The organism is Fibrobacter sp. (genome assembly GCA_017503015.1).
Lineage (GTDB): Bacteria > Fibrobacterota > Fibrobacteria > Fibrobacterales > Fibrobacteraceae > Fibrobacter.
On record JAFVTX010000004.1, the window covers coordinates 1 to 49,502 of the forward strand.

Genomic DNA, 49,502 nt, shown 5'->3' on the forward strand with positions numbered 1-49,502 from the left:
CACCATCCAGCTCCCTGAAGGTGTCGAGATGGTTACCCCGGGTGACACCGTTACCATCCACGTGAACCTGATCGCCCCCATCGCCATGGAAAAGCAGCTCCGCTTCGCTATCCGTGAAGGTGGCCGTACCGTTGGTGCTGGTTCCGTAACCGAAATCATCAAGTAATCAGGATTAAAAATGCCTAGAGAACTCATCGTGCTCGAATGCACAGAATGCAATCAGCGCAACTATGATTGCGACAAGAACAAGCGTCTTCACCCCTCCCGCGTGGAGTACAAGAAGTACTGCCGGTTCTGCCGCAAGCATACCGTTCACAAGGAATCCAAGTAAGGAATTCGGAATAGGTCGGTAGCTCAATTGGTAGAGTCACGGTCTCCAAAACCGTTGGTTGGGGGTTCGAGTCCCTCCCGACCTGCTCGCTTCCTCAGGAGTCATTATGCGTAAGATCCAGCAATATGTGAAAGAGTCTATCCAGGAATTGAAGAAGGTCACCTGGCCTACTTGGGAAGAACTTAAAGGATCAACTCTCGTGGTGATGCTCTTCAGCGTCATTATGGGTTGCTATATTGCCGGTCTCGATGTTGGTCTCTCTTGGGTTATCGACAAGATTATGGGGAGGGGCTAGCATGAAACGCTGGTACGCCATCCATACCTTCTCGGGTCAAGAAAACAACATTAAAAAGCACATCGAGCAGATGATTGAGCGCGAAGGCGTTCAAGAAAAGTTCGGCCAGATTATCGTACCGACGCGTGAAGTGGTCAGCAATGTCCGCGGCAAGCGTCGTACTTCTGTTCAGAACCTGTTCCCTGCTTACATCATCATTGAAATGGAGCTGGACGAGCTCACCCAGCACCTGGTGTCGACCATCAATGGCGTCACCCATTTCGCCGGAATGACCCGCACAAGCCGGGTTCCCATTCCGCTTCAACAGAGCGAGGTCGATCGCCTTCTGGGAGTCAATCCTGAAGACACCATCGAAGGCGAGATCCAAATCCCGTACACTATTGGCGATAATGTCTGCATCAAGGAAGGTCCTTTCAAGGGCTTTGTGGGCGTCGTAGATGAGATTATGGAAGACAAGACCAAGATCAAGGTCATGGTTTCCGTTTTCGGTCGTTCTACGCCTGTGGAACTCGGCTTCAACCAAGTCGAATCCACTGACGCTTAATGGTACGGTTTTTGCAACGGAGATAACACAGTGGCAAAGAAAATCACAGGTTATATTAAGCTCCAGATTCCCGCCGGCGCCGCTAACCCGGCTCCCCCGGTAGGTCCCGCCCTTGGTCAGAAGGGTGTGAACATCATGGAGTTCTGCAAGCAGTTTAACGCTAAGACCCAGAACGACAAGGGAATGATTATCCCGGTCGTCATTACGGTCTATGCGGACAAGAGCTTTACCTTCATCACGAAGGTATCGCCGGTCCCGGCCCTCATCAAGAAGGCTGCCGGAATCGAGAGCGGCTCTGGTGAACCCAACCGTAAAAAGGTTGCAAAGATCACCAAGGCCCAGGTCCAGGATATCGCCCAAAAGAAGATGCCGGATCTAAACACAATCGACCTCGAAGCCGCTATGCGCATGGTTGCGGGCACTGCTCGTTCCATGGGCGTCGAAGTGGTTGACTGAGGCAGGTAATTCACCGTTACGTATCTGACAGGAAAATTTCATGTTCAGAGGAAAAAAATACAAGAAGGTTGCAGAAGCTTTCGACCGTAACAAGGCTTATGGTCTGAGCGAAGCAATCGAAATCCTAAAAAAGTCCGAGGTGAAGTTCGACCAGACGGTCGAAGTGCACTTTAACCTCGGTGTGGACCCAAAACATTCCGACCAAGTGGTTCGTGGCACGGTTGTGCTGCCGCATGGTACCGGTCGTCAGGTCCGCGTTCTCGTGTTCTGCAAGGACAACAACATTGAAGTTGCAAAGAACGCAGGCGCTGACTATGCTGGCGGTGCTGACTTGGTTCAGAAGATACAGGAAGGATGGCTGGAATTCGATTCCGTCGTTGCTACTCCCGACATGATGCCGGTGATTAGTAAGGTGGCTCGTGTTCTTGGTCCTCGTGGTATGATGCCTTCTCCCAAGGCCGGTACGGTGACCGTTAACGTCGCCCAGACCGTCAAGGAACTGAAGGCCGGTAAAATCCAGTACCGCGTTGACAAGGGCGCCAACGTCCACGCTCCTGTAGGCAAGCTCTCCTTCAGCGTCGAACAGCTGGCCGAAAACGCCAAGACCGTTATCGACTCTGTGGTGAAGAACAAGCCCCAGTCTTCTAAGGGCACATACATCAAGAGCCTCACTCTGACGGCTACGATGGCCCCGGGCATCAAACTTGATATGGCACTGACGCGCTAGGAGGAACCATGAAAGCTGTAGTTAAAAAACAACAGACCGTGGACGCTCTCGTCGAGTCGTTCAAGGACGCCACCGCCGTCTATCTGCTCAATTTCCAGGGCATCACTGTCGAAAAGGACAATGCCCTGCGTAAGGCTCTCGCTGCAAAGGGCGTTAAGTACCACGCTGTGAAGAACACTCTTCTGAAGCGCGTGCTCGCTGCCCTCAAGGTTGAAGGTCTCGACGACCAGCTGACCGGAGCTACTTCCGTGATGGTTGGCTTCGAAGATGATCCTCTTCTGCCTGCCCGCGAAATTGAAGCATTCCACAAAGCAAATCCTGATTTCTTGGTCGCCAAGAGCATTTACCTCGACGGTAAGCCCATGCCTGGCTCCGAAGTCGTGAACCTCGCTAAGATTCCTGACCGTAAGGGCATGATCGCTATGATCGTCTCTATGGCTCTTGGTCCTGGCTCCACGATTGCCGGTCAAATCAAGACCCTCCAGGAAAAGCTGGAAAAAGAATCGGGTTCCGAAGCCGCAGCTCCTGAAGCTGCCGCAGCACCGGAAGCTTAACAACAAACCACAAACCAAAACTTTTAAACGGAATAATCGGAGAAACACATCATGGCAACTGATATCAAGGCACTGGGCGATCAAATTGTTGGTCTTACCCTTCTCGAAGCCAAGGCTTTGGCTGACTACCTCAAGGAAACTCACGGCATCGAAGCTGCTGCCGGTGGCGCCGTCGTAATGGCCGCCGCTGCTGCTGCCCCCGCCGAAGAGAAGACCGAATTCGACGTAATCCTCGTCGAATGCGGCGCTCAGAAGATGAACGTCCTTAAGGAAGTTCGCGCTATCACCGGTCTCGGCCTCGCCGAAGCCAAGAAGGTCGTCGAGACTGCTAACAGCGTCATCAAGGAAGCCGCTCCCAAGGCCGACGCCGAAGCTCTCAAGAAGAAACTCGAAGAACTCGGAGCAAAGGTTACCCTTAAGTAATGCTCTCAGTTCTTTGAACTGCTCTTGCCAATCGCCTGCACGTAAGTGCGGGCTTTTGGTGTTTTTATCTAATCAGGCCCTTCACCGGATGAGGTATTTCTAATGACAACGGAGCGAAAGAGTTATTCCTCCAACAGATTCCAGCTGGAACTTCCGTACTTGATTGAAGTCCAGAAGGCATCGTACGAGCAATTCCTTCAGGCCAACATTCCCCAAGAAAAGAGGATGAAAGTCGGTCTGGAGCGGGTCTTCCAGGACATCTTCCCGATTACGGACCAGAACGGTCTCTATTCCCTGGAATACGAAAAATACTATTTCGGCATCCCGAAATACAGCATCCCTGAATGTCGCGAGCGCGGGCTCACCTACAGCATGGAGCTCTACGCTACGCTGGCCCTCCGCATTTTCGAAAAAGATGGCGAAGACCGCAAGCTGAAGGAAGAAGTCAAGAACGACGTCTTGATTTGCGAACTCCCCATCATGACCGAAAACGGCACCTTTATTGTGAACGGCGCCGAACGCGTGGTCGTGTCCCAGCTGCACCGCTCTCCCGGTGTGAGCTTCGACGAAGAAATGCAACCCAACGGTCGTTCCGATTACAAGAGCCGTATTATTCCGCACCGCGGCGCTTGGGTGGAATTCAACACCGAAGGTGACATCCTTTACCTGATTATCGACCGCAAGAAAAAGCTTGCGGCTACCGCCATGCTCAGAAGCATCGGTTTCGAGACCACTCAGGATATCTTGAACCTGTTCTACAAGAAGACCGAAGAAGTCTCCGTGCAGGACCTGGCCAACGAACTTGACGAAAACGGCAAGTCTGTGCTTATCGACCGTATCATCTTCAACGACGTGGTGGATTCTTCTACCGGTGAAGTGATTGTCGAGGCCAACACCGTTATCGACGACAAGAAGCTGGAATGCTTGCTCGAAAACAAGGTGGACAAGGTCGTTCTCCTCTCCAAGGAAGAAGAAAACCTGCTTATCCACTACACCCTGGCTGCCGACAAGACCAAGTCCAAGGGTGAAGCACTCCGCGCTATCTACTCGGTAACCCACCAGCAGCAGGACGAAGCTCCTAACGACGAAGCTGCACGCCTTTATTTTGAAGGCCTGTTCCTGAACGACCCCCGCAAGTACGACTTGGGCGAAGTGGGCCGTTACCGCTTGAACAACAAGGTTTATACCTCCGAAATCCAGGGCATCCTCAAGAACGTCTCTGAACAGTTCAACATTCAGGACCTGAAGATCCCGAGCCTCTCTACCATGACCATGAGCAAGGCCGACTTCCTTGCCATTATCGAATACATGGTGGGCCTCTATGACGGAGCCTCCGGATACGCCCTGGACGATATCGACCACTTGGGCAACCGCCGCACCCGTTCCGTGGGTGAACTTTTGGCGGGCCAGATTTCCGTGGGTCTTTCCCGTATGTCTCGCGTCATCCGCGAGAACCTTTCTCTCCATTCCGACGAAGAACAGACCACTCCTCGTGACTTGGTGAACACCCGCATGGTGTCCTCCGTGGTTCAGTCCTTCTTCGGTTCTTCTCAGCTTTCCCAGTTCATGGACCAGATGAACCCGCTTTCTGAGCTCACTCACAAGCGTCGTCTCTCTGCTCTTGGTCCCGGTGGTCTTTCTCGTGAGCGCGCCGGCTTCGAAGTTCGTGACGTTCACTACACCCACTATGGCCGTCTGTGCCCCATCGAGACTCCTGAAGGACCGAACATCGGTCTTATCAACTCCCTGGCTTCTTTCGCCGTGGTGAACCACTTCGGCTTTATCGAGACCCCGTACCGTATCGTGGGCCTTGTGGAATTTGCCGATGCCAATGGCAACAAGTGCATGTTCCCCGAAGAAAAGTGGCACTTTGGCATTTTCAAGGGCTTTGTCCATGACCCCCACCTGTTCGTGCAGCTGGAACTCTCCAAGAAGGAGATGGACGATGTCCGCATGAACCTGGACAACCGCCAGCGCGACCTGTTCGACAGCTTTGTGAACAAGGTGTTCCAGATCAAGGACGCCGAAGGCAATGTCTCTTACTGCAAGAACGGCTTTGTGCTGGACAGCTTTGACGGCAAGCCCGACTATGTGCAGAAGGGCTCTGCGGTTGAACAGATTGTTTCTGACTTTATCACTTACTTGACCGCCGACGAAGAAGATTCCTTCAAGGTGGCTCCGGCTTCTACCGAGCTCACCGACGACAACCGTTTCAAGGAAGAATACGTTATCGTCCGCGACAAGAGCGAATACCCCCACCTGCTCCGCCAGGATAGCATCGAAATCGGCGATACCGAAACGGACCACATCGACCTTATGGACGTGGCCCCGATGCAGATCGTGTCCGTGGCCGCAGGCCTTATCCCGTTCCTGGAACACGACGACGCCAACCGCGCCTTGATGGGTTCCAACATGCAGCGCCAGGCCGTGCCTCTGCTCCGTGCCGAAGCTCCTGTGGTGGGAACCGGCCTCGAACGCCGTGCCGCCCTTGACTCGGGTACCGTGGTTCGCGCCAAGCACGACGGCAAGGTGACCTTCGTGGATGCCCGCACCGTGACCGTGCAGCGTGGCAACATGGTGAACGGCAACTTTGAGCCTCTCACCGGCCTCGGCGAAAACTTTGAATTCCTCGGCAAGGATCCTATCGACAATTACGTGCTCCGCAAGTTCGAGCGCTCTAACCAGGATTCCTGCATCAACCAGAAGCCTATCGTGAACGTGGGTGATTTCGTCAAGGCGGGCGACGTGCTGGCCGACGGCGTTTCTACCGACCACGGCGAACTGGCTCTGGGTAAGAACATCTTGATTGGCTTCCTCCCCTGGAACGGTTACAACTACGAAGACGCCGTTATCATTTCCGAAGAGCTCGCCATCAAGGATACCTTTACATCCATCCATATCGAAGAATACGAGCTGGAAGTTCGCGACACCAAGCGCGGCCCCGAAGAGCTCACCCGTGAAATCCCCAACGTGGGCGAAGATGCGCTCCGTAATCTGGACGAGAACGGCGTGATTCGCGTAGGTGCCGAAGTCAATGCCGACGATATTCTGGTGGGTAAGGTGACGCCCAAGGGCGAAACGGAACTCACTCCGGAAGAACGCCTGCTCCGCGCCATCTTCGGCGAAAAGGCCGGCGATGTCCGCGATTCTTCTCTCAAGGCTCCTCCGGGAATGAAGGGCGTGGTGCTTGAAACCCGCGTCTTCAGCAAGAAGGACAAGTCCGACAAGAAGAGCAAGGAAAAGGATGCGGAAATGATCGAAGAAATCCGCTCCAATTTCCAGACCCAGATCGACAAGATCAAGGCCTCTTGCCGCGAACACCTGTTCGAACTCCTGGCTGGCAAGGCAGCTGGTAAGGTGATGGACAACGAAACTCACGAACTCCTGATTCGTGAAGGCCAGATTTACAACGAACAGAACCTCGCCATGCTGGACGTGACCAAGGTTTCTCCGGCTTCCACCTTCGTGACCGGCGACGATGAGCTCCAGGAAATGGTGCTCTCCCTGGTGCTGGTGGCCCGCGACAACCTCGATACCCTGACCCGCACCATGGAAAAGGAAATCGACAAGGTCACCAAGGGCGACGAACTCAAGCCCGGCGTTCTCAAGAGCGTCAAGGTCTATATCGCCAAGAAGCGCTGCCTCTCCATCGGTGACAAGATGGCCGGTCGTCATGGTAACAAGGGCGTGGTCTCCAAGATCGTGCCTGTCGAAGACATGCCGTTCACCGAAGACGGTCGCCCCCTCCAGATTCTTCTGAACCCCCTGGGCGTGCCTTCTCGTATGAACATCGGTCAGGTGCTCGAAGTCCACTTGGGCTGGGCTGCAAAGACCCTCGGCTTCAAGGTTTCGACCCCCGTGTTCGACGGTGCCAAGTTCGAAGACATCTGCAAGGAACTGGAAAAGGCTTACCAGAAGAACCCCATTGTCAACTACGAAATGGATCCGGACAACAACAAGATTATCGGTAAGGCCAAGCTCTATGACGGCCGCACCGGTGAAGCCTTCTTGAACCCGGTCACCATCGGTTACATGTACTACCTGAAACTCGGTCACTTGGTGGACGACAAGATCCACGCCCGTTCTATCGGTAGCTACGCCCTCGTGACGCAGCAGCCTCTGGGCGGTAAGAGCCAGTTCGGTGGCCAGCGCTTCGGTGAAATGGAAGTGTGGGCTATGGAAGCTTACGGTGCCGCTTACACCCTGCAGGAACTGTTGACGGTCAAGTCCGACGACGTGACGGGACGTTCCATGGTGTACGACGCCATCGTCCACGGCAAGAACACTCCGAAGCCGGGTATCCCCGAATCCTTCAACGTGATGATTCGCGAAGTTCATTCTTTGGGTCTTGACATCGAGACCACTGGAGATAGGTAATATGTCTGAAGAAATGATTGAACAGACTGAAAATACTGGCGATATTTCCATACATCTCGCCGCTCCGGACCTGATCCGTTATTGGTCGTATGGTGAAGTGACCAAGCCGGAAACCATCAACTACCGCTCCTTCAAGCCCGAACGCGACGGTCTTTTCTGCGAAAAGATTTTCGGACCTGTCAAGAACTGGGAATGTAACTGCGGCAAGTTCAAGCGCGTGCGCTACAAGGGCGTTATCTGCGACCGTTGCGGCGTGGAAGTGACCCACTCCAAGGTGCGTCGCGAACGCATGGGTCATATCGAGCTCTCCATTCCTCTGGCCCACACCTGGTTCGTGAAAAACCAGCCCTGTGTCATCGGTGCTCTTTTGAACCTGAACACCAAGGACCTGGAACACGTCATTTACTACGAAAAGTACGTGGTGATCGACCCGGGTGACACCGACCTGGAAGAACGTTCCCTCATCGACGAAACCCAGTATCAGGACCTGGTTGCCGAAGGCCGTAAGTTTGACGCCAAGATGGGCGCTTCTGCCATCAAGCAGTTGCTGGACCGCCTTGACCTGACCAAGCTTTCCGAAGAACTCCGCCTGCAGGCCACCTCCAAGTCCAAGACCAAGCGCGACGAATCCGTAAAGCGCTTAAAGATTGTGGAAGCTTTCAAGAAATCCCAGATGGAAAGCTTCCGTAGCTACTACAACAACCCCGATGGCTCCAGGGATTCTGGCAAGGCTTGGCTCAAGGGCCTCGCCGAGGCCGTGGCCGAATTCAAGGCCGACTACGAATCCAAGCACGACAATTTTGTGCTGGCCGACGCCTACGAGGAATTCCGCAGCAAGTACAAGAACGAAGCCAAGTTGCTGGCCAACCAGCCTTCTTGGATGATTCTCGACGTGCTTCCGGTGATTCCGCCTGATCTGCGTCCCCTGGTTCCGCTGGAAGGCGGCCGTTTTGCCACCTCCGACCTGAACGAGCTTTACCGCCGTGTCATCAACCGTAACAACCGCTTGAAAAAGTTGATCGACATCCGTGCTCCTAACGTGATTTTGTGCAACGAAAAGCGCATGCTGCAAGAGGCCGTGGACCAGCTGTTCGACAGCGGTCGCCGCAGTGCCCGTGCAGGTGGCGCCCGTCCGCTGAAGAGCCTCGCCGAACTGTTGAAGGGTAAGCAGGGCCGCTTCCGTATGAACCTTCTCGGTAAGCGTGTGGACTACTCCGGCCGTTCCGTCATTGTGGTGGGCCCGGAACTGAAGATGCACCAGTGCGGTCTTCCGAAGCGCATGGCTTTGGAACTGTACAAGCCCTTTATTATCCAGCGCCTTGAAGAAGACGGTATCGTCTATACCCTCAAGTCCGCCAAGAAGTACGTGGACGCCGAACGCCCCGAAGTGTGGGATATTCTCGAAGAAATCATCGAGGACCACCCGGTGATGCTGAACCGCGCCCCGACGCTGCACCGCTTGGGTATCCAGGCCTTCTATCCGAAACTGATCGAAGGTAATGCCATCCGCCTGCACCCCCTCGTCTGTACCGCTTTCAACGCGGACTTCGATGGTGACCAGATGGCCGTGCACCTCCCGCTGTCTTTCGAGACCCAGCTGGAATGCCGCGTGCTCATGCTTTCTTCCAACAACATCCTGCACCCCGCTTCCGGTCAGCCTATCGCTGTGCCGGGCCAGGACATCGTGCTCGGTCTGTACTATCTGACCAAGCCCCGTCCGGGTCGCAAGGGCGAAGGCATGCACTTCTACGACCCCGCCGAAGCTGTTCGTGCTTACGAAAACGGTGTCGTCGATCTGAACGCCATCGTTTACCTGCGTCTCCCCGCCGGTCGCAAGATTTACATGGGCGCCCTGGAAAAGGATGCCGTGTGCCTGCGTGAAAGCGCCGACGACAATGGCAATATCGAAGTCTCCGTCAAGGCCGGTGAAAAGATTAAGTTCCTCACCCTGACAGACGTGAACGTGATCAAGACCACTGTCGGCCGTATCATCTTTAACGAATTTGTTCCCAAGGAGCTGGGCTACGCCAACGAAACCTTCGGCAAGAAGGTGATTGCGAAGTCCATCGACGATCTGTACCGCCGTACCGGTAACCGCGTGACCGTAGATTACCTGGACGACCTGAAGGCCAACGGTTACCAGTGGGCAACCCGCGCCGGTTCCTCTGTGGCTATCGCCGAAATGGTGATTCCTGAAGAGAAGCAGGCCATGCTGGATGCCGCCACCGAAAAGGTGAACCAGATCCGTGGCCTCTACGAAGACGGTGTGATTACCGACGGCGAACGCTATAACCAGATTATTGACGTGTGGTCCCGCACCACGACGGATGTGGCCAACAAGCAGTGGGATTTGCTTTCCCGCGACCGTGACGGTTTCAACCCCGTCTACATGATGGCCGACTCCGGTGCTCGTGGTAGCCGTGAACAGATTAAGCAGCTGTCCGGTATGCGCGGCCTGATGCAGAAGCCTATCAAGCAGCTGGGCGGTCAGGAAGTTATCGAGAACCCGATTAAGTCCTGCTTCCGCGAAGGCCTGAACGTGATGGAATACTTCATTTCGTCTCACGGTGCCCGTAAGGGTCTGGCCGATACCGCTCTGAAGACTGCTGACGCCGGTTACCTTACCCGCCGTCTCGTGGACGTGGGTCAGGACCTGGTGGTTACTGAAGCTGATTGCGGCACTACCCAGGGTATCGAAGTCTCCGCCTTCAAGGACGGTGACGATACCGTGATTCCTCTGGAAGAACGTCTGCTGGGTCGTGCTCCGATTGAAGATATCAAGCACCCCGTGACCGGCGAAGTGATTGTGAAAGCCGGTGAACTGGTGACCGAACGCGACCTGCCGAAGATCAGCGCTTCCGGTCTGGAACACATCACCATGCGCTCCGTGCTTACTTGCGAATCTCGCACCGGTGTCTGCGCCAAGTGCTATGGCCGTATGCTTGCCTCTGGTCGTCCTGTTGACCTGGGCGAGGCCGTGGGTGTGCTTGCCGCTCAGTCTATCGGTGAACCGGGTACTCAGCTTACGTTGCGTACCTTCCACATCGGTGGTGCATCTTCCCGTCTGACTGTTGAAAACAACAAGAAGGCGACTGTGGATGGCCGAGTGGAACTGGAACAGGTGGAAACCGTTGATCACGAAGGCCAGAAGGTGGTGGTAAGCCGCATGGGCGAACTGGTGATCTTCGATACCACAGGTATTAACAAGGGTCGTTACCAGATTCCTTATGGCGCCATCTTGAAGGTCGCCAACAACGATTCTGTCCAGAAGGGACAGGAAATGTTCGAATGGGATCCGTATAACAGCCCCATTATCAGTAACGTGGCCGGTACCATCAAGTTCATGGACCTGGTGGAAAACGCTACGTTCCGCGTCGAAAAGGACGAAGTGACCGAAGTCGAAACCTGGATTGTCATTAGCGACAAGCGCGGCAAGCGCCGCCCCGCTATCAGCATCGTGGATGCGGGCAACAACAAGGTCGGTCACTTTATGCTTCCCGACGGAGCTATCTTGACTGTCAAGGACGGGGATTCCGTGACCATCGGTCAGACCGTGGCCAAGCTCCCCCGTGCCGCAGGTAAGACCCGCGATATTACCGGTGGTCTTCCCCGCGTGGCCGAACTCTTCGAAGCTCGCTGCCCGAAGAACAAGGCCTTTATCGCTCCTATGGACGGTCTCGTTTCTTACGGCGACGATGTCCGTGGAAACCAGAAGGTTATTATTCAGATGGACGACAAGAAGGAGGAAGTGCTGGTTCCCCATGGCGTGCATCTGGCGGTCAATGAAGGTGACCGTGTCCGTGCTGGTCAGAAGATTAGCGAAGGTAGCGTGGACCCCCACGATATCCTCGACGTTCTTGGACCCGAAGATGTCCAGCGCCATTTGGTGAACGAAATCCAGGCCGTTTATCGCCTGCAAGGTGTGGCTATCGCAGATAAGCACATCGAATGTATCGTGCGCCAGATGATGCGTAAGGTTCGCATCGAGGATTCCGGGGACTCTGAACTGCTTCCGGGCGAAGAAATCTCCAAGGCACGTCTTCGCGCCATCAACGACCAGTTGATTGCGGCTGGCAAGACGCCGGCGACCTTTACGCCGATGCTCCTTGGTATCACGAAGGCTTCCCTCGCGACAGACAGCTTCATCTCTGCCTGCTCGTTCCAGGAAACCACCAAGATCCTTACCCGCGCCTCCATCGAAGGAAGCGTGGACCCGCTCATGGGCCTTAAGGAAAACGTGATTATGGGTCGTCTGATTCCGTGCGGAACCGGTGCCCGCCACCTGAGGAACGTCCAGGTGGTCGATGCCGATGCCGAAATGGAAGAAAGGAAACGCTTGCAAGCGGTACAGGCCGAACACTACAGCACCGATAGCGCCATCCAGATGCTGGATAACGAAATCGGCATTTCCGACGAGGAAGAAGGCGAGTAATTCGGTCCAGTACTTGAAAACTTTGGAAAAAAAACTATATTTGCACTCCAAAATCTAGGAGATTAATAGTGCCTACTATTCAACAGCTCGTCCGTAACGGACGCGAACAAATCAGCAACAAGACCGCTTCCGTGGCCTTGAAGTCCTGCCCGCAAAAGCGTGGCGTCTGCACCCGTGTGTACACCAGCACCCCGAAGAAGCCGAACTCCGCTCTTCGTAAGATTGCCCGTGTGCGCTTGTCCAACAAGATGGAAGTGACCGCCTACATCCCTGGCGAAGGTCACAACCTTCAGGAACACTCCATCGTGCTCATCCGCGGTGGTCGTGTGAAGGACGTTCCCGGTGTCCGTTACCACATCATCCGTGGCGCCCTGGATACCCAGGCCGTCAATGGCCGTCAGAACGGCCGTTCCAAGTATGGTGTCAAGAAAAAAGGTGCCGCTCCGGCCAAGAAGTAAGGAAGTAGAATATGTCTAGAAGAAGAAAGGCTCTCCATCGCTCTATCCTCCCGGATCCGCGTTACAAGTCCACTCTCGTTACCGAACTGGTGGGCGTGGTGCTCAAGCAGGGCAAGAAGACCATCGCTGAACAGATTGTCTATACCGCTCTTGAAAAGCTCGGCCAGAAACTCGAAGGTCCCGAGACTCCTCTCGAGAAGTTCGAAATCTGCCTCGACAACATCAAGCCCAAGGTGGAAGTGAAGTCCCGCCGCGTGGGTGGTGCCAACTACCAGGTTCCTATGGAAGTTGCTCCGGACCGCGCCAAGGCTCTCGCTCTCCGCTGGCTCCTCGACGCTGCCCGTAGCCGCAACGAAGCCAACATGGCTGACCGCCTTGCTGCCGAACTCGTTGCTGCCAAGAACGGTGAAGGCAACGCTGTCCGCAAGAAGAACGACACGCACAAGATGGCCGAAGCCAACAAGGCATTCGCCCACTTCCGTTTCTAATTCTTGTTTAGCACAGAATTATCCTAGAGAAGGGCTCGCTGTAAACAGCGAGCCTTTTCTGTTGTTTTTAAATTTGAAAAAAACGCAGCTTATTATGAACTTCAAGAAACTTGTCATTGCGCGCACCCTCGGGTGCGTTGTAATCTCTTTCCTGCTGACCCTCGACGCCTGTGGCGACGATTCCAGCAGCAGTATCGGTGATGCTAAAGAGCTTGATGGAGCTTCGCAAGAGAATTTGGTCTGTCGGGCGGAATGTGAAAAAGGCAAGATAAGGGATAATCGTGATGGACATATTTATGGGACGGTTCGTATAGGGGAACAGGTTTGGCTTTCAGAAAATCTTGTCTTTAAGGCTCATAACAGTGGTTGCTTTGATAATGATGAAAAAAATTGTAGCCAATATGGACGGCTATATACTTGGGCGTCGGCTATGGGACGGACCGAAGATGAATGTGGTGTTGAAAAGCTTTGTAATCAAGTAGAAGAACCATATAGAGGTATTTGCCCTGAGGGTTTCCACATTCCGAGCGTTGCTGAGTTCGAACAATTGTCTAAATATGTACGCGATTGTGGTAAGTCGGGTAACCTCTTTTTGAGTTTAGCTCACAAATTAAACGCATCGTTGCAATATAATTCGAATGAGTATATAGATGAATTTTCATTCGGGGCTTTTTTAGGGGGATATGGATATCGTACTATGGACGATACGGCATCAACATTGTGGCCGTCCTATTTGAAATTTATGGACCAGACGATTTTTTGGACAATAGACCAACTAGGGACGCCCAAACCTAATGTATATGCGTGGATGTGGTACATGTTCGTCGATTCAATGGAATCTAAGTCGTCCTATGATCGCAAGGATGAAGGTTTTTCCATTAGGTGCTTGAAGGACTGAAGACGAAATTCCTATATTTACAGCACAAAAATTTTCACACTAAACCAAAAGGCTAAAAAATGGCTTCTAAAATTAAATCCGTTGTTGCCCGCCAGATTCTTGACTCTCGCGGCAATCCCTCTCTCGAAGTTGATGTTACCCTCGAAAACGGCGTGAAGGGTCACGCTGCTGTCCCGAGCGGTGCTTCTACCGGCGAACGCGAAGCTTGCGAACTCCGCGACGGCGACAAGAAGACCTACTGCGGCAAGGGCACGCTCACTGCTGTGAAGAACGTGAACACCAAGATCGCCAAGAAGATCATCGGCATGGACCCGGCCAAGCAGACCGAAGTCGACGACGCCATGATCGCTCTCGACGGCAACCGCATGCTCAAGAACACCCTCGGTGCAAACGCTATCCTCGGCGTTTCCATGGCAGTCTGCTGCGCCGCTGCTAACGACGCCAAGATGCCTCTCTACCAGTACATCGCCAAGCTCCATGGCACCAAGAAGCTCACGCTCCCCTGCCCGATGTGCAACGTGATTAACGGCGGTGCCCACTCTAGCGCTCCGATTGACTTCCAGGAATTCATGATCGCTCCGGTTGGCGCCAAGACGTTCTCCAAGGGCCTCCAGATGGTCACCGAAATCTTCCACGCCCTCAAGGCCGTGCTGAAGAAGGCCGGCTTCGACACCACCGTCGGTGACGAAGGTGGCTTTGCTCCTGGCGTCTCCATCAAGCCCGCCAAGAACAAGTTCGGTTACGAAATCACTGGCGTGATGACCCTCGAAAAGGCTCTCGACGCTCTCAAGGCTGCAACCACCAATGCCGGTTACAAGTTCGGTACCGACATCAAGATCGCTCTTGACGTTGCTTCTTCTGAATTCTGCGACAAGAACACCAAGAAGGGCAAGCCGGAAACCTACACCTTCAAGAAGAGCACCAAGAAGACTGTCAAGTCTGCCGATATGGTGAAGCTCTACGAAAAGCTCATCGACAAGTACTCCATCTTCTCCATTGAAGACGGTCTCGACGAAGCTGACTGGGCTGGCTGGAAGGTCATGACCGACAAGCTCGGTGGTAAGATCAACCTCGTGGGTGACGACCTGTTCGTTACCAACCCGACCATCTTCGACGAAGGCATCAAGGCCGGTATCGCTAACGCCATCCTCATCAAGGTGAACCAGGTGGGTTCCGTGTCCGAAACTCTCGCTGCCATCAAGCGCGCTCAGAACGAAGGCTATGCTCCCATCGTTTCTCACCGCTCTGGCGAAACCGAAGACACCTTCATTGCTGACCTCGCCGTCGGTACCGCCGCTGGCCAGATCAAGACTGGTTCTCTCTCCCGTACGGACCGCGTTTGCAAGTACAACCGTCTCCTCCGCATCGAAGAAGAACTCGGCAAGGCTGCCGTGTACGCCGGTGACCCGCGCAAGGCTTGCAAGGCCCCTGCTAAGAAGGCCGCTTGCAAGAAGTGTAAGTAAGGCGAGTGTCGCAGAAACAAGTTTACTTGTTTCTATGACCGAGCCGCACGAACTGCGCTACGAAGTGGCGCCAGTGCTGCAAGAAGTAATTTCTTAAACCAATAGAACTTACTGAAAGAGGCGTCCCTATCAGGGGACGCTTCTTTTTTTATCTTGGTGGCGGAAGGTTTCGTTTATGAAAAAAGTGGACATGTGGTACAAGGCTGAAGGTTACTGCGCCGTAGAAGATTTTGAACTGGCAAGCTACCTGCTGTTTGAAGCCGGAGTGGCGACCCTCGAGGAACTGGACCCGAAGGCCGATGGCCGTACGGACTTTTGTTTTTATACCGACGACAAGGCCGAGCGGGACCGCATTGTAGGGGAGTTCCCGCAGTACAACTGGACGCTCAGCGAGGAACCTGCCAAGGATTGGGACAAGTGGTGGCGGGACCGTGCGCAGCCTGTGTCCGTTTCTCCCCATCTGTGGGTGCGCCCGCCTTGGGTGGAATTTACGCCCGAAGACCCTGAGGCCGTTGTGCTGGAGCTGGAAGCGAAGACGGCCTTCGGTACAGGGGAACACGATACCACCAGCAGCTGCGCTGCCCTCATGGAATCGGTGAATTTCAAGGGAAAGACGGTTTTGGACATCGGTACGGGTACAGGGATTTTGGCCATGTTTGCCCGGCGTCTGGGGGCAAAACTTGCGGTGGGTACCGAAATCGATCCGCTGACCATTCCCTGCATTGCCGAAAACTTTGAGCGGAACGGCTTTGGCACGAGCGATTGCGTGCTCGGCTTTTTGGATGCCTTCAAGGATGGAACAAAGTTCGATGTCATCCTCTGCAACATGATCCGCAGTGAACTCTGGCCGCTCCGTGACGACATTGAAGACTTGCTTGCCCCCGGCGGTGAACTGATTATCAGCGGCCAGCTTCTGACAGAAAAGGATTATATCCTCAAGTGGTTCGAAGAGGCCGGTTTCAAGGTAAAGCAGGAACGAATCAGTACAGAGTGGTGGAGCGTGCTTGCCCACTCTTAATGGTGGTGCGGCCTCTTTTTATTCCCGAACTGTGCGGCGCGACGCTCCTTGCGGGCGGAATTTTCCCAGCGGCCCTTTTCGCCGACCTTCTTTGGAACGATGGTGCCGGAGCGCTGCTCCCGCTTTTGCTGTTCCCGCTTGCGGTATTCAGCGTTGATTTCCCGTTCCTTGCTGGGGAAAAATTCCTTGCCTTCAGCCTTTGCGCTACGGCTTAAAAGCAGGCGCCCGATCTTGCCCAGCTTGAGGCGCTCCAGGGTGGCGCGGATTTGCGGGCGGTTCTCCGGAATGTACCAGAAGAAGAATTGCCTTTGGCTTTTCTTTTGCTCCGGAGTTTTCGCCACGTAAAGGGGCTTTCCATCGGGAGTCATTTCGGAGTAGAACATCTCCGTCGCGATGGTCATGGGCGTAGGCGTAAAGTCCTGAACCTGTTCCAGCTGGAACCCCAACTGCTTTGTCTCCAGGGCAAGTTCCGCCATGTCGGCTTCGGTACAGCCCGGATGGCTACTGATAAAGTAGGGGATAATCTGCTGTTTTTTGCCGATGCGCTTGCATTCGTCGTCGAAGAATTCCTTGAACTTGTGGAACAGCGTAAAGCTGGGCTTGCGCATGAGTTTCAGGACTTCGTCGCTGGTGTGTTCCGGTGCCACCTTCAGGCGTCCGCTCACATGGTAGTCGATGAGCTCCCGGGCGTATTCCTCGTGGTCCTTGCGCAGTTCAGCGTCATTGGTTTCTTGCAGCAGCATGTCGTAACGGACGCCGCTCCCGATAAACAGGTGCTTTACCTTCGGGTGGTTGCGCACTTCACGGTAGAGCTCCAGAATTTCCTTGTGGCGGGTGTCCATGTTGTCGCAAATCCTGGGCGTGAGGCAACTGGGTCGTGCGCACTTTTGGCAACGGCTCTGGTCGCGTCCCCGCATATTGTACATGTTGGCGCTTGGGCCGCCCAAGTCGGTGATGGTGCCGGCGAATCCGTCCATCTTCGTTATCAAATCCACTTCCCGCAAAATGCTTTCACGGCTACGGCTGGCAATGAACTTCCCTTGGTGGGCGTTGATGGCGCAAAAACTGCAACCGCCGAAACAGCCACGGTGGGTGTTGATGCTGAACTTGATCATGTCGAAGGCGGGTATGTTTCCGCGCTTCTTGTAGCGGGGGTGGGGCTCGCGGGCATAGGGATATTCGAAACTTTCGTCCAGTTCGCCGTATTCCATGGGCGGGTAGGCGGGATTAATCACCACGGTCTGTTCCGCCACATCTTGCAATATGCGGCGCTGGAACCATTTGTTGCATTCGATATCCACCTTGCGGCAGTTTTCTATCTGTGTGCGCTTACTGGCGAGGCATTCCTCGTAACTGGCGAGGCGTAGGTCTTCCCAGTTCTTGTTCTTGGGAACATTCCCCTTGGGCGCGAGGTATGCCGTCTGCGGAATGGAAGTCAGGCTGGAGAAGGGTACGCCTTTTTTTAGGAGTCGCACCATTTCTTTTAGGGGCTTTTCGCCCATGCCGTAAACCAGAAGGTCCGCTTGGGTGTCGAACAGAATGCTAGGCTTGAGCTTGTCGCTCCAGTAGTCGTAATGGGTCACGCGGCGCAGGCTCGATTCCAGTCCGCCAATCATCAGGGGCACATCGGGATAGAGTTTTTTCAGAATCTTCGCATAGGTGTAGGTCGCGTAATCGGGGCGGAAACCCGCCTTGTTGCCGGGAGTGAAGGCGTCGTCGCTGCGCAGGCGTTTTGCGGCGGTGTAGTGGTTCACCATGCTGTCCATGCCGCTACTAATGGCAAAGAACATTCGCGGGCGCCCCAGTTTCTTGAAATCCCGCAGGTCGTCGCGCCAGTTGGGTTGCGGGAGAATTGCCACACGCAGGCCCTCATGTTCAAAAAGTCTTGCTACTACGGCGTGGCCAAAGCAGGGGTGATCCACGTAGGCGTCTGCGCTGATGATAATTACGTCCACGTAATCCCAACCCAGTTCGTCTAGGTCTTCTTTGCAGATGGGTAAAAATCGTGGATCGTAATGGGGCATAGGGGTAAATCTAGAAAAGATGGTAGGGAGTGGCGAGTTGTGAATTATGAGTTGTGAGTAGAACTGACAACTGCTTGCTCTCAAGTTTCTAAGTACTTCGCCACCTGCTCCCGGACCTTGTTCCCCCGCACCTTGCCCAGTAAGATCTCGATATCTTCTAGAGGTGCCTCCATAAAGGCTTCGGCGCTCTTGTACTTGGAGAGAATTTTTACCCGGGTCTCATGCCCTACGCCTGGCATCTTGAGCCATTCCACTTCCAGGTCTTTCTTGCGCTTGCTCCGCTGGTAGGTAATGGCAAAACGGTGGGCCTCGTCGCGGGCGTTCTGCAATAGCTTTAGCGCTGGGCTGGTACGGTGCAGCACGATGCTCTTGCGGTCGTCGGGGAACACGATTTCTTCTAGCCGTTTGGCAAGTCCAATAAGCGGTAAATCCTGGTCGTGGCCCAGTTCTTTTAGAATCTGCATGGTGGCGTCCACCTGGCCCTTGCCGCCGTCGCAGACCCACAGGTCGGGCATGGGCGTGCCTTCGTCTTCGAGCCTGCGGATACGGCGGGTCATGACCTCCCGCATGCTGGCGAAATCATCGACGCCGGTAACCGTCTTGATGATAAACTTGCGGTAGTTGCTCTTGTCGGGCTTGCCGTTCTTGAAGGCCACGAGACTTGCCACGGTGTTGGTGCCGCTCAGGTGCGAGATGTCGACGCACTCGATACGGAAGGGAGTCTTTTTGAGGCCCAGAACTTTTTGCAGCTCAAAAACGCTCTGGTCGATTTCGCTGTATTTTTGCACTTCGGAGCGCATTTCCACCAGAATCATGTCGGCGTTGGCGCCTGCCAATTTCAGGAATCCTACTTTTTCGCCCCGCTGGGGGTTGGTGAACCGCACCTTCCGCCCGGCCTTTTCGGAAAGCGTCTGCTGTAGCAGTTCCGCATCTTCAGGAAGATCGATATCGGTGGCGATTTCGGCGGGAATCATGGGCACGTCCATGTACCAGGGCAACACCATCTGGCGGAAAATTTCGGTGGCGTCATCTTCTAGCTTGCATTCCAGCCGGTAGTGCCTGCGCCCCCGGAGGACCCCGTTCCGGTATTCGAAAATAACCGCGGCGGCCATGGTCCCGTTCCGCCGGAGCGTCAAGATGTCCAGCGAAAGGTTCGGGTCGCTGACGTCTGTCTTCTGGTGGATTCCCGTGGCCTGCAGGGCCTGGATGGCGTCTCGCCGCTTGCCCGCCGTCTCGAAATCCAGATTCGCGCTGGCCTCTTCCATTTCGCGCTGCCAGCGCTCCAAAAGGTCGTCCCGCTTGCCTTCTAGCAAGAGCTTTGCCTGCTCCACCTTTTCTCGGTAGGCTTCTTCGGAGATGAGTCCTGCGCAGGGGGCGTCGCAGCGCCCGATGTGGTAGTTCAGGCAGGGGCGCTGGGGCTTTGCTAGTGGCAGCTTCAGCTTGCATTCCCGAATGTGGAACAGCCTCGCCGAGAGGTCAATCAGCTGGTCTATCATGCGGGACCCCATGAAGGGGCCGTAGTACAGGTTGTCGTCCTTGTGGACCGAGCGGGTCAGGAACAGCCTGGGGAAGGGTTCCTTCACCGAAAAGGCCAGGTAGGGGAAATGCTTGTCGTCTTTCAGCAGCACGTTGTACTTGGGCGTGTGCTTGCGGATGAGGTTCGCTTCCAGAATCAGCGCTTCGGACTCGCTTTCGGTAATAATCCATTCGATGTCCCGGATGTAGGGGAGCATCAGTGTGGCCGCCCGGTGGCCCGTGTGGTCGGACCCGTCAAAGTAGCTCCGGACTCGGTTCTTGAGCACCTTAGCCTTGCCGATGTAGATGATTTTCCCCTGGGCGTTCTTCATGATGTAGACGCCAGGGAGTGCCGGCAGTTCCGCGAGCCGCCGTTCGATATGTTCGCCGAATTGGAGCATTATTCCGAAAATAGAAAATCCCCAAAAAACAATGCTTTTTTATTGTCCTTTTGTCAAATTTTTATATATCTTTTTATGGGGATGTTCCCCCTGGATTTACGGAGAAAAAATGAACCTGGAAAATCTGAACGTTCTTTCACAAAAGGTTGATGGCGTCTTGTCCACGGTACGTGGCCTGCGCCAAGAGGTTTCAAGCTTAAAGGTACAGCTGGCCGAAGCCCAGTCCGGCTTGCAAGACAGGGATTCCCTGCTCCAGACGGCCAATGCGAGTTTGGCCGAATGCAAGGCGGCTCTCGACGTGAGGGCGAACCAGGCCGCGGTCCAGGCGGAGGCCCTGAACAAGAAGGAACTGGCCCTCCAGGAACTGACCCAGAATTTGGAACAGGCAAAGTCTGACCTTGCCGCCAAGGAACAGCAGATTTCGACCCAGACGAGCGCCCTTTCCCAGAAAGAAACGGTCCTTGCGGGCAAAGAAGCCGAGCTGGCTGAAAAGACGGCCCTCCTTGCCCAGAAAACCGAGGAACTCGAAGAGAAAAACCGCCAGCTCGTAGCCAAGGACGAAATGCTCAACGAGCGGGACATGGCCTTGAATCAGAAAGATGTGGAACTGGCGGACAAGGCAACCCTGCTTTCGAAAAATGTCGAAGAGCTCGCCATGGTGAAGCAAGAGCTTGCCGAAAAGGACCAGCTGCTTTCTTCCAAGATTGTGGAACTTGCAGGTAAGGATACCGAGCTTGCAAAGAAGGCCGAGGAACTGGCCCAGAAAGACGAAACGATCCAGAACCAGGCCGAAGAAATTGCCGAAATCCAGGACAAGTTCAAGCAGCTTCTGGCCACCATTGAAAAGGAACTGGGCGCAGAATTCCCTGTGGACCAGTTCGTGGAAGGCGTCGAAGGAACGGCTCCCCGCGCCCCGATGGCACCTTCGGCAACGATTGCCACGGCGACAGTTGCTGCGTCAGCGGTTGCTGCCGACGATACCTTTGAAGAGCCTGCCCAGGAGCAGACGGAACTGAATTTCGAGGAACCCCCTCAAGAAGAACCGGCCGCTACCCTGACAGATGATTTCGAGATGCCGGTAGACGACCTTCCGCAAGAGGAACCCGTCGCTGACGAGACGGTCGCGGAACCTGCTCCGGCAGAGCCTGCTTTCGAAGAGTCCGCCGCCGAAGAACCTGCAAAGGCGGCGGAATGGTCGCCTGACCCGCTGTTACAAGAAGAGCCTGCTGCCGAGGAACCCGCTCCCGAGGAGCCTGCAAAGGAAGAACCGGCGGACGAGTTCGTGGAAGACCCGAGCCTCGGGCCTATCGTGGACATGACCATGTCCAGGGATGACGACGAAGAAGAGCTTCCGGAAATTCACGGGGCCAATGAAAAGGACGATGATTTGTTCGCGAGTCGGGAGGGCTCGCAAGGAAATTTTTTCGGCTAAAATGGCTGATGGACGATGATCCATTCGGCGTAGGAATGCGATAATGGCAGAATTGAATACACACAGACCGGTAAGCATAACGGTAGCCAAGGAAAAACTGCAGATCCGCACGGACCTTTCCGATAGCGACCTGCAGGAGGTCCTGGGCTTTATCGACGAACGCTTCGAAAGCTTCGGCAAGTACAACCTGGAAAATGCAAAACGCCTGGCACTTCTGGCGCTGGACTTGGGCCAGCAGCTCTTCGATGTCCGCAAGATGCTCCGGCAGGCAAAAGTCCAGATGGACCAGATGGACCAGCGGCTGAAGGAACTTTCGTCCCTCCTGGAAGAGGGGCAGGATTCTTCGGAAGACTGGAAGTAATCGGAAAACCCCGTTTTTGAACAAATTTCGGGGTTTTCTAAGATATTAAAAAAAACACTTGTTTTTAGTATCGCAGTTAGGTATATTATGGGCATAGGCATCCCACGGATTAACGCCCGATCTAACAAGATTATAAAAGCTCGTGGCTCTTGAGATTCAGTTTAGGCGCGCTTCGACGCGAAAAACAAAACCCCAAGGCACTGCTATCATTTCAGAATGAGTAGCTTCGAGTGTTCCACCGTGAGGGATGCCCTTTTTTTATTAGGTTTTAGGTGTCAATATTGAGTTATCCGTTATATTTTGGCGCCAAAGGCGCGGCTATAATAACTCACAACTCACCACTCATAACTCATAACTCACAACTCCATGTCATACGGTATTCTCTTTCTCGGCATTTTCTGGGGCTTCTTCTTTTTTGTACTTTCCATGGGGCGAAGAAAGGCCTCTCGTGAGGAAATGAAAAAGAGCCTTAAACGACGGCTCTTGGTGGGTTTTGCCCTCTTGGTTGGCATCTTGGTGTTTCTGTTCATTGCCCAACCGGGTGCCTGATTGGTCTTGTGACTGACTAACCGGGTTGTTTTTTTTATTTTTGTGCCACTATGGCAAAAATTCTCTTTAAAAAACAGTTATCTCCTGCGGTATTCCAATTCCGCGTCGAGGCCCCGCTGATCGCCCAAGAGCGTAAGGCCGGCCAGTTCATCATCCTCCAGACGAACAAGGACAACGGCGAACGCGTGCCCCTCACCATCGCCGATGCCGACACGACTGAAGGCTCCATCACCCTGATTTTCCAGACCGTCGGTAAGACCACCACCGAACTCTCCAAGTTCGAAGTCGGTGACGATATCCCGGTGCTCGTGGGCCCGCTGGGTTCCCCGACCCACATCGAGAATTTTGGCCACGTGGTTTGCGTGTGTGGTGGCGTGGGCATTGCCCCGATGCACCCGATCGTGCAGGCCATGAAGAAGGCCGGCAACAAGGTCACCATCATCATGGGAGCCCGTAACGAGAGCCTCTTCCTCATGAAGGAAGAAATGACCGCCCTCGCCGACGAAATCATTTTCATGACCGACGACGGCTCTTACGGCCGCAAGGGTCTCGTGACCGAACCGCTGAAGGAACTCTGCGAAGACACCAAGGGCAAGCCCGACATGGTACTCGCCATTGGTCCTCCGGTCATGATGAAGTTCTGCGCCCTCACCACCAAGCCCTACGGCGTGAAGACCGTCGTGAGCCTCAACAGCATCATGGTGGACGGGACCGGCATGTGCGGTGGCTGCCGCGTAACTATCGGCGGCAAGACGAAGTTCGTCTGCGTCGACGGCCCGGAATTCGACGGCCACGAAGTGGACTGGAACAACATGCTCCAGCGCATGGGCGCCTTCAAGCCCCAGGAACAGGAAGCCTTGCACCGCTTCGGTGCCAATGACGGCCACAAGTGCAACATTGATAAGATGGCTGACGCAAAGGCCAAGGAGAGCAAGTAATGTCTGAACATTTGACTCGTGAACAGTTGGACGCCGCCGCCAAGGTGGAACTTGAAAAGATTAACGCCCTCCCGAAGCCGCTCAAGCCCAAGGACAAGACTGCCATTCCTGCACAGCCGATGCCGCAGCTCGAACCCAGCTACCGTGCCCGCGTGATGGAAGAAGTGGCCCAGGGTTACACCGAAGCTCAGGCTATCGTGGAAGCTAACCGCTGCCTCGCTTGTAAGAACCAGCCTTGCGTCGAAAGCTGCCCGGTGCACATCGACATTCCGGCCTTCATCGCGAAGATTGCCGAAGGTGACTTCAAGGCCGCTATCGCCAAGATTAAGGAAACCAGCTTGCTCCCGGCAATCTGCGGCCGTGTTTGCCCGCAGGAACGCCAGTGCCAGATGAACTGCACTATGGGCAAGATGCACAAGGACGTGAACCAGGCTGTGGCTATCGGCCGCCTGGAACGCTTTGCTGCCGACTACGAACGCAACAACGGTGGCGCCTCTGTGCCGGCCGTGAAGCCCGCTACCGGCAAGAAGGTTGCCGTGATCGGTTCCGGTCCTGCCGGCCTGGTGGTTGCCGCCGACGTGCGCCGCGAAGGCCACGACGTGACCATCTTCGAAGCCTTCCACAAGCTGGGTGGTGTGGTCCGCTACGGTATTCCTGAATTCCGTCTGCCCAAGAAGATCGTGGACAACGAAATCGAATCTCTCGCTGCCATGGGCGTGAAGTTCGAGACCAACTTTGTGATTGGCCGTACCCGCAAGCTCAAGGACCTGATTGAAAAGGATGGCTTTGACGCCGTGTTCGTCGGTACTGGTGCCGGTCTTCCGCTGTTCATGAACATCGAAGGTGAAAACCTGGTGGGTGTGTTCGCCGCTAACGAATACCTGACCCGCGCAAACCTGATGCGCGCCTACGACAAGGAACATGCCGATACTCCAATGTGGCCCGGTAAGAACGTGGTCGTTCTCGGTGGTGGTAACGTTGCCATGGACGCTGCCCGTATGGCTCTCCGCTTGGGTGCCGAAAAGGTTCGCATTGTTTACCGCCGCAGCATGAACGAACTCCCCGCCCGTAAGGAAGAGGTTCTCCATGCCCAGGAAGAGGGTGTTGAATTCTGCGTTCTGCAGAACCCGGCCAAGATCCTTGGCGACGAAGCCGGCCACGTGCGCGGCATGCTCGTCGACAAGTACGAGCTGGGTGAACCCGACGAAAAGGGCCGTCCGCGTCCGGTCAAGATCGAAGGCGCAAGCTTCGAAATCGAATGCGACACCGTGCTCGTTGCTATCGGTAACGGGAGCAACCCGCTCATCAGCAACACCACGCCGGAACTCTCTGTCGACAAGAAGGGTCACATCCTTCTCGAAGATGCTGCCGCCAACAAGACCTTCATGGAGAAGGTTTATGCAGGTGGTGACATCGTGCTGGGTGCTGCAACCGTGATTCTCGCTATGGGCGAAGGTCGCAGAGCAGCTGCGGGAATTAACGAATTCCTGAAGAAGTAGTGGAATGTCATCCCCGCGAAGGCGGGGATCCCCTTTCGTTTCTTCTTCAAATCTTGGATTTGAAAAAAGATGGTCGTTCGGCCATCTTTTTGATTTTAGCTTCGGGGCCTGCCGTCTTGCTCTGCTCGCTTCTAGCTTCGGCTGGATTTGATAGTTTAATTCGCATCTTTTTCAAAACCTGATGTATTATAAGGGGATGGCTTTTGTGCCATCTTCTTTTTTTGCAAAGAGTCTATGAAACATCAAAAATTTTAAATTCATCTAGAATCCAGAATTTGGAAAGACGTTCTAATGCCTGGCTTACATTTTCTACTTTATGTCCATGAGATTTCTTGTTAGCTTGTTACTTGTTGTGGTGATTTTCGCCGGCTGTTCCGAACGGACGGACCGCATTGAAAAGAAGCTGGAAGCCTACCTTCAGGAAGACCTGAAGTTTATGGTGGCGGAGACCATAAAGGCCGGCAGTAGGGACGCCTTGTTGGACACGCCTTATTACCGGGTCAAGGACTTTAGGTTGTTTTCTGGGGCGGAGGCCGAGATTTACTCTGCCTACGCCGAAGTGGATTATTTTATCTACAAGGACATGGCGCTTCACGAGAAGCGGAAATACCGCTACGATGTGAGCGCCCGCCATTGGGACCGGTACTACAAGGTCCTGTTCTTCGGGGCAGATTCGTTGAAGAATTAAGTTTTGCGCCTCGGATCTGGCACCTTGAGCCTCGAGCCTCAAAGCGAAGTGACCCCTAGCCCCTAGATCCTAGTCCCTAACAACTAATTACTATATTAATCAACAAAATCTTCACACAGAGGGAAACATTTTGTTTGGATTATTTTCTTGCGATATCGGTATAGACCTCGGAACCGCCAATACCCTGGTTCACGTTGCAGGTCAAGGAATTGTAATTAACGAACCCACCGTGATTGCTGTAGATAGCAAGAACAACAGGGTTTCGGCCATCGGCTTCGAAGCCAAGAAAATGCTCGGCCGTACTCCTGGTGAAACCCGTGCCGTGCGCCCTATGCGCGATGGCGTGATTGCGGATTTTGAACTGGTGGAAACCCTTTTGCAGACATTCATCAAGCGGGTGCAGAAATACCCCCTGTGGATGGTGAAACCTCGTGTGGTGGTCGGTGTGCCCAGTGGCATTACCGAAGTGGAAAAACGTGCCGTGATTGACGCCGCCAAGCAGGCTGGCGCCAAGGAAGTCCACCTGGTGCACGAACCCATGGCTGCTGCTGTGGGTATGGGAATCCCTGTGGAAGACCCTGTTGGTAACATGATTGTGGATATTGGCGGTGGCACTTCTGACATTGCCGTGATTGCTTTGAACGGAACGGTCTGCAACGCTTCTGTGCGCGTTGGCGGTGACGAAATGGACGAAGCCATCGTGGGCTACCTGCGTAGGATGTACAACTTGCATGTGGGCGAAAGTACTGCTGAACAGATCAAGATACAGATTGGTTCAGCAAGCCCTCTGGAAGAAGAACTGACTATGGAAGTTCGCGGTCACGACTTTATTGCGGGTATGCCCCGTACCATGACCATCAACAGCACGGAAATTCGTGAAGCCTTGAACGAACCTGTGACCGCCATTATCGAAGCGGTGAAACAGGCCTTGAGCATGACGCCTGCAGAACTTTCTGCTGACATTTATGACAAGGGCATTATCATGACTGGCGGTGGCTCCCAGCTTCGCGGCTTTGATGAACGTATCCGCAAGGAGACGGGCCTTTCTGTAAACGTTATCGACGAAGCTCTGGTGTGCGTCTGCAAGGGTGCCGCCCGCATTCTCGAAGATTTGGACAAGTATCGTCCCGTATTGATTGCCTCGTCGAACTAGCCCAACTGAAAACGGTCCTCGATGCTTAGAGCGTTCCGCTTTATTGTCGGTTTGTTTTCGCAGAAGCATGGCATAGTCGCCTTTGCATTCTTTCTACTGCTAGGAATCTTGATGCGTCAGGCCCCGGAGGCCACGCAGAAGAGCGTCATATCGGCGGCTCTCGCTTCCGTGTTTTATCCGGCGCAGATGGTAATTTCGTCGGTAGATGAATTCCGTTCAGTGGCTCATGAAAATGAGATGCTGAAAGAGGAAAACGCAAGGCTCCGGCAAGAGACGTACTATGCCAGCGAAGCCCTGCAAGAACTTGCCCGACTGCATACGCTGGTGCGCTTTGACGACAAGTGGGACTATCCCATTGTGACCGCGCGTGTGGTGGGCCATAATCCCGGCCGATTCCTAACGACTCTTGTCATCAACCGTGGAACGTCAAGAGGTGTCAAGGAAGATATGCCGGTGTTTTCTATGAACGGCTTGGTCGGGAAAGTTTCTAAGGCTACTCTCACTCATTCCAGAGTGCAACTTTTGGTGGACCCGAATCTTAAGTTGTCTGTACTGGAACGCAGGACACGGGTGGTGGGCTTCTTGGAATCTGTAGATGGACGAACCCTTTCGGCTATGATTCCGACACACGCCGGCGTGAAAGTGGGGGATACCCTGATTACTTCTGGCCTTGGCGGAATTTTCCCGAAAGGAATCCCGGTGGGTACGGTGACCCGGATTCGCCCCTCTGACTTGGAAGTGATGCAGTTGATGGATGTTGTGCCTTTCCAGGAATTTTCTTCTTTGGAAGAGGTCTTTGTGATGGGCAAGGAACCGGAATGGGTTGTGCAGGAACTTTTAGATGAATAGCTTGAAGTGGATAAAAGTTCTGTTGGTGTTTATCGTCTGCTTTATCTTGCAGACGACGGTTGCTGAATGGATTCAGCTGTTTGGAGCAAGTCCCGATATTGTCGTTATCATGATCGTGTCCATCGCCATCAAGTTCGGGCCTGCGGCAGGGTGCTTCTGGGGATTCTTTGCTGGATTCACCCAGGATGTCTACGGACCTGCGGAATGGCTTGGTGCCAACACCATTTCCATGACGGTGCTTGGATTCTTGGTGGGCCAGCTTGAAGAAAGGTTCTTGACATTGAACCTGCCCATGAAACTGGGAGTGCTCGGTTTTGGATTCTTTGTGTGCGACATGGTTTATTTCTTCTTGACGGGGCTCGAAAAGGATGTGGTTACCAACCTGTTCTTTTCCAAGACCCTTCCGGAGTGTGCCTACACGCTGTTTGTTGCGGCCATCTATTTCCACTTGTCTATCGGGAAAAAGAAAAAGGTCCATGTTTAATAAGTCCGATAACGAGAGTGTTCAGAATCGGAACTGGAACGTGCTGGTCTATATGACCGCCGTATTCGTTCTGTTTGTCATTCTATTGTTTCGGCTTTATTCCTTGCAGCATACACACTATGACGAAAATTTCCAGCGGTCGGAGAACAACCGCCTGCGCCGAGTGGAACTGGTGGCCGAGCGCGGTTTTATTTACGACAGGAACGGCGAGGTTCTGGTGCGCAACAGGCCCTCTTACCAGATAGCCTTGCAGGCGCTGAACCTACCTCGGAAAAAGGCAGACCGGGATTCCATTTTTAATACGTTGCTCCATATTGTGGACAAGGACGGAAAGAGGATGTTCGATTCCCTTTCGCTGGATACGGCATTCCAACGGACTCGCTGGATAAAGAACAGACCTATCCGCATTCTGGAAGATGCTTCGCCGGAGCAGGTCTCCATTATAGAGGAACATTCCGAAAAATTGCCCGGCGTGGTGACCCTTATCGAATCCAGGCGGGCCTATCCTTACGGGACACTTGCTTCCCATGTGCTGGGCTACACCAGCGAAATTTCCGAAGAGCAGCTGAAGTTGCCGGAATACGAAAATTATTCCCAGGGAGACCGTATTGGCCAAAAGGGGCTGGAGCAGTTTTATGACCAGGAGTTCCGCGGAACAAACGGTGTGAAGGTGGTGGAGGTGAACGCCTCCGGTCGTGAAATCAGCCAGGTGAAGGGGGTTGATAGCAAGGCTCCCATACCGGGACTCCATCTGGTATCGACTATCGACCTGAAATTGCAGAAGGTGGCAGAAGAGGCCATTCCGGATACGGCCCGAGGTGCTTTGGTGGCCATAGATCCCCGTAATGGCGAAATTCTTGCCATGGTGAGTTCGCCTAGGCTGGACCCGAATATTTTCTCCTTGAAAAAACGTGAACGCAACAAGGGATGGGCTCAGGTGGCCCTGGATTCCCTGCGGCCATTGACCAACCGCGCCATTTCGGGAACTTACCCGCCGGCGTCTGTGTTTAAGCTGGTAACAGCCGGAGCGGGGCTGGAGTATGGCGTGCTTTCGGAATTCAAGCATTATCCTAAATCTTGTACGGGCGGTTTCCAGTATGGAGCCCGCTACCAGAAGTGCTGGGGAAGCCATGGAAACCTGAATGTGGTGAACGCCATCCGGCTCAGTTGCGACGTGTTCTTTTACCAGGCCGGTCTCGACATTGACATGACCCGCATTAACGAATTCGGCAGGCGTTTCGGCCTAGGAGAAAAACCCCTGGGCGTAGATATTCCTGGCGAAAAGGCGGGATGGCTTCCGGATTCGGTTTCTTTCAACCAGCGGAACAAGCGCTTGGGCTGGCGTTGGGCCAGGGGGCTTATCCTGAACTTGTCCATTGGGCAGGGCCAGATTGTGACGCCCTTGCAGCAGGCGGTGCTTGTTGGGTCTCTTGCCACCAACAAGGGCGTTTACAGGCCGCATTTTATGAAGGAGTTGCGGGATAGCGAAGGAAACGTGGTCCGAAAGTATGAACCCGAAATTGTTCGCTCTGGAAAGATGAAGGAATCTACCCACCGTATTTTGATGGCTGCCATGGATTCTGTGGTGAACCACCCCGGAGGAACAGGTAAGCGCGGCCGCGTGCCCGATATCCGCGTAGGGGCTAAGACCGGTTCTGGCGAATGGAAGAAGGGCGAAAAGACCCACGCCTGGTATGCGGCAGTGGCCCCGCTGGACAATCCGGAAATCGCGGTAGCCGTGATTATGGAAGCTGCAGGTGGCGGTGGCGCCGTTTCGGGCCCTATTGCCCGTAAGGTGCTGATGGCCTACTTTGGGAAGGAGGACAAGAAATGAGTTCCGGTCGTTTTTTGGACAAGTCCCTGAAGGTGGACTGGTTCTTTCTTTTCTTGACCCTTTGCCTGATGGTCTGTGGTGTGTTGCTGGTTTATTCCGCCACCAACAACGAGAAGGTGGTCTTTTACGAGACTTTCTGGTTTAGGCAGATTATTTACTTTGTTTGCGGTAGCGCCATTGCGGCGGGCATTGTCTTTTTGCGTCTGGATTGGCTCAAGAGGATGGTGGTACCCATGTATGTGGCGGCATTGATTCTGCTTGTCGTGGTGCTGTTTTTTGCCGGTGACGTAGTGAAGGGCGCAGGCCGCTGGATTGACTTTGGCATATTCAAGCTGCAACCCTCGGAGTTTGCAAAGATCGCCTACCTGCTGACCATATCCTATTGGCTCTCCAGGCATCCGGTGAGCCTGTTCAAGCTGAAGAGCTTTGTTGTGCCCATGCTTTTGTTCATTGTGCCCTTTGCCCTAGTGTTGAAACAGCCAGACCTGAGTACGGCCCTGGTGTTTATTGCGGTAACCTACGTGGGGTTCTTTTTTGCGGGACTCACTTTGACGGACATGTTCTTGCTGGCAAGTCCGCTCCTTTCGGTGCTGTTCTCCCATTCCCAGACGACTATGTTTCAGGTGCTTTGGGGACTCTTGATTTGCGCGGTGGTGTTCTCCCTGGTGCGTCGCCGCTTGCCCAAGATTTTGACTGTTTTGTTTTTGGTGGTGAACATCTTTGCGGGTTATGCCAGTTCTATGGCCTGGAACATGTTGCAGCCCCACCAGCAGAAGCGGGTGAATACCTTTTTGGACCCCATGAGCGATCCTTTGGGAGATGGCTACCAGGTTTTGCAGTCCCTGACGGCCATCGGTTCCGGAGGCCTTAAGGGCAAGGGTTTTGGGCATGGTACCCAGACCAACCTGGCCTTCTTGCCCGAAGAACATACGGACTTTATCTTTAGCGTGCTGGGGGAACAGTTCGGCTTTATAGGTTGTGCCGTAATCCTTGTGCTTTATTTCTTGTTCCTCTGGCGGGCCACCTCTACCTGCAAGCTTTTCTCGGACCCCTTTATCACCTTGATTACCATGGGGGCCTCTACCATATTCCTTTTCCATATTCTCGTGAACATTGCCATGACCATAGGGCTTATGCCCGTGACGGGGCTTCCCTTGCCGTTCCTTTCTTACGGAGGCTCCTTTGCCCTTACCTGTATGGTTTTGGTCGGTGCGATTCTTTGCATGAGGTTCCAGGGCCATCGCCAGTAATTATATTTACGGCATTATGGCTACTATTCCTACCCTCAAAGACAATCTGGTTATTGAAAACATCTGCCCCCAAATCGAAGGGGGGCGCTTTATGCTCAAGCGTGAGCCCGGTGATACGGTGACGCTTACGGCGGATATTTTCCGTCACAGTCACGAGAAGTACGACGCTGCGATTTTCTACCGTCACGTGTCCAAGAAAAAATGGGAAAAGGCTCCCATGCACTTTGTGGATAATGACCAGTGGGAAGGTTCCTTTACCGTCAACAACATCGGTTACTACGAATACAAGATTTGCGCCTGGACCATTGAACCGAAGGATGTTCCTACCGAGTCCCCCGTGATGAAACTCCGTGTGGACCCTACCTACAGCCGTGTAGGCACCTGGTACGAGATGTGGCCCAAGAGCCAGGGCACCGACCCCAAGAAGAGCGCTACCTGGAAGGACTGCGAAAAGCAGCTAGACTACATTGTGAATCTCGGCTTTGATACGGTTTACCTGGTGCCGATTCACCCGATCGGTGTTACGAACCGCAAGGGCGCAAACAACGCCTTGCACGCCAAGGTGGACAAGAAGGGCAAACCCATTGAACCAGGATGCCCCTACGCCGTGGGTAACAAGAATGGTGGCCATTACGACGTGGACCCGGAACTGGGTACCATGAAGGACTTCGAGCATTTTGCAAAGACCGCCCGAGACAAGGGACTTCGTCTGGCGCTGGACATTGCCCTCAACTGCAGCCCTGACCATCCCTACGTGAAGAGTCACCCGGAATGGTTCTACCACGAACCGGATGGCAGCATCAAGTTTGCGGAAAACCCGCCCAAGAAGTACGAAGACATTTACCCCTTCGACTACTATAACGAAAACTACAAGGCCCTGTGGAAAGAAATCGAGAACATCATTCTGTTCTGGGCCGACAAGGGAATCGAAATTTTCCGTATCGATAATCCCCATACCAAGCCTTTCCCCTTCTGGGAATGGCTCATTGCCGACGTGAAGGAAAAACGCCCGGAACTGGTGTTCCTGGCCGAAGCCTTTACTCGCCCGAAAATGATGCACCGTTTGGCAAAGTCCGGCTTTGACATGAGCTATACCTACTTTGCCTGGCGGTCTGCCAAATGGGAATTTGAGCAGTACCTGAAGGAACTTACCCAGAGTAACGCGAAGGAATACATGCGGGGCATTTTCTTCCCGACGACTCCAGACATTTTCCCGAAGTACCTGGCCTACAAGGGCCCCAACGCCTTCAAGCAGCGTTACTTTTTGGCGGCTACCCTTTCGAGCCTTACCGGCATGTACAACGGCTACGAGCTGTGCGAAAATATCCCGAGTCCTATCAAGGAAGAACTGGCCGACAGCGAGAAGTACCAGTACAAGGTTCACAACTGGAGCGGTCCGGGTATCCAGGACTTTGTCCGCCGGGTAAACACCGCCCGTCAGGAACATGCCGCCCTGCAGGAATACGACAACCTGGAATTCCACTACGCACAGAACGACCAGCTGATGGTTTACTCCAAGAAGACCGGCGACGACATTATCTTGTGCGTGTGCAACATGGACATGGATAACCCCCAAGAAGGCCTGGTGGAAATCAACATGTCAAAGCTTGGCATGGCCGAAGACGCCTTCTACTTTTTGAAGGACGTGATTACCGGAGACAGTTTCGTGTGGCGTGGCAGCAAGAACTTTGTGCGTCTGGACCCGGCCCGTGCCCCCGGACACATGTTCATTGTGAAGAGGATATAAAATCGCGGGTGACACCCGCATCAATGAATGTGGAGTGTGGAATGTGTGATGTGAAATTAATCATCTCACACTTCACATTCCACATTTCACATCTCTAAAACGCTTGGTATATCTTGAATATGGCGAGGATTTTCCCGATGATGGCGGGGATTCCCGGACACAAGAAGCAGAGCATGACGCGGGTGACGCGGTTTTTCCACCAGTGCTTCACCTGCCAGATGTCGTCGGCGAGGGTTTCCATTTCCTGGACTCTCGGCGGTCGCATATAGACCTGGGTGAGGGCGGTAAAGAACCCGACGCCGATAAGCGGTGTAAGCCCTGTGAAGGGCGCCATGACCAGCGCCACTAGAACTGTTAGCGGGTGACCGCCAGCGATGATGGTGCCCAGCATGGCGCCGCCGCCGGTAAGCATGGCCCAGTGGAGGCTCAGTTCGCCGGCCTTTTCGATGCCTGCCTGGTAGCCGATGTAGATGATGCTTGCCACGATGGCCACGGGGATTGCCCAGCCGATGATTTTCCAGATGGGGGAGCCCTTGGGGATAACCGTGATGGATTCTTCGCTGGGGAGTTCCTTGTTCTCGCTGATGATGCTGGCGATTCCCTTCACGTGACCGGCGCCTACCACGGCCACCACCTTGTTTCCAGGGGCGGTCTTGATCTTGCTGGCCAGATACTGGTCCCGCTCGTCAATCAGGACCTTCTTTACTTCGGGGAAGGTCTTGCCGAATTCCTGCATCATGGCACTGAGGGAATCCTGTTCCTTGATTTTGGCCAGTTCTTCTTCGCTGACCTGAGTCTTGTCGAAGATGCTCCCGAACAGGCCGCCCAGAAGACTCAGCTTACGGTACCAGGGGGTGCATGCCCAGGCCCGCTTCAGCGTAATCTTGATATCCCGGTCGGCAAGGACCACGGGGATTTCGTTTCCTTCGGCCTCGTCCACCGCCTCTTTCAGTTCGGCGCCTGGCTTGACTCCGGTCTGGGCTCCCATGCGCTTTTGGTACGAGCCTAGCACCAGGTTGGCGATGAGTGTGGCGAGCTGCTTGTTCTTGATGACGGACTTCAGGTCGGTGTTTTTCCAGCGGTCGGGGTCCTTGAGGGACTGCATGCGCCCGGCGTCCAGTTCTACGCATACGGTGTCGGGTTTTTCGGTTTCGATGGTCTCCCTGACCAGTTCCTTGGAAACCTGGGAGATGTGGGCCGTGCCTACAAGGACGATTTCCCTGTTGTCGCCGGTAGATATCCGGTAGATGTCCGCATTTTCGCTCATAATGGGCGAAAAAATAGAAAAAAGGGGGGTGCTGTCCGCAGGAAATGCCTAAAAATGCAAAAAAAAGGTAAAAAGAGGATTTTTCAAAAAAAAATGTGTATATTTGAAAGGGTTATTATTTTTTCGGAGGAAAATCCTATGAAAAAACTATTGATGGGTGTTTCTTTTTTGGCAATGATTATTGCCGGTTGTGCAGGTACGGTTTCGGACGATCCCGAAAAGATTGACAACGCCTTGGTGGGTTTTACATCGTGTGTGCAGAGTTCTCGTTGGAGCGAAGCCCTGGACTATGTAACCACGAGTGAAGCCAACGAAATTAGTGATGGCGATGAATTCAAGGAAGAATACAAGCTGGCTGCACGCCGTTTGCCTCTTTCGACTCTCCGTAAGGCGGGCTTGAAGGTGGATGGCAAGGGCCGTTTGGTCGGTATCAAGGACGCCATGGACGAAGCTAACGAACGCTACATCGTTTCCGAAGAACAGGCCAAGGTGGGCACCAACCTGGAAGAAATGGAAAAGGAGCATATCCGCCGCCGCCTGGAAGAAGGCCAGCGTGTTTTGAAGCAGGAGGAGGAAGCTGCTAACCAGGAACAGGAAGACATCGTGTATTCCAATAAACTGACGGAAGAGGAAAAGCGCAAGTATGGCAGTACCCGCGACCTACAGGCTCCGGAGCAGTTCCAGGACGAAAATACGGAAGCTGCCGAAGAAGAAGTCCACGGCGACTACGAATCTGACTAATTTTTGACAAATTAATTTTTAGGTTTCCCTCGACTGTTGTCGGGGGATTCTTGTAAAGAGACATGAAACACTTATCGATTCTTTTATTTGCCCTTGCCTTGGTGCTCGTGGGTTGCGGGGACTGGGGAACTGATGACTCTGATTACGGTTACCAGGCAAAACTCCATTTCCACTATTATTACGGGCAGGACTGCTCCTGGATGGGGGCCGATTACCTGTGCGGCGATGCCTATTCCCTGTCGCCTTCTTTGACGGTGTCCGTGAAGGTGGACTGGAACGGGGATGCTACTGTCTACTATGACGGATACGGCCCCTACTATTTCTGGAAAGACGAGTACGATTACGCTTACGACCGGCATTATGGCGAATACTATTACCAGTTCAACCTGGACGGCAATTACAGCCTGACCGTTTACGATTCGGGCGCCGAGGTCATATACGCTGACACCTATACCGGGGTGGAACACCACTATTTCTACGACGTGTGGTGAATGTGAAATGAAATTAGCTCTTGCTTCTCTGCTCTTTTCGATTCTCTTTGTTGCCGTTGCCATGAAGACTCTTTCTGGTGGTGGCAGGGACCCTTTTTTTGTAGACACATCCATTGCGCTTTCTCGTTATGAACCGATGCTTTCTGCAAATCAGACTATAGGAACAATGGATGATTTTGTTCGAAAAAGAATGAACTTTTTTGACGATTCTCTTTCAAAAATCCTAGATTCTTTATCGAAAGGGAAACTTGATGAACGGAATTTACTAGAATTACTCAATATGGAATCCAACGTGGCCCGACATAAGATGCTTGATTCCGCCCGCCTGGTTGCAGGGGCGAAAATACAGAATGTCTATGAACAATTCAATAGTGTGGTTGCTTCATTTGGCCAACAGCATGGTTTTGAAATTCTTTTTGGTACGGCCTCAAATTTTGTGGTATATGGAGCGAAGGGGAAAGCGGACAAGACACGGGACTTGCTGCGGTATATGGGGGTGAAAGATGAATAGGCTTGCAAATGTCTTTGCCTTGGTTGCACTGATTCTTTCTGCCGTTGGAATCATTTACTGTATCTTTGTCCATGAAACATCTGTTCGTTATGGATTTATCAATACCGAAAAGATGCTGAATACCTTCGTAGAAGCCCAGAAGGTGAGGGATCAATTGCTTGCAGAAGAATCTAAGTGGAATGATGCTGAAAAAGTTATAGAGGATTCTCTCGCTACCTTTGAGGAACGGTTGAAGCTGGAATACGATACGGCGTCTATTGAAACAAAAAAAAGGTTAAAGTCGGAGCAAACACACCGGATAGAGGAACTTGGCCGGTTTGAGCAGGCGAAAAAAGACGGGTTGCAGAAAATGCAGTCAGAGTTAATGGCCCCTGTTTATGAGAAAATAAATGGATCTCTTGCGGAATATGCCAAGGAACATGGGTTAGATGTGGTATTTGCGTCCAGTAATGGCAGTATAGTGTATGGGGACGGTTCACGTGCGGACTTGACTGAGGATTTTGTTCTCTTTTTGAACAATAAATATCAATGATTGCGACTTTTGTGACAATGGCGAGAAATTGGCTGATGGCTGCTTTGGTTGCCATTTCTCCCTTGTTCGCATTGCAGGGAGGCCCTGTTCAACCTGACTACATGCAGTTCGAACCCTCTGGAATGAAGGACATGGTAAGTCTTCAAACTGGGAACTTTGCATACTCCATACCTCTCGGAGAACTGCCTGGACCTTATGGGGGCTATCCACTAAGTTTATCTTACCACGCTGGAATTTCTCCCCAACAAGAGGCTACATGGGTTGGACTCGGTTGGACCCTTTCTCCGGGGAGCATAAGCCGCGATATCCGTGGAGTTCCTGATGACCAGTTCCATGGTGGAACTTTGGGGTATGTATATCGTTATTCTGCTATACAGACGTGGAACCTAGAGACGAGTTGGACCATAGGTGTTGTAAGTATTGGACAAAATGTTTCCAGTACGGGTGGAGTAGGATTTAGTGCGACCGTTGGACCGAGAATTTCAGGCGTTGCCGGCGTTGGGTTTACAGTTGGGACAGAGGCCATAGGGGTGGAAGGAACCGTCGGTTTCAAAGATGCGGCGGGTTTGAACATAGGTCTGATGCTCTCGTCAAATGGAATTGCTTCGGTGAGGATGGGAACATCAATCGGAGGCCGAAACGTCAAGGTCTCGGCAGGAGTTCAGTATTCTACGGGAAGCGGGGCCGCATACAGCGTTGGGTTCGGTGATGCCCATGGGGTGTCAAACGTGGGCTTAAGTGCAGGCCCGTCGGGAATCAGTACATCAATGAAATCGGGACCGATATCGACGGGAATGAGCAGGAACGGTTCCAGTGTTTCTGTCAATGGAAGCGGTTTGTCCGTTTCCAATGCCTCAGCCAAGGGTGGCGTGCGGACATCTAGTGCCGGTTTCCCCATTGTGGTTCCCACGTACGTGGGCGTTTTTTCGTTAGGTTTTGGCCAAGCTTTACATGAGTACCATTTGCGTTCCGCAACTTCGGACTACGTTTACGGATACATGTATCAGGCTGGCCCATCTATTTTGTCCGATGGACAGAATAAAATTTTCGGGCTGCCCGTTGCGATGGCGTCCCAGGGAGGTTCGTCGGGAAATATTCCGTGGAAATGGACCATGAAAGGCCGGACTTTGGAAAGTTTGGGTGAAGATGAAATGTATCCCTCATATGACATGTACACGGTATCTTCCGAAGGTGTTTCTGGCACTTTTCGTCCCTTTACCCGCGAGGAACACCGTTTACACAAAATTGTGAGTAACGAGAAAACTACAAGCAGTGAAGTTTTTGAAGATTATTCAGTCTTGCTCAAGGATTCTACTGACGGATGGCCTTATGGGAGTGAATTTGAAGAGGCCACTGGGGGCTCTGTTCTAGCCAGGTCGCAGAATCACGACTATGAATCTTACCGACAGTGCATACATAGCGATAGTTGCTCCCCGTATGCTCTTTATTCAACCCGTTTCCGGAATGAAGGAAATAGGTTGGTTTTCCGGAAGAATACGGAGTCTGACGATACCCTTACCACGGGGATGAATTTCTTGTTTGTAGGGGAGGGTGGTTATTACGAAAGTGAGCCTTTCGAAGGGGCGAAATCCCGCGAGCGGAGGAAAATTTCGGACATCTTGCTAAAAAGGAAATTGGATAGTTACGATTACGCCCTTTATGGCTCCCGGAAGATTGAACCAATTCTTGAGGATAATAGCCCTGTGGGAAAACTTAAGGGTTTCGTGATAACCAATTCGGATGGGACTCGGTATTATTTTGAGCAACCTGTAAGATCTTACCTGAAAGTGGATTATTCTATCAATCAGGAAAAGGGAACTCCGATATTTGTTGATTTGAAGGGAGACGCCTCTGATGATTTCCTTGATAGTTTGGTTAGTGCGGTTAGGTCGTTCCTAGATTGGAGCGTAGAAATGGTGAATCCATCGCAGGCGGTGGAGAATACACTCAACTATGTCTTTAAGAAGGGCTCCCTTGATGAGAAGTGTAAGTCTGGATATGAATCTGAAAATAATGCGCTGTTCTATACCTATCAGGTGAACATGAACCCTTACGCCACACAGTGGCTGCTTACTGAAATCCGTGGTGCAGATTTTATTCAGCTTGGGGACTCCGTTGCGGATAATGTTGGCTACAATGTCAAGTTCCATTATACGGAACCTTCGATTTACCGGTGGCGAAGCCCCTTTGCAAGGCCAGGCCTGGATGCTGTGGATTTGCCGAATTTCAGGATGCCCAAGAATGGCTATACGCCGGAAGGTTGTGATTCCCGTATGTATCAGGCCGGATTCGGGGTAAAGGAATATGTCTATTTGAAATCAATTGAGACTTCAACGCACAGGGTGGAATTTGAACTGAATGACCCTGCAACTGAAGAACGTGTAGACGGGAAGGGCTGGGATTTCAACTACAATGACAAATCGAAAACCATGCCCATAGTTGTTCAGGCTTCGATTTTGTCTAGAGCCAGTGTGGTTTCCGAAGAAAGCGCTAGTCTACCCACTGGAAATGGTTCCCAGCAGGCATTCACGAAGCAAAAAATCAGCATTGTCCCGGAATATCTTTATACCAACATGAAGTTGCCCGAAAGACTTTTAAGAATGTTCCGCGGTAATGCGGCTATAAAAGTAACAGGGATGCCCTCGGTCAATGCTCCGACAATTTCGTTTATGGTCCAGGATTCGGTTTTGTACCAGATGCCTTCGGAAATCACCTTTGCAGTGGATTCAGTGGGCCAGTTCGAGGAATCTCCCGCCGATGAATACGGGTATGGACTATACAGGCTTCGCATCCGCCTTGTCGGCGACTCCATTTACGCGTATCGCTATGCAAAAAGCAACAGCGATATGGACAAATATAATCACGCCACTGTGGTCTTTGGGGAAAACGGAAACTATGTTTCTCATCCCCTCATAAACTGGAGCGATCTGGTTTTTGCGGGTGATTCGAGTGATCCTGCAGAAAATCAGATGCGTTACTTGAAGAAGATATCGTATTTTAACCGTGGTGATTCGACACCCTACCGTGAATTTGAGTTTGGCTATGATTATTCCCTGCATCCCAAGGCGTTGAATTCCTACTGTAAGGGGCGCTATCCTGCAGACAACGGACAGGTTGAGGATTCTCCGGATTATGCGGGCCTTGGAATATGTGAAAGTCAGAATAGCGGGAACCACCTTTATGGCAAGCTTTCCCTGAAATCAATTACGGAAACGGACTGTCAGCACGGAAAATGTTCCAGTCTGCCCCCGTTCAAGTTTGAATACCATTCGCCGTCCCTCACTTCAACGCGGCTGTCCACAAAGAACAGTTGGATGAATTTGTCGCAGAATTTGACTTATGCAAGCCCCGAAGATACGGTCGGGACGAACCAGTTCCCGGATAGCTATTATGAGAATATTACCGATTTGGATGCAAGTATTATCGCCTCTTCCAATGTTGTAGATGATTGGGGGTTCTGGAACGAGCGCGCAAATCCAGAAAACCACAAGGTTTGGCAGGATTTTGCCGACTATGGTGCGTCTGCCTGGAGCCTTTCGCGGGTGACGGAACCTGCTGGGGGAGTTGTAGAGATTGATTACGAGAGAGATGTCTACAAGGATGGAGAAGAAAATTCCAGCGAGAACATGTATGCGGAATTTGAAAGTGCAGATTACTGTAAAAACTATGCCGGGGATTATCCGGTTGCGGAATCGGACAGCATTCGGATATGCTTGGAACTAGGGCCGTTGTATTGGCGTGAACAATGTCTGGGTCCCCGTTCCGCTTTCTGGGATGTGGTAAGGCCTGCTGGCTACCAGGGAACGGGCTTTGAGTACCTCGATACCATGGGCGTAACCTCGTCTGGCGAAGTAGACACATCGCGCAATGTCTTGTACAATGTTCTTGGCAACATGGGAACTAAGGTAAAATGCGGTTTTGGTGGTCTTGGCAGGTGTTCTAGGACTCGTTCCGTTGCCGTATTGGGTGATGCAAAACCGCTAAAATTGCTATCGAAAAACGACGGGTCTGCCCGCCGCCTGCTTGTGCTGGACCGTTCTATGCACTATATGGATGCCGCCCTTCAAGCTGCCGCCGACAAGATAAATTCGAGCAAGAATTGGGGAATCAAGTCCAAACAGGGTTCCTTCTGGGTTAGAAATTCAATGTCCGAGATGAAGGGCGGCGATTTGCGGGTCAGGCGCCTTGTCCGCCATGACATCGGACGGACTGTCACGACGGAATACACGTATGAACCCGGTGAAATAGCACAGTTGCCTGATTCTGCTTACAATACGGTAATTGGGAACCGCTTCTATTCGGGCAAGGTCTCGTTTGCCCTTCCCGACATGGACCTGTCTCCAAAATCCAGGATAGTGGGCTTTGGCGATAATGACTTGTTCTATGTTCCCGGTTCCAATATCACCTACCCCAAAGTCACGGTGAAAAATTATGGGGCGGGAATATCCAATGGACGGACAGAGTATGAATATGTCACGCCTGAGACAGGCATTCCTGCGGACTTTATAGACGAAGACACTCGGAGTGCCCTGCAACCGTTCCTTCGCGTGAATACAAGGATTTTCGTGTGGGGTGGCTACGAGGATGACCGGACATACAAGGAGCGCCCCTTCCTTGTGGCATTCACCCTACTTGATGCGAACAAGCATGCCCTCGGAGAAACCCGCAAGATGATGGTTGTAAGGGACGGGGTGACCAGTTTTACGTTCTATGATGAAAACATCCGCAATGCCCGTTACCTTGCCGCCACGTCACGGTTCTCGATGGATTCATCCCTTTCCGTGCAGCATGATACCCTTGCGTTGAACGCCTCACTTTCCGATTTTAACGACATGGATGTCTCTGTTATCTGGTTCTTGGGAACTTATACCAAGACATACAACAAGCAGGGAATGAAGGATGAGATTCGCGATGACCAGAACTTCGTGTTGCATAAATCGTGGTTGCGTTCGCAGAAGGAGGGCTATTACCCTATCATATACAAGGCTGTGGAGTATGGACAAGATTCCATAACCTTGCAGGAGATGGATGCCAATTCGGGCGCGGAAAAAGACGAGCGGGATGTCGCCGACTTCGAAAGTTCCGTAGCCTATCACGACTTTACGGCATTCTTGGGATTGAATACAAAAATTTCGTTCTATCGCGGCGGAAGTTCCGCTTTGATGGTTAGGCAGGATAGCACCGCCTATAGCACTCGAGTCCCGGATATTGCACCCGGTGTGGCCGAAGGCGCTGAAAATACCCAGAAAAACAAGATAGGTCGTCAGGTGGAAAGGTGGAGTTATGAAAGGGTCTTGAAGTGCAAAGACGGGAAGAAAGACAAAAATTGTGAAAAACAATATATTGCGCTTTATGACAAGGATTCCCGCAAGGATTCCAAGAGTTTCAGGTATATTCGCTACCCCGCCTTCCAGGTATCTTCGGTAAGTTACACGGGTCACGACAACCAGCCGTCTTCGCACATTGGGTTATGGGGAAAAAGCGCGTTGGAAAATCACCAATTTGACCCGCTAACGGGACTTCCTACGGCGACTCTTGCAAAGGCTCCCTCCCCGGACGGAAAAGAGATGCGTAAGTTGACCTTGAAAAAGCCGCACTACTCGGTAGTTGATGGGGACACATCCCTTGCAAATGGAATGTTCCGCCGGAACATGCTTTCGCAGAACTATCTCTCCGCCCTATATTCGGGGACTGTTCCTGCAACATCGCCATGGAATTCGATTCAAGTGAATGACAGCCTGAGGAGCTTTGACATTGCGCCGTATAGGCAAATGCCCGATTCCGTTTATCCGGGAAAGAAAAGGCCGTATGTCGGATGGGGAAATTTCAGGAGTCGCCGAGAGCCTAGGGAAATCGTGGGTGGAGGTAACCTGTTGTCTGCGGTGTCGCCTTTCCAGAGTACGGATCCGGCGCATGGGCAGTCTTTCCCTACGGTAACGGATTATGATGGTGAAATGATTGGTTTTGTAGATTGGCATTTCCGGGTGCGGGAATCTCGCGACGGGTTCGGGCGGACTACGGCTACGCATTATTCTCATGATGGAATGTACGAGACGGGGCTGTTCTTCCCGGCGGGCCTTTCCGAGGTAGCAAGCTTTGTTCCCCATAGGGATACCATCGCCATGGCTAATTGTGGAATCAACTCACTTGGCTATGGGGTAACAGAAAACGAACTTGTTTTGTTTGATGGTTTTTCTCAAATTAGTTGTTATGCGGTACCAAAACAGGGGCGTACCCTGATAGCTGAATATACTTTACGAAAATCAGGCCGGGCATGGGAAACAGTCCGTGATACAGTCTCTGGGAACCCTTATGTGCTGACGCTCTATGGGGGCTACCTTTTGTCATACCTTAGAATTTACCCTGCAGATGCACAATCAAGGACATTCGTGTATGACCGCTACGGGAACATGGTCAGGTTCGTTTCCGAAGATAACGTTTCTACTTATTACGAATATGATCCGTTCGGACATCTTGTCCAGGTTCGCGATGACGATGGCAACAGTTTCAAGGCCCATCACAGGGAATACAGGAACGGAGGCCAAAATTGAGAATGGTCCTCATTTTCATATTGGCCCTTCTGGGATTGTCCTTTGGTCAGTTGTCTGTCCGAATTCCCGGCGATAGTCCCACACAGTTTATTTTGGGTGAAAAGGCTTTTGTTCCGGTGTTCATAGACGGCGTGTCGGGCAACGGCTCCACGGAACGCGAACAGGGGGTTGCCCCCTATGTTCTGGAAAATGTTTCTGGGAATGCGGGCTGGCTAAAACCAAATGGCCGCCCTGCATACAATTCCAGCCTGGACAACGCCTATTACCATTGGCAGAACAACCAGATCTTCTGGCTTGAACTTTCCGGTTTTCCTCCGGCAGCGGGAACATATTCGGGAACACTTCGAGTACGGAATACGGCAACAGGCGAGTCCCAAAGTATATCGTATTCATTCAGTGTCATAAATCCACCCTCGAACTATTACGGGGTGGTAATTGCCATGCATGATTCCGCGGCCAGTTACGGACGGCAGATGGAAATATACACATCGTTAAAGAACACAGCGACCGCCGCAAGGACCCTTCAAAGCCCCTACATAGATTATTACGCTACGCGCATGTCGGGAAGACAACCCGTAGTCAATGTCTGGAAAAAACCATCCAACGGTTGCGTGCAGGTGTTAGATTGCGGACAAGGGAATTTTGTGATACGCCACAGGTTCAGCGGTGAAGTCTCTATCGGGGCGGGGGCAAGATCGGGAGAATTTCAAGTCGGTTACAACGAGGTGGCAGGTTCCACGGACCCCTATTACTATAGTCCGTTACAAGACAAGGACATCTGGGCGTTCTTAGATGTGAATCAAGGGTATGTCGCTGCAACAGAGAGAAATGCCTATGTGGATTATTCCGCATTCCGCTGGGCGACGAACTATACGGCTCGGGCCATGCAGCGAAACCTCTTTTATAACCAATACGAGGCCCTTTACGACCATTCCGGCAATCGATTGTGGGGTACTGCTCCGTCTTGGTTCTCTGAACAGGGGTGTCATGAAGTGCGTATGACTACAGCGACTTCGTACAACTGGCAAAAGTTTAGGACAAATTCGGGGATTTCGGGTTTCTGTACGGAAGGACTTGTGAATACATCTCCCGTGATTCAATTTTCTACGTCCGGCCCCGACACGATATATGAGGGCGAGGACTATTTTATGCGCCCTCTCGTCACCGATGTGGACGGTGATGACTTTACCATGGAACTGGTGGGTCCCCATCCTTCTTGGATAGAAGTTGGGACCCCGGCAGATTATTGGGATGATTATGAAAATGTTATAAAAAACAACGTGAACACGGCTACAAACAGGAAGGTGTTTTACATTCGCTCTCGACATGGCGACATTCGCAAGACGGCGGTCAAGCCTACCGGAAGCTATACTTACACGGTGAAGGTGACGGATTCATATGGGGGAAGTTCTACTGCGACCCGGACGGTCGTGGTTGTTGACGGAAGCCTCCATCCGTCGCACACCCCCTCGGGCCTTGCCGTATTGGTTGGTGACGAGACCTGGTTCAAGAGATACCAGCTGGATGTGGCGAGCGGGATAGTGAACTACTCGGGGGCGGGAAAGACTCTTTCTGCAGGGTGGCACTATGACTATTATGGAGTCTTTGCGGAAAGGCCCTCTACTTTACCTTTGCCTGCGGCTCACCATTGGTACACGGACCCCAACGTGGATGTTTCCTATGAAGCCTGTGGCGACGGTCGATTCCGGCTGCGCTATATTGGCAAGTCTGCCCAGACTTTACTTGCGAACCGCTCCTATCAGGACAGCAAGACGGGATTCGTTTACGGGACAAACGGAAGGATGAATAAGGTGGATGACTGGTCCATCGGAGATTTCTATGCTGGTGGCGATACACTTCGGCGTAGGCAGTATGCGCCTAAGGCCCCGCTTTATGACGGAGACGGAACTCTCCTGTGGGGTGAGGCTCCATCGTGGGCGGCGGATTGTGGTGACAATTCATCTTCATCAAGTTCAAGTCTTTGGTCGTCTAGTTCGACTACTGGACAAAGCAGTTCTTCTGTTTACCCGCCCAATTCTTCATCGAATCCTATTTCCAGTTCTTCGGTGCAGTCGGTCAGTTCCTCTTCAATTCCGGTCAGCAGCTCATCTGCGGTGTCCAGCAGCTCTGCCGTCTCGTCATCGTCGTTCAACCCTTATACGGATTTGCTTATACGTTTCTCGGATAATTCCACTTCGACAGGTGCGGCGAATTTGAAACTCGATGTGGTGAACAAGGGGAATGCTACTGCCAATATTGGCGGTTACGAACTGCGCTTCTACTATAATGGCAACGAAAACCTGGATGCGTCACGGCTAGTGTTTGAAAACTACCAGAATTTGTCTGCAGTACAAAGTAAGGTGACTGAACAGTGCGAAGAGAACCTGTTTGTTTACAGGGTTAAGTTTTCTGATGATGCGCAAATCCAGCCGGGGGCGAGTGCTCCTCCTGGAGGAATGGACCTTGCCGTGCATCTAGATCCATGGCAGAATTACGATTGGCGCGGTTTTGCCAGTTGGGTGGATGCAAGTGAGCTGACGGATAATCCAAATATGGCACTATTTGATGCCAATGGCAATCTTGTCTATGGGACGGAAATGTGGCCCTGTAACGGCTATACGAAAAAGAGTCTAAAGTTGACCGTGAACGAGACCGTTCATGCTGAGGGAATGGGAATACCCAACGGGTACGTGAATGATGCCGTAGGCAACGTCTCCCTAGAAGTCCGCAATGACGGTGATTCGAGCCTTGTCGGCCCTGTATATGTGGATTTTTATGTGACTCACCCTGCAAGTCATGTACCTATGCTCGTTATCGGCACCGATACGCTTTCTGTTGCCGGCACGCTGATGTCGCTCGGCGATGGTATTGCTGTTTCGCGAACATCTTCCGGAAATAGGCATACTTTCCGCTTTGTGCTTGCAAATGGTTTGCAGGCGGCCGCAGTCCGTAACATTTCCTTTGTTTTGCTGGACCAGTGCCTTACGGATTGCCCGTCGGGCAGCGAAAGCGTCTATACTTGGAGTCTGGCAGATGATTGGTCCGCCATGGACGGTATAGCGAATCCATGGAATTCGGTGAAGACGGAAAAAGTCGCTGTCTATAGTTCTACAGGGGAACTTGTCTATGGGACTCCGGACCCTTCGTCACCGACACCCCCCATGCAGGAGATTGCCGTGGGCGACACCGTTTTCTCCTTGACGCACCCGCGAACGTCTTTGGCTTCCCAGGTAGCGAACAGGACGGACGCCGTCCAATATTCCGCGGGTCAGTTGCTTTCGGGGGGTGATTTCGAGTCGGACTGGTTGCATGGATGGAACGTATCCGGGTCTGCGCATAGTGTCCGGGGAATTTCGCCGCAGGGTTCGAGGCACCTGGAACTTTCGAGCGGAGCCCGCATAACCCAGGACTTACCCCTCCAGGCGGGGAGATTGCTTGCGGATAGCGGTGCGGTACTGATGCTCTGGCATACGGGAACCCTGACAGTCGAAATTTCAAAGAACGAAACTTCGGTAAACACGAATACAGTTTCGGGTGGCGGCACATGGAAACGTGACACCGTGTTCCTTGCGAAATCCCTGTTTGACGGTTCTTCCGTTTACGCGCTCTCCATTTCCGCCAATGGCGCGTCGAGCCTCGATGACGCCATCCTGACTGCTGTTACAGCGGCTAAGCCGACCACTTATGCGGTGCGCTTTACCAACACGGCGGGGGAGGAACTGGAGAGTCGCGCCTACGACGGTGCGGAGGAACTGCTGGTGACTGATTCCGAGCACGACGGAATGGGCCGCACCTGGAAAAAGTACCTGCCCTTCGCTCTCCCCTGCAAGGGGGCAGCCGACTGCAATTCCGAGCGCAAGACAGCCCACAACTCCGGCATGGCAAAGTCCTACTACACCGCGTCGAACCCGGATTATCCCGACGCAGGCGGTGTCCCCTATGTGGAAACGAAATGGAAACCCGACCCCATGGCCACCAAGGATGTGGAGGGCGCTCCAGGTAGTGCCTTCGGCGTTACGGGCGTAGATGGGCGGACGCACTTGGTAAGGTCCTATTCTTCGGGCGTCAACTTGTCAGGCGTCAACCTGCTGGACTCGGCCAGCCTGAACTCCGCCGTAGCAGCCGTGCGCCACGGACGGGCCTACGACGGCGACACGAACTATCGCGCTACGAGGGATGCGGGCCCCACCCACCTGTGGGAACTGAACACGGACCAGGACGGTCGCAGGGCGTTCACGGTGAAGGACGGCGAGGGCCGTGTAATCGTGAGCGGTTCGCTGGACAGTACGGGCAGGCTGCTCGCCCGCAGCGTGAACGAACTGGATGCCCGCGGAAACGTGGTTAGGTCGCACCCGCCAATGAGTTGCGGCTATACGCCAAGACCCGCGAACTGCGTTACCCCGAATGAATACGGCTACGATGCCCAGAGCCGTGTTGTCAGGAGCAAGGAGCCCGACGCGGGGGAGACAAGGACATTCTATGACCTGATGGGCCGCGTCCGCGCGACACAGACGCAGAGGCAGATTGACTCCGGTGCATATTCCGTTACCGTCTATGACAACCTAGATAGGCCGATTTACACTGGTGAATGGAAAACTGCGCTTGACAGCGGCGCGGCAAGAGCGTATTTTGGCAATGTGCAGAACAGGAACAGCCCGACTATCGCCGAATTCACTCCCGGTACGGTAGCGCGTACGTTCTATGACCGTATGCCCGCCAGGGACACCTTGGGCGTGGAACTTTATCCGGCGTCGGTCCAAACTGACGCGTTCAAGTACGGCAAGACCCGCACGGTGGCGGTGATATCCGACGTGTCCGTCGACGGCAGCGGCAACGTTACTCGGGTGTCGACTGCAAATACCTACGACAAGTACGGGCGAGTGGCGGCGACTTACACTTACGACCCGACTATGCCTGCAGACAGCCTGAAAATGCTCGCCGTGGAGACGGAATACGACCTTGGCGGCAAGGTTACAAGGACGGCAAAATACCCCTACGGTGTGAATGGCGGTGGCTCAAGTAGAAAAATTGTGGAACGGTATACCTACGACCGCCTTGGCCGCGTAGACAGCTTGTTCTCGAAGAACGGAGGTGGTGACGAGGTGCTGCTGGCGCATTACTCCTACTACCCGACGGGAAATGTGAGGGAGGTGAAGATGGGCGACGCAATCACGCTTGCCTACACCTACCATATCAGTGGAACCGTAAAGTCGGCCACATATAGCGCCAATTCCGACGGACAGGAATCAAACAGCCTCTACTCCGAGACCCTCCATTACGAGGACTGTGGCGATGCCAACTGCACCCCGCAATATAACGGCAACATTAGCCGTATGGTGCATGAACTGGCCCACGGAAATGCGGACTTTGGCCAGTATCGTGATGTGGCCTATGCCTACGACCAATTGAATAGGTTGACAAGTGCCGATGATGTGGAACAGGACTACTTCGATGAAGTCTTTGAGTATGACGCACAAGGAAGAATGACCGTTCAACGGCGAGATACTAGTATTGCAAAGAATGCTGGTGGCGAGTATGCTTATTATGCCAATACCAACAGGCTAAAGTCCGTGGCGAACGGAATGGGCGGAACGGCTGATGACCACAATATGAGTGACGCAAACAACTTTGTCTATGATAGTGAAGGAAATCTAATTGAAGATAAATCCAAGAAAATGAAAATCTCCTACGACTGGAGGGGAATGCCCGTGGAGTTTGTTCGTGAAATCGAAAATGGGGATTCTTTAAAACTAGTGATGAAGTACGATGGCAACGGAAAGAGAATTTCGAAAACGAGGCTTCGTAAAGGAACCGGTTCAGGCGAATGGCCTGTTGAACATGTTACCCACTACACAGGTATAGGAACTGAAATCCGTACCGGCAATAGCGGAAATGGAAATGAGACATGGGTTGTTGTTAGCCTGCCGCAGGGATTAGGCAGATATGGCGTAGAACCGGCGCATTATTTTGATTCCATGAACACTTCGTTTGAATGGTATCTGAAAAACCACCTCGGTTCCACAATGGCTGTATATCGCACTACGGGAACAACTGCTGGGCCACCCATGTTGCAGCATGCCTACGATTATAGAAGTTACGGAGAAAAAATTGACTTGACAGTATTAACGGATAAAGTTACCGAAAACTATACTGGAAAAGAACTGGATGATGAAATCGAGCTCGGTTATTGGGGAGCAAGATATCTTGATTTAATGCTGGGG

At 52.8% G+C, this 49,502-nt stretch carries 34 protein-coding genes, 1 tRNA gene and 1 pseudogene; 33 read left to right on the forward strand and 3 right to left on the reverse strand.

Annotated elements, in window-relative coordinates; all coding sequences use genetic code 11:
- From tuf to IKB43_01140, 16 genes are all read left to right on the forward strand, one after another.
- Positions 1–166: elongation factor Tu (gene tuf, locus IKB43_01065; protein ID MBR2468736.1), on the forward strand; the 166-nt coding region annotated here is incomplete at its 5' end.
- A gap of 12 nt (positions 167–178) precedes the next feature.
- Positions 179–331, forward strand: coding sequence for a 50S ribosomal protein L33 (gene rpmG / locus IKB43_01070; GenBank protein ID MBR2468737.1), 153 nt, complete (start codon positions 179–181; stop codon positions 329–331).
- Between the two features lie 12 nt (positions 332–343).
- Positions 344–416 (forward strand) — tRNA-Trp (locus tag IKB43_01075).
- 21 nt (positions 417–437) lie between these two features.
- Complete coding sequence (gene secE / locus IKB43_01080) at positions 438–626, forward strand: preprotein translocase subunit SecE (GenBank protein MBR2468738.1); 189 nt, start codon at positions 438–440, stop codon at positions 624–626.
- 1 nt (position 627) lies between these two features.
- Entirely contained in the window at positions 628–1,170 is a 543-nt protein-coding gene (nusG, locus tag IKB43_01085; GenBank protein ID MBR2468739.1) for a transcription termination/antitermination factor NusG, read from the forward strand.
- 30 nt (positions 1,171–1,200) lie between these two features.
- Positions 1,201–1,626, forward strand: coding sequence for a 50S ribosomal protein L11 (gene rplK / locus IKB43_01090; protein MBR2468740.1), 426 nt, complete (start codon positions 1,201–1,203; stop codon positions 1,624–1,626).
- Between the two features lie 40 nt (positions 1,627–1,666).
- Positions 1,667–2,353, forward strand: a complete 687-nt coding sequence (locus tag IKB43_01095) for a 50S ribosomal protein L1 (protein ID MBR2468741.1) — start codon at positions 1,667–1,669, stop codon at positions 2,351–2,353.
- An 8-nt stretch (positions 2,354–2,361) separates the two neighbouring features.
- Complete coding sequence (locus IKB43_01100; protein ID MBR2468742.1) at positions 2,362–2,907, forward strand: 50S ribosomal protein L10; 546 nt, start codon at positions 2,362–2,364, stop codon at positions 2,905–2,907.
- Positions 2,908–2,958: 51 nt separating this feature from the next.
- The gene (rplL, locus tag IKB43_01105) at positions 2,959–3,330 is read left to right on the forward strand and encodes a 50S ribosomal protein L7/L12 (GenBank protein ID MBR2468743.1); all 372 of its coding nucleotides are present in this window, start codon (positions 2,959–2,961) and stop codon (positions 3,328–3,330) included.
- 102 nt (positions 3,331–3,432) lie between these two features.
- Complete coding sequence (gene rpoB, locus IKB43_01110) at positions 3,433–7,707, forward strand: DNA-directed RNA polymerase subunit beta (GenBank protein ID MBR2468744.1); 4,275 nt, start codon at positions 3,433–3,435, stop codon at positions 7,705–7,707.
- A 1-nt stretch (position 7,708) separates the two neighbouring features.
- A complete protein-coding gene (gene rpoC / locus IKB43_01115; protein ID MBR2468745.1) occupies positions 7,709–12,139 on the forward strand; it encodes a DNA-directed RNA polymerase subunit beta' in 4,431 nt (1,476 codons plus the stop codon).
- A gap of 68 nt (positions 12,140–12,207) precedes the next feature.
- A complete protein-coding gene (rpsL, locus tag IKB43_01120; protein MBR2468746.1) occupies positions 12,208–12,597 on the forward strand; it encodes a 30S ribosomal protein S12 in 390 nt (129 codons plus the stop codon).
- Positions 12,598–12,608: 11 nt separating this feature from the next.
- Positions 12,609–13,085 carry a 30S ribosomal protein S7 gene (gene rpsG / locus IKB43_01125; GenBank protein ID MBR2468747.1) on the forward strand — a complete coding sequence of 159 codons (477 nt, stop codon included), beginning with the start codon at positions 12,609–12,611 and terminating at the stop codon, positions 13,083–13,085.
- 94 nt (positions 13,086–13,179) lie between these two features.
- Entirely contained in the window at positions 13,180–13,983 is an 804-nt protein-coding gene (locus IKB43_01130; protein MBR2468748.1) for a hypothetical protein, read from the forward strand.
- A 59-nt stretch (positions 13,984–14,042) separates the two neighbouring features.
- Complete coding sequence (eno, locus tag IKB43_01135) at positions 14,043–15,446, forward strand: phosphopyruvate hydratase (protein MBR2468749.1); 1,404 nt, start codon at positions 14,043–14,045, stop codon at positions 15,444–15,446.
- A gap of 175 nt (positions 15,447–15,621) precedes the next feature.
- The gene (locus IKB43_01140) at positions 15,622–16,464 is read left to right on the forward strand and encodes a 50S ribosomal protein L11 methyltransferase (GenBank protein MBR2468750.1); all 843 of its coding nucleotides are present in this window, start codon (positions 15,622–15,624) and stop codon (positions 16,462–16,464) included.
- An 86-nt stretch (positions 16,465–16,550) separates the two neighbouring features.
- Here the strand turns inward: IKB43_01140 and IKB43_01145 are convergent.
- Positions 16,551–18,488 (reverse strand): annotated as a pseudogene (locus IKB43_01145) (YgiQ family radical SAM protein).
- A gap of 80 nt (positions 18,489–18,568) precedes the next feature.
- On the reverse strand, positions 18,569–20,404 hold the full coding sequence (gene uvrC, locus IKB43_01150) for an excinuclease ABC subunit UvrC (GenBank protein MBR2468751.1): 1,836 nt from the start codon (positions 20,402–20,404) through the stop codon (positions 18,569–18,571).
- Between the two features lie 109 nt (positions 20,405–20,513).
- Between uvrC and IKB43_01155 the strand changes: the two genes are divergently transcribed.
- The 11 genes from IKB43_01155 to IKB43_01205 all read left to right on the forward strand — a co-directional run bounded on the left by IKB43_01155 (position 20,514) and on the right by IKB43_01205 (position 33,188).
- On the forward strand, positions 20,514–21,836 hold the full coding sequence (locus IKB43_01155; GenBank protein MBR2468752.1) for a hypothetical protein: 1,323 nt from the start codon (positions 20,514–20,516) through the stop codon (positions 21,834–21,836).
- A 43-nt stretch (positions 21,837–21,879) separates the two neighbouring features.
- Entirely contained in the window at positions 21,880–22,197 is a 318-nt protein-coding gene (gene zapA, locus IKB43_01160; protein ID MBR2468753.1) for a cell division protein ZapA, read from the forward strand.
- A 599-nt stretch (positions 22,198–22,796) separates the two neighbouring features.
- Complete coding sequence (locus tag IKB43_01165; GenBank protein MBR2468754.1) at positions 22,797–23,684, forward strand: sulfide/dihydroorotate dehydrogenase-like FAD/NAD-binding protein; 888 nt, start codon at positions 22,797–22,799, stop codon at positions 23,682–23,684.
- Positions 23,684–25,183, forward strand: coding sequence for an NADPH-dependent glutamate synthase (gene gltA / locus IKB43_01170; protein ID MBR2468755.1), 1,500 nt, complete (start codon positions 23,684–23,686; stop codon positions 25,181–25,183). The genes IKB43_01165 and gltA overlap by 1 nt, the downstream gene beginning before the upstream one ends.
- A gap of 316 nt (positions 25,184–25,499) precedes the next feature.
- Positions 25,500–25,871, forward strand: coding sequence for a hypothetical protein (locus IKB43_01175; protein MBR2468756.1), 372 nt, complete (start codon positions 25,500–25,502; stop codon positions 25,869–25,871).
- A 130-nt stretch (positions 25,872–26,001) separates the two neighbouring features.
- Complete coding sequence (locus tag IKB43_01180; protein ID MBR2468757.1) at positions 26,002–27,024, forward strand: rod shape-determining protein; 1,023 nt, start codon at positions 26,002–26,004, stop codon at positions 27,022–27,024.
- A 21-nt stretch (positions 27,025–27,045) separates the two neighbouring features.
- Complete coding sequence (gene mreC, locus IKB43_01185) at positions 27,046–27,873, forward strand: rod shape-determining protein MreC (GenBank protein ID MBR2468758.1); 828 nt, start codon at positions 27,046–27,048, stop codon at positions 27,871–27,873.
- Positions 27,866–28,357, forward strand: coding sequence for a rod shape-determining protein MreD (gene mreD / locus IKB43_01190; GenBank protein MBR2468759.1), 492 nt, complete (start codon positions 27,866–27,868; stop codon positions 28,355–28,357). Before mreC ends, mreD begins: the two co-directional genes overlap by 8 nt.
- Positions 28,350–30,191, forward strand: a complete 1,842-nt coding sequence (mrdA, locus tag IKB43_01195; GenBank protein MBR2468760.1) for a penicillin-binding protein 2 — start codon at positions 28,350–28,352, stop codon at positions 30,189–30,191. The genes mreD and mrdA overlap by 8 nt, the downstream gene beginning before the upstream one ends.
- On the forward strand, positions 30,188–31,441 hold the full coding sequence (rodA, locus tag IKB43_01200; GenBank protein MBR2468761.1) for a rod shape-determining protein RodA: 1,254 nt from the start codon (positions 30,188–30,190) through the stop codon (positions 31,439–31,441). The genes mrdA and rodA overlap by 4 nt, the downstream gene beginning before the upstream one ends.
- 16 nt (positions 31,442–31,457) lie before the next feature.
- Entirely contained in the window at positions 31,458–33,188 is a 1,731-nt protein-coding gene (locus IKB43_01205) for a DUF3416 domain-containing protein (protein ID MBR2468762.1), read from the forward strand.
- A 94-nt stretch (positions 33,189–33,282) separates the two neighbouring features.
- On the opposite strand, the gene IKB43_01210 is transcribed toward IKB43_01205, so the two are convergent.
- Positions 33,283–34,455, reverse strand: coding sequence for a TraB/GumN family protein (locus IKB43_01210; protein ID MBR2468763.1), 1,173 nt, complete (start codon positions 34,453–34,455; stop codon positions 33,283–33,285).
- A gap of 138 nt (positions 34,456–34,593) precedes the next feature.
- Here IKB43_01210 and IKB43_01215 point away from each other — a divergent pair, with 138 nt between their 5' ends.
- From IKB43_01215 to IKB43_01240, 6 genes are all read left to right on the forward strand, one after another.
- Positions 34,594–35,196, forward strand: coding sequence for a hypothetical protein (locus IKB43_01215; GenBank protein ID MBR2468764.1), 603 nt, complete (start codon positions 34,594–34,596; stop codon positions 35,194–35,196).
- 62 nt (positions 35,197–35,258) lie between these two features.
- Entirely contained in the window at positions 35,259–35,687 is a 429-nt protein-coding gene (locus IKB43_01220) for a hypothetical protein (protein MBR2468765.1), read from the forward strand.
- A 7-nt stretch (positions 35,688–35,694) separates the two neighbouring features.
- A complete protein-coding gene (locus tag IKB43_01225) occupies positions 35,695–36,198 on the forward strand; it encodes a hypothetical protein (GenBank protein MBR2468766.1) in 504 nt (167 codons plus the stop codon).
- On the forward strand, positions 36,191–36,730 hold the full coding sequence (locus IKB43_01230; protein ID MBR2468767.1) for an OmpH family outer membrane protein: 540 nt from the start codon (positions 36,191–36,193) through the stop codon (positions 36,728–36,730). The genes IKB43_01225 and IKB43_01230 overlap by 8 nt, the downstream gene beginning before the upstream one ends.
- A 17-nt stretch (positions 36,731–36,747) precedes the next feature.
- The gene (locus tag IKB43_01235; GenBank protein ID MBR2468768.1) at positions 36,748–43,281 is read left to right on the forward strand and encodes a hypothetical protein; all 6,534 of its coding nucleotides are present in this window, start codon (positions 36,748–36,750) and stop codon (positions 43,279–43,281) included.
- Between the two features lie 2 nt (positions 43,282–43,283).
- A partial coding sequence (locus tag IKB43_01240; protein MBR2468769.1) for a hypothetical protein occupies positions 43,284–49,502 on the forward strand: 6,219 nt, incomplete at its 3' end.

Excerpts from the sequence above, each read along its gene's own strand:
- mreC (MBR2468758.1), top strand. The coding sequence starts at position 27,046 with ATGCTTAGAGCGTTCCGCTTTATTGTCGGTTTGTTTTCGCAGAAGCAT.
- rpsG (MBR2468747.1), top strand. The coding sequence starts at position 12,609 with ATGTCTAGAAGAAGAAAGGCTCTCCATCGCTCTATCCTCCCGGATCCG.
- IKB43_01165 (MBR2468754.1), top strand. The coding sequence starts at position 22,797 with ATGGCAAAAATTCTCTTTAAAAAACAGTTATCTCCTGCGGTATTCCAA.
- secE (MBR2468738.1), top strand. The coding sequence starts at position 438 with ATGCGTAAGATCCAGCAATATGTGAAAGAGTCTATCCAGGAATTGAAG.
- rpmG (MBR2468737.1), top strand. The coding sequence starts at position 179 with ATGCCTAGAGAACTCATCGTGCTCGAATGCACAGAATGCAATCAGCGC.
- uvrC (MBR2468751.1), bottom strand. The coding sequence starts at position 20,404 with ATGCTCCAATTCGGCGAACATATCGAACGGCGGCTCGCGGAACTGCCG.
- IKB43_01215 (MBR2468764.1), top strand. The coding sequence starts at position 34,594 with ATGAAAAAACTATTGATGGGTGTTTCTTTTTTGGCAATGATTATTGCC.
- IKB43_01230 (MBR2468767.1), top strand. The coding sequence starts at position 36,191 with ATGAATAGGCTTGCAAATGTCTTTGCCTTGGTTGCACTGATTCTTTCT.
- IKB43_01100 (MBR2468742.1), top strand. The coding sequence starts at position 2,362 with ATGAAAGCTGTAGTTAAAAAACAACAGACCGTGGACGCTCTCGTCGAG.
- IKB43_01210 (MBR2468763.1), bottom strand. The coding sequence starts at position 34,455 with ATGAGCGAAAATGCGGACATCTACCGGATATCTACCGGCGACAACAGG.
- rpoC (MBR2468745.1), top strand. The coding sequence starts at position 7,709 with ATGTCTGAAGAAATGATTGAACAGACTGAAAATACTGGCGATATTTCC.
- IKB43_01155 (MBR2468752.1), top strand. The coding sequence starts at position 20,514 with ATGAACCTGGAAAATCTGAACGTTCTTTCACAAAAGGTTGATGGCGTC.
- rpoB (MBR2468744.1), top strand. The coding sequence starts at position 3,433 with ATGACAACGGAGCGAAAGAGTTATTCCTCCAACAGATTCCAGCTGGAA.
- zapA (MBR2468753.1), top strand. The coding sequence starts at position 21,880 with ATGGCAGAATTGAATACACACAGACCGGTAAGCATAACGGTAGCCAAG.
- mreD (MBR2468759.1), top strand. The coding sequence starts at position 27,866 with ATGAATAGCTTGAAGTGGATAAAAGTTCTGTTGGTGTTTATCGTCTGC.
- IKB43_01140 (MBR2468750.1), top strand. The coding sequence starts at position 15,622 with ATGAAAAAAGTGGACATGTGGTACAAGGCTGAAGGTTACTGCGCCGTA.
- IKB43_01205 (MBR2468762.1), top strand. The coding sequence starts at position 31,458 with ATGGCTACTATTCCTACCCTCAAAGACAATCTGGTTATTGAAAACATC.
- rplL (MBR2468743.1), top strand. The coding sequence starts at position 2,959 with ATGGCAACTGATATCAAGGCACTGGGCGATCAAATTGTTGGTCTTACC.
- rodA (MBR2468761.1), top strand. The coding sequence starts at position 30,188 with ATGAGTTCCGGTCGTTTTTTGGACAAGTCCCTGAAGGTGGACTGGTTC.
- nusG (MBR2468739.1), top strand. The coding sequence starts at position 628 with ATGAAACGCTGGTACGCCATCCATACCTTCTCGGGTCAAGAAAACAAC.
- IKB43_01220 (MBR2468765.1), top strand. The coding sequence starts at position 35,259 with ATGAAACACTTATCGATTCTTTTATTTGCCCTTGCCTTGGTGCTCGTG.
- gltA (MBR2468755.1), top strand. The coding sequence starts at position 23,684 with ATGTCTGAACATTTGACTCGTGAACAGTTGGACGCCGCCGCCAAGGTG.
- IKB43_01175 (MBR2468756.1), top strand. The coding sequence starts at position 25,500 with ATGTCCATGAGATTTCTTGTTAGCTTGTTACTTGTTGTGGTGATTTTC.
- IKB43_01225 (MBR2468766.1), top strand. The coding sequence starts at position 35,695 with ATGAAATTAGCTCTTGCTTCTCTGCTCTTTTCGATTCTCTTTGTTGCC.
- mrdA (MBR2468760.1), top strand. The coding sequence starts at position 28,350 with ATGTTTAATAAGTCCGATAACGAGAGTGTTCAGAATCGGAACTGGAAC.
- IKB43_01095 (MBR2468741.1), top strand. The coding sequence starts at position 1,667 with ATGTTCAGAGGAAAAAAATACAAGAAGGTTGCAGAAGCTTTCGACCGT.
- IKB43_01235 (MBR2468768.1), top strand. The coding sequence starts at position 36,748 with ATGGCGAGAAATTGGCTGATGGCTGCTTTGGTTGCCATTTCTCCCTTG.
- eno (MBR2468749.1), top strand. The coding sequence starts at position 14,043 with ATGGCTTCTAAAATTAAATCCGTTGTTGCCCGCCAGATTCTTGACTCT.
- IKB43_01130 (MBR2468748.1), top strand. The coding sequence starts at position 13,180 with ATGAACTTCAAGAAACTTGTCATTGCGCGCACCCTCGGGTGCGTTGTA.